A 57,578-nucleotide genomic window follows, 5' to 3' on the forward strand; every position below is an offset into this window, starting at 1 on the left:
CCGCGGTCGTCTCGATCGCCACCGCCCTGCAGGAGTCGAAGCTGGAGAACCTGGGCCACCTCGGCGACCGCAATGACCACGACTCGCTGGGCCTGTTCCAGCAGCGCCCCTCCAGCGGTTGGGGCAGCCCGGAGCAGATCACCGACCCCGAGTACTCCACCCTGGCGTTCCTCAAGGGCCTCAAGCAGGTCGACGGCTGGCAGGACATGCCGCTGACCAAGGCCGCCCAGACCGTGCAGGTCTCGGCCTACCCGGACGCCTACGCCCAGTGGGAGAAGCAGGCCACCGACCTCGTCAACCAGCACTGGACCAAGTAAGCACACACGTGAAGGCCGGCACCCGAACGACGGGTGCCGGCCTTTCCGCGTACCCGGAACGGGTGAACCGGGCCGGGTAGCCGGGGTGCGGCCGGCGGCGGCAGGGGTTGGATGCGGGCATGGACGAGGTGGACGCCGCCGACCTGCGTCGGGCGTACGACGAACTGCTCGCGGAGGTGGACGCGGGCGGGTTCGGGCCGCCGCCGGAGGGTGAGCTGAGCGCCGAGCAGATCGTCGCGCACCTCGCCGCGAACGACGAGCTGATGAGTGAGGCGACCGAGGCGGTGTTGGCGGGCTCGCCGTTCGCCTACTACGACCTGGACACGGTGCACCGCCCGCAACTCGACGCGCTGGTCTCCGAGTGCGGTGGGCTGGACGGGTTGGCCGCCCTGCTGCGGGCGACCAGCCTGAAACTGTGCGCGCTGGCGCAGCGGCTCGGCCCGGCCGCGGAGACACCGGTGGACACCGTGCTGCGTGAGGGCTTCGACCTCGACGTCGACGACTCACTCCCGTGGGGTCGCGCGCTCGACCTGCACGTCCGGGTCCACCTGCCGATGCACCTGGCCCAACTCCGCGCCCTGCGCCGCCAGCCCCACCCGGCCTGACCGTGCCCGCCCTCCGCGTCGATCTTGGAGTTGTGGCGGTTTACAAGCCTGACGAAGCCCGTATTTCAGGCGCCAAAACTCCAAGATCGACGTGCGGCCCGGCACGCCCAGCTCAGCGCGCGGCGGGCGCGCGGAAGGTGCGGCGGTAGGCGGTCGGGGACACGCCGACCCGGGTGTGGAAGTGCTGGCGCAGGGCGGCGGTGGTGCCGAAGCCGGCGTCGCGGGCCACCCGGTCGACGCTCAGGTCGGTGGTCTCCAACAGCACCCGGGCGTGTTCGGTGCGCTGCTGGAGCAGCCACTGCGCCGGGCTGAGCCCGGTCTCGGAGCGGAAGCGCCGGGTGAACGTGCGGACGCTCATCCGCGCGTGCCCGGCCAGTTCCCGCAGCGTGACCGGTTCGTGCAGCCGCTGCCGGGCCCACTCCCGGGTGGCGGCGGTGCCGGTCTCCGCGACCCGGGGCACCGGCCGTTCGATGTACTGCGCCTGCCCGCCGTCGCGCCACGGCGGCACGACGCAGCGCCGGGCCGCCCGGTTGGCGACCGCGCTGCCGTGGTCGGTGCGGATCACGTGCAGGCAAAGGTCGACGCCGGCGGCCACCCCGGCCGAGGTGAGCACCCGGCCGTCGTCGACGAAGAGCACCTCGGGGTCGAGCCGTACGTCGGGGTGCAGCCGGCGGAAGCGGGACGCGTACGCCCAGTGGGTGGTGGCGGGTCGGCCGTCGAGCAGGCCGGCGGCGGCGAGCACGAACGCGCCGGTGCAGATGGACATGATCCGGGCCCCCCGGTCGTGGGCGGCGCGCAGCGCGGTCGCCACCTCGTCGGCCACCGTGCCGTCGTCGAGCGGCGGCCCCGCGTGGATGCCGGGGACGATCACCGTGTCGGCGGTCGCCAGCAGGTCGAGCCCGTGGTCGGGGAGCACCTGGAAGCCGGCGGTGCTGCGGATCGGCCGGCCGCCGGCGGTGCAGGTGGTCACCGCGTACAGCGGGGTCCGGTCGTCGGTGCGGGCGGCGCCGAGGACCTGGGCCGGGGTGCCGAGGTCGAGGGCGACCACGCCGTCCAGGGCGAGCACGGCGACGCGGTGCGGTACGACGGTCATGGCCCGATTATTGCGCACGATGGCTTTCCGGCCACTCGTCCCGCCCCTCCCGGCCGTCCGAGACTCGGTGGGTGAGAAGACTGCATCCGGCCTGGCTCGTCGCCGCGGTCGCCTTCGTGGCGCTGGTCGGCGCCGCCGGCTTCCGCGCCACCCCCGGGGTGCTGCTGCACCCGCTGCACGCCGAGTTCGGCTGGCCGCTCGCCACCATCTCCGCCGCCGTCTCGGTCAACCTGCTGCTCTACGGCGTCACCGCCCCGTTCGCGGCGGCGCTGATGGACCGGTTCGGGATCCGCCGGGTGGTCGCCTGCGCGTTGCTGCTGGTGGCGGCCGGCAGCGGCCTGACCGTGGCGATGACCGAGAGCTGGCAGCTCGTCCTCTGCTGGGGCGTGCTGGTCGGGCTGGGCACCGGCTCGATGGCGCTGGCCTTCGTGGCGACCGTGACGGGCCGCTGGTTCGTCAGGCGTCGGGGCCTGGTCACCGGTGTGCTCACCGCCGGCGGGGCGGCCGGTCAGCTCGTGTTCCTGCCGCTGCTCGCGGTGCTGGTGCGCGACCACGGCTGGCGTGCGGCGGCACTCGTCGTCGCCGGGGCCGCGCTGGCGGTCGTACCCCTGGTGGTGTGGTTGCTGCGCGAGCACCCGGCGGACCTGGGCCGGCCGCCCTACGGCGCGACCGCTGTCGTCCCGCCGGCCCGGCCGGAGGGCGGCGCGGCGGCCCGCGCGGTCGGCGCGCTGGCCGCCGCCGCGCGGACCCGGCCGTTCTGGCTGCTCGCGGGCGGCTTCGCGATCTGCGGCGCGACCACGAACGGCCTGGTCGGCACGCACTTCGTGCCGGCCGCGCACGACCACGGCATGCCGGAGACGACAGCCGCCGGCCTGCTCGCCGTGGTCGGGCTCTTCGACATCGCCGGTTCGATCGCCTCCGGCTGGCTCACCGACCGGGTCGACGCGCGGCTGCTGCTCGGCGCCTACTACGCGTTGCGCGGGGCGTCGCTGCTGGTGCTGCCGAGCCTGTTCGCCGGTTCGGCCCGGCCGAGCATGCTCGTCTTCATCGTCTTCTACGGGCTGGACTGGGTGGCCACCGTGCCGCCGACCGTGGCGTTGTGCCGGGAGTGGTTCGGCACGTCCGGGGCGGTGGTCTTCGGCTGGGTGTTCGCCGCGCACCAGGCGGGCGCCGCGATCGCCGCGACCGGCGCCGGGCTGGTCCGCGACCGGCTCGGCGACTACGCGGTGGCCTGGTACGTGGCCGGCGCGCTGTCGGTCGGCGCGGCCGGGCTCTCCCTGCTGCTGCGCCGGCGCGGTGCCGCCCCGGCGTTCGCGCTGCCGGTGCCGGCCGCCCGGCGGGCCTGGAGCTACCGGGGCTGACCGGTCAGCCCAGCGCCCACTGCTGCTCGGCGGCGCCGGTGCACGGTGCCTGTTCGAGCTCCCGCCCGGCCTCGGTGCCGGCGTCGTCGACCTGCGCGCACTTGCCGCTGTGCACGGCGACCAGGAGCACCGGGCCGGCGCCGGTCGGATTGAGCTTCCACTGCTGGTTGGGCTGGCCGTTGCAGGACCACTGGAGCACGTCGGCACCGTCGTCGCCGCTGGCGGCGTTGACGTCCAGGCACTTGCCGCTGGCCGCGTTGACCAGCAGGTAGGTGTCGGCGGAGACCGGCGTGACCACCCACTGCTGCTCCGGACCGCCGGTGCAGTCGGCCAGCGCGGCCTGGGCGCCCTCCGGCTCGTCGCCGACGACGCCGACGCAGCGCCCGGACGGCACGCCCCGGATCACCTTCGGGGTGGCCACCGGGGCGGCGGGTGTGGTCGGCTCGGCGCTCGGCGTGGGCGACGGCGCGGCCTCCGTCGTCGGCGGGGCCGCGCTCGACTCGCTCTCCGCCGGGGTCGGCACGGCCGCCGCCGGCACCACCTGCCGGTCGGCCCCGCCGCCCAGCACGCCGGTGGCGAAGAAGACCCCCAGGAGTACGCCGACCAGGGCGACGCCCAGCGCCACGCGCATCAGCGGGTCCCGGGGCAGCCGGACGCCACGGGCGGGGCGGGCCCCGTAGACGGTGCCGGGCGGGGCGGTGTGCGGGTCGGCCATGGGGGCATCCTGACCCACCGGGGCGCCCGAGGGCCAGTCGACCCGTCGGGCCGGTGACTCAGTCGACGACCTGGACGTCCTTCCAGAACGCCACCCGGTCGCGGACCATCTCCGCGTCGGGCTTCGGTTCCGGGTAGTACCAGACCGCGTCCGCGCTGGTGGCGCCGTCGTGTGCGAGCGTGTAGTAGGAGGCGGTGCCCTTCCACGGGCACACCGTGTGCGTGTCCGAGGGGCGGATCAGGTCCTCGCGCAGGGCGGACCGGGGAAAGTAGTGGTTCCCCTCGACCAGCACGGTGTCGTCGCTCTCCGCGACGACCAGGTCGTTCCAGACGGCTTTCGGCATGTCCTCCACGCTATGCCGGTCGCCGCGCGCCGGCCACCGGTCAGCGGGTGGGTTCCGGGTCGGTGACGTCGGCGACGGTCGCGTCGAGCGTGGCCAGCGCCGCGTCGGCGTCCACCGCGACGGCGAGGCCGTGCTCGCCCGCGCCGAGCGTGATCTCCCGGCCGCGCAGCCGCTCGTCGGCGATCACCGGCCAGGCCGTGGTGGACCCGAACGGCGTGATGGTGCCGCGCGCGTAGCCGGTGGCCTCCTTCGCGGCGGCGGCGTCGGGCAGGGACACCCGGTTCACCCCGAGCAGGGCGCGCAGCTTCGGCCAGGACACGACCCGGCCGCCCGGGGTGAGCACGAACAGGTGGTCGCCCTCGCCGCGGCGGACCACGATCGTCTTGACCACGTCCGGCACCTCGACGCCCCGCGCCGCGGCGGCCTCGGCCAGGCCGGCGACCGGCCCGTGCCGGATGACGCGGTACGGCAGTCCGGCGGCGTCGAGGGCGCTGAGCGCGGGGTTGACCATGGCCGTCACGGTAACCCGCGCGTCGCCGACGGGTCGGCGGAAGGCCACCGTGGACATCCCACGAATCGTCGTACCCGGGCGTAAAGTGATCTCATGCGAGCTGTCCGTGATCATGAACGGGCGGTGGGCGCGCTCCGGCGGTCCTACGCCGCGGTGCCCGCCGGCGAGACGGTGCGGCTGGCCAAGCAGACCTCGAACCTGTTCCGCCCCCGGTCCGCGCCGCGGACGCCGGGGCTCGACGTGAGCGGGCTGACCGGGGTGCTCGCCGTCGACGAGGCGGCCCGCACCGCCGACGTGCAGGGCATGTGCACCTACGAGGACCTGGTCGACGCGACGCTTCCGCACGGGCTGATGCCGCTTGTCGTGCCGCAGTTGCGCACCATCACGCTGGGCGGCGCGGTGACCGGGCTCGGCATCGAGTCCACCTCCTTCCGCAACGGCCTGCCGCACGAGTCGGTGCTCGAGATGGACGTGCTCACCGGCGCGGGCGAGCTGGTCACCACCCGACCCCAGGGTGAGCACGCCGACCTGCACCGGGCGTTCCCCAACTCGCTGGGCAGCCTCGGCTACGCCACCCGACTGCGCATCGAGCTGCAACCGGTGGGTCGGCACGTGGCGCTGCGCAACATCCGGTTCACCCGGCTGGAGGAGCTGGTCGACGCGATCGGCGAGGTGGTCGACAAGGGCGCCTACGCGGGTGAGCCGGTCGACGCGATGGACGGGGTGGTGTTCAGCCCCGGCGAGTCCTACCTGGTGCTCGGCGCGTTCACCGACGAGCCCGAGGGGCGCCCGTCCGACTACACCGGGCAGGAGATCTACTACCGCTCGCTGCGCCGCCGCACCCGCGACGTGCTGACCGCGTACGACTATCTCTGGCGGTGGGACACCGACTGGTTCTGGTGCTCGGCGGCGTTCGGGGTGCAGCACCCGGTCGTCCGGCGGCTCTGGCCGCAGCGCTACCGACGCAGCGACGTCTACCACCGGATCGTGCGGCTGGAGCACCGGCACCGGGTGGCCGCCCGGGTCGACCGGTGGCGGGGTCGGCCGGCGCGCGAGCGCGTGGTGCAGGACGTGGAGATCCCGCTGGACCGGACACCCGAGTTCCTCCGCTGGTTCGCGGGGAACGTGAAGATGGATCCGGTCTGGCTCTGCCCGCTGCGGCTGCGCGAGCCGTCCGGCCCGGGTTCGGCCCGGGCCTGGCCGTTATATCCGCTCCAACCGGGCGAGACGTATGTGAACATCGGCTTCTGGGGGAGCGTGCCGATCGCGGCGGGCGCGGCCGACGGCGACGTCAACCGGCGGATCGAGCACATGGTGTCGGAGTCGGGCGGGCACAAGTCGCTCTACTCCGACGCGTACTACGACCGGGCCGCGTTCGACCGGCTCTACGGCGGGGAGACCTGGCGCGCCGTGAAGGACCGCTACGACCCGGATCACCGACTCACCGGACTGTACGAGAAGGCGGTATCCCGAGCATGAGTCTGACCGACCGAACACCGGGGGCGGCGAGCGCCTCCGCCGGACCGCCGCCGGCGGGCGGCCGGCGCACCGGACCCACCGTGGCGGACGTGATCCGCGCGGTCACCGCCGGCGACCTGCCCGTGCGGGTCACCGGCTACGACGGCAGCGCGGTGGGCCCGGCCGACGCCGGGATCACCCTGTCGATCCGCACCGAGCGGGGCCTGTCCTACCTGCTCACCGCGCCGGGTGACCTGGGCATGGCCCGCGCCTACGTCAGCGGCGACCTGGGGCTCGACGGCGTGCACCCGGGCGACCCGTACGAGGCGTTGCGGGTGCTCAAGGACGAGATGCCGTTGCGGATGCCGCCGGTCGCCGACGCGGTGGCCCTGGTCAAGGGGCTGGGCTGGGAGCGGCTGCGGCCACCGCCGCCCCCGCCGCAGGAGGCGGCGCCGCGCTGGCGGCGGGTGATGACCGGGCTGCGGCACTCGAAGGTCCGGGACAGCAGCGCGATCTCGCACCACTACGACGTGTCGAACGCCTTCTACGAGAAGGTGCTCGGCCCGTCCATGACGTACACCTGTGCGGTCTTCCGCAGCCCCGGTGACACGCTGGAGGAGGCGCAGCGGGCCAAGTACGACCTGGTCGCCGGGAAGCTGGCGCTCAAGCCGGGGATGCGGCTGCTCGACGTCGGCTGCGGCTGGGGCGGCATGGTCCGGCACGCGGCCCGGGAGTACGGCGTGCGGGCGCTGGGCGTGACGCTGTCCCGGGCGCAGGCCGAGTGGGCGCAGGCCGCGATCGAGCGGGAGGGGCTGGGCGACCTGGCCGAGGTGCGCCACCTCGACTACCGGGACGCGCCGCGCGAGCAGTTCGACGTGATCTCCTCGATCGGGCTGACCGAGCACATCGGGGTGCGCAACTATCCGGCCTACTTCGGCGCGCTGCGGTCCCGGCTCAAGCCGGGCGGGCGGCTGCTCAACCACTGCATCACCCGCGCCGACAACCGGGCGCCGCACCGCTCCGGCGCGTTCATCGACAGGTACGTCTTCCCCGACGGGGAGCTGGCCGGCCCGGGGCGGCTGATCAGTGAGATGCACGACGCCGGGTTCGAGGTGCACCACGAGGAGAACCTGCGCCAGCACTACGCGCTGACGCTCGCCGGCTGGTGCCGCAACCTGGTCGACAACTGGGACTTCTGCGTCAACGAGGTGGGCGCGGGCACCGCCCGGGTGTGGGGCCTCTACATGGCCGGTTCCCGGATGGCGTTCGAGCGCAACGGCATCCAGTTGCACCAGGTGCTGGCCACGCAGAACGGCCCGGAGGGGGCCAACGGCTACCCGTTGCGCCCCGACTGGACGCCCTGACCCGTACCGACGAGAGGCCGCGCCGGCCGCGCGGCCTCTCGTCGTTCCTATTGACAAAGAAGTTTTGTACGTACAAACTGATTTTGTCATGAGAGACGTCCTGTACCTGGAAGAGCGCGAGCAGGCCGAAGCCCTGCTCAAGCCGCAACGCATCGAGGTGCTGCGGCAACTCGCCGAGCCCCGCACCTGCACCGAGGTCGCGGCCCGGCTGGAGCAGACGCCGCAGCGCGTCTACTACCACGTCAAGCAACTGGTCGCGGCCGGGCTGGCCGAGCAGGTCGCCGACCGGCGGGTGCGCGGCATCACCGAGGGCATCTACCAGGCCGTCGCCCGGTCCTACTGGCTCTCCCCGAAGCTGGTCGGCCGCATCGGCGACGGACGCCGCGTGCGCGACGAGCTGAGCCTCGGCTACCTGCTCGACCTGATGGAGGAGGTCCAGGCCGACATCGCCGCGCTGGACCGCGCCGCACCCGAACTGCCCTCGATCGGTGTGTCCGGAGAGATCCGGGTGCCCGCCGAGCGGCGCCAGGAATTCCTGCACGACCTGCAGTCGACGCTGCGGGACCTGTTCACGCGCTACGGCGGCGCCGAAGGGGACGCCTTCAAACTCGCCGTGGCCTGCTACCCGAAAGGCGACAACCATGAGTGAGCCGCTGACCGTCCGCGCCCGCCTCGCCGCCGACGTGGCGACCGTCCGTCGGGCCCTGACCGACCCGGCCGAGCTGCGCGTGTGGCTGGCCGAACACGCCGAGGTCGACCTGCCCCGGCGCTACGAGTTCTGGGGCCGTTACACGCCCGAGGGCGACGCGCCGCACCAGCGCCTGCTGCACGCCGACGACAAGTCGCTCCGCTTCGCGTGGACGCTCGACGGGGTGGAGACCACCACCGAGTTCGAGCTGGCGCCCGACGGCGACGCCACGATCCTCACACTGCGACAGAGCCACTTCTCGTTCGAGGAGGCGATGAGCGGCAGCACCATCCGCGGCGCACTCCAGACCTACTGGGCGCTGTGCGTCGCCAACCTCAACGCCCACCTGGAGGGCCGGCCGCTGCTGCCGCGCACCGACTTCACCTCCGCCGACCTGCGCGGCGAGCTGCTGATCGACGCCCCGGTCGACAAGGTGTGGACCTCGCTGACCGACTCGGAGCAGGCCAGTGCCTGGTTCGGCTACCCGATCGGGATCGAGCCCTGGGTCGGGGGCCGCTACGCGATGGGCGGCTTCGACGCCGGCTACGCGGCCAAGGTGCTCGACGTGACGCCGGGGCGCGCCCTTTCCGTCGACTGGGGACCCACCGGCGTGACCAACTGGGAACTGGCCGAGTCCGACGGCCGGACGAAGCTGACGTTCGTGCAGTCCGGCTTCGACGAGGGCAACCCCCCGTACGCCGCCTGGACCGGCACGGTCGCCGGCCTGGCCGAGCTCCGCCGCTTCCACGAGCTCCCCACCTGGCAGCCCATCTGGCTCCCCGACGAGGTCCCCGCCACCTGACCGCCCTCCCGCGACCGCCCTCCCGCGCGCTCCGACCCCGCCACCTCGGCGTGCCGGTGTCGACCACGCCGGGAGGGCAGGCGCCTGGCAGCCCTCACCGTGTCTGCACAGGAACGGCACAAGCCAGGCTCAGATCCCCGCGGAATGGTGACGGCATCACCGACCGAGGAGGATCCGTGCACGGTCTCGCCGAGAAACCCGAACCCGCCACCGCCACCGCAGCCGGCGAGAGCGCTCCGGCGGCTGCCGCTCCCGAGACCGGGACACCGCGCCGGCCCGGCCGTCGCCGGCCCCGTCGACTCGTCGCGGCCGGCGTCGCGCTGGTGCTCATGCTCGGCGGCGGCGCCGGCGGGGCGCTGGCCACCGACCGGCTGCTCGACGACGGATCGGTAGCGACCGCGATCCGGGTCGTCCCGGCCGCGACCGGCACCATCGACTCGCTCTCGTCGGTCGCCGCCGGGGTGTCACCGAGCGTCGTCACGGTCACCGCCGACGGCACCACCGGCGGCTCGCTCGGCTCCGGCATCGTCCTCGACGCAAACGGGCTGATCCTCACCAACGCGCACGTCATCGACGCCGGCAGCCGGTTCTCCGTGCAGCTCGCCGACGGACGTACCGCCTCGGCCACGCTTGTCGGCAGCGACGCCGCGGCGGACCTCGCGCTGCTGCGCGCCGACGACCTCACCGGGCTGACCCCGGCGGTGCTCGGCTCCGACGCGACGTTGCGGGTCGGCGACGCGGTGCTCGCCTTCGGCAGCCCACTCGGCCTGGCGGGCACGGTGACCTCCGGCATCGTCTCCGCGCTCGACCGGTCGGTGGACGACATGACCGGGCTGATCCAGACCGACGCGGCGATCAACCACGGCAACTCCGGCGGTGCGCTCGTCGACACCGCCGGGCGCGTGGTCGGCATCAACGTCGCCATCGCCACCACAGGTCAGGACGAGGGCAGCATCGGCCTCGGTTTCGCCATCCCGGTCGACACCGTCCGCACCGTCGTGGACCGCTTAACAGGTGCCGCGAGTGGGTAATGGCGGGCGATGTTCTTCATCTTCGGGCTGCGGACCAAGGTCGACCGCTCCGGCGTCGTCAACCAGGTCTGCCGCCACTGCGGCAACCAGGCCGCCCAGGTGATCACCCGGCGGTCCACCAAGTTCAGCCTCTTCTTCATTCCGCTGATCCCGATCCGCACCCGCTACGCGCAGCAGTGCACGTTCTGCGGCGCCGAGTACGACATCTCCCGAGCCGAGGCCGAGCGCCTCCCGGTCGGCTGACCGTGACCCGCTTCCTCTGCTGGCTGATCGGGCGGCAGCCGGTCACCCCGCCCGCCGTACCGGTGCACACCGCCGCCCGCCCGCCGTGCACGCCCGGCCGCCGACACCGTCGCCGCAGCCGGCCGACGGCGGGCGCGCTGTCCCCCCGCTCCCCGTGGAACCGTTCCGCCGGCCGCTGAGCCGCCGGCGCGGGTGGTGTTAACAAGGGGCCCCTCCTCTACCGGAGGCGTTAACAGGGGCCCCCTCCTTACACTTCACGGGTGGAAGATCGGCTGGGGGAGATTCGGGGTGGGGGGCCGCCGAAGCGGCACAACGCCCGCACCGTCGCGGCGTTGACCGGTAACCCCGGGTGCACCCGGCGCGCCGTGCTGGACAGCGCCGGCGCGGACAAGCCGGCGTTGGCCGAGCGGCTGGGCTTCCCGGCCCGGTTCGGCCAGTCCCGGTTCGCCATCACCCGGGGCAACGCGTTCGAGGCGCAGCTCAAGGCGGACGGCGGGGTGGAGCTGCTGCGCCTGGTGGCGGAGCGGCTCGGCGTACCGGTGCCGGCCGGCGCGACCTGGACGGACCTGGGTGGTGACGACGACCGGCCGGAGCGGTCCCGCGCGGCCTTGACCGCGGGCGGCGTCGGCCCGGCGCTCTTCGACCATCCGCTGCTCGGGCTGGACGTGGCCGGGCGGCGGGTGCACCTGGAGCCGGACCTGGTCGCCGCCCGGCTGGCCGGCCGGTTCCACGTCGTGGAGATCAAGTCGTTCCCGGTGATCGACGGGCAGGCCGACCCGGCCAAGGTGGCCGCCGCCGCGATCCAGTCCGCGGTCTACGTGCTGGCGCTGCGCGAGTTGCTGGCCGCCGAGGGACATGATCCGGAGCTGGTCTCGCACGAGGTGGTGCTGATCTGTCCGCGCGACTTCGGCAACCGGCCGGTGGCGAGCCTGCTCGACGTGCGCAAGCAGTTGCTGGTGCTGCGCCGCCAGCTCGCCCGGATGGCCCGCGTGGACGACCTGCTGGCGACCGTGCCGGCCGGGTTCACCGCCGATCCGGCCGCCGATCCGGCGGCGCTGGCCGCCGGGCTGCGCCAGGTGCCGGCCCGCTACGCGCCGGACTGCCTGGCCGTCTGCGAGCTGGCCCAGTTCTGCCGGCACGAGGCGCGCGGCCACACCGGGGCGCTGGGCCGGCCGGTCCGGGAGGCGCTCGGCGGCGTGGTCGAGGTGGCGGACGTGCTGGCGCTCGCCGAGGGTGGGCGCGCCCCCGAGCCGGAGCAGGCGGAGGCGGCCGCGCTGCTGCGGGCCGCCGCGCGCCTGCGCGCCGACGCCCTCACCGGAAACCCCGCATGAGTACGCCGACAGGCGCGCGCCGGCCCGCGCCACCTGAGCGCCGGGTGCCCGCCGGGCCGGTGCCGGGTGGAGCCGCTCCGGTGGGCCGGGTGCGGCGTGGCGGCGGCCCGCCCGCGGGGCCCCGACGTCGGGTCGGGGGGTCGCGGTGAGCACGCTGCGCGCGCTGGCCCGGGCGCAGGCGGTCGCCGCCGGGCGGGCCCAGCCGGTGGCCACGGTCCGGCACCTGCACCTGTCGGACCGGCCGCTGGTGCTGGTGCCGCTGGCCCTCGCGGGTGAGGCGAACGCCCCGCTGGCCGCGCTGGTCGGCACCGCGCCGGACGAGGCTCGGCTGCTGCTGGTGCCGCAGCCGCGCAACCGGGACCAGCGGTTCGCGTTCGCCGCCGAGCTGGCCGGCGTCCTGCTGCCGTACCTGGACTCGTTCCGGGGCGGGACCGAGGCGGTGGCGGTGGACCGGGGGCGCGACGTCCGCCACCGGTACGTCGACGCGCCGCAGCTGCTGGTGCCGAACCCGGCCGGGATCACGTTCCTGCGGCTGTTCGGCCGGTCCACCCGGTTCCGGCGGCCGGACGGCGACCATCCGGTGCACCCGTCGGTGCCGGTGCTGGGTCGCTGGTTGACGTTCTTCGCCGAGCGCGCCGAGCAGCCCGGCTCGGCGGCGCTGGTGGCGCTCACCGACGCGTTGACGCTGCACTGGGCGACCGGGCAGAGCGCGGTGGAGGATCTGCACCTGCCGGCGGTGCTGGGCTGGCTGGACCCGCCGCCGGGGTCGACCGGCGCCGAGGCGGCGGCCCGGGCCGAGGATCCGGCGGTGTGCCCGCCGGCCGGGCCGGCCACCGACCCGGACTTCGACAACCACCGGCTCGCCCCGGCGATCGAGGCGTACGCCGCCGCCGAGGACGACCCGGTCGCCCGCGCTGCCGCGTACGACGTGCTTGCCGGCCTGCTGCGCGACCAGCTCGCGCCGACCTGGGAGCTGATGTGGCGCGGGGTCGGGTTGTTGCGGGCGGTGCCGCCCGGCGCGCGGGTGGCCGGCCGGTGGGCGGGTGACCGGGACGCGTTCACCGCGCACGCCGAGCACGTGGACGCCGGCGGCGGCCCGCAGCCGCGCCGCGACGGCGCGGTGGCGGCGGCGCTGCGGTTGCAGCGGCTGGAGCGGGCGCTGACCGGGTGGGCGGTGCAGCGGGCGTACGACGATCCACTGGTGATGGCGGAGCACCGGCTGGCCGGGGAGGCGTTCGTGGGCGAGGTGACGCTGGCGGACCCGAAGCGGGTGGACGACTCCGGGAGGCGTCCGGTGCTGCGGCCCCGGATCCAGGTGGTGACCACCGAGCCGGTGCCGATGCCGGTGGGCGCGACGCTCTTCTCGCCGGCCCGGCCGGGGCAGAAGGCGACCGTGGTGTTCGTGACGCCGGGCGCCGACGGGAAGACCGATGTGGTGCTGGAGTTGTCGGGCGGGATGGGGCGCGGCCTGACCGCGCCGGCGGGCAGCGTGCCGGAGGTGGGGGAGCGGATCTGCCTGACCAGCCTGTCGGACGGGTTCCTGCCGGGTGGCGCGTTCCCGGCGCCGGAGGAGACGCCGTGGACGCACGGCGGTCCGCCGGAGCAGCACGCGGAGTAGCGGTATCAACTCATTTACATGCTTGAAACTTAATCGGTTCAGTAGTGCACTGGTGGGCACCCACACCACCGCCGTCCTGACCCGAAAAGGTGACCCATGCGAAGCAGCAGGTTCCGCCTCGCGTCGACCGCCGCCGCCACCGTCCTGGCCGCCGCCACCGCGCTCTCCGTCGTCACCCCGGCCGAGGCGCACACCGTCTCACCGGTCAACGCCAACGCCTCCACCGCCACCCGCAACGTGCTCAACTGGCTGGCCCACCTGCCCAACCGGAGCAGCAACCGGATCGCCTCCGGCTTCTTCGGCGGCTACAGCAACAGCGGCTTCTCGCTCAGCCAGACCGAGGAGCTGCGCACCGCCACCGGCCAGTACCCGGCGATCCTGAGCTGCGACTACGGCTCCGGCTGGGCGACCAACAACGACATCACCGCGCTCGTCGACTACTCCTGCAACCCGGCGCTGAAGTCCTGGTCCGCCAGCGGCGGCCTGGTCACCATCAGCGTGCACCTGCCCAGCCCGGCCAACGCCAACGGCGGCGGGCTGAACACCCCGATGGGCAACTTCGCCGACCTGCTCAACCCCTCCACCGCGGCCGGCGCCCGCTGGCGTCAGCTCCAGGACAAGATGGCCGCCGGCCTGCAGGATCTGGAGAACGCCGGAGTGCCGGTGCTGTTCCGGCCGTTCCACGAGGTCAACGGCGACTGGTTCTGGTGGGGCAACCGCGACGCCAACACGTTCAAGCAGGTGTGGCAGCAGATGTACACCTACCTGACCGGCACCAAGGGGCTGGACAACCTGCTCTGGGTCTACTCCGCCGACTTCAGCCGGGGCAACCGCACCGCCTACTACCCGGGCGGCTCCTACGTGGACGTCGTCGGGATGGACGCCTACGACGACAACCCACAGGTCTCCGGCATCCAGTCCGCCTACAGCGAGCTGGTCGGGCTGGGCAAGCCGTTCGCGTTCGCCGAGATCGGGCCGGACAGCCAGGGCTCCTTCGACTACGGGCGCTGGGTCACCGCGTTCCAGCAGAGCTACCCGAAGACGTCCTACTTCCTGGCCTGGAACGACGGCTGGGGCCCGGCCCGCAACTCCGGCGGCAGCACGCTGTTCAACAACTCCTGGATCGCCAACCGGGGCGAGGTCGACCTCGGCAACGTGACCGAGCCGGGCGGCGGCGGCACCACCCCGCCCCCGTCCGGCGGGACGCTGCTCAACGGGTTCGAGTCCGGCACCGAGGGCTGGACCGGGACCAACGTCACCGGCGGGCCGTGGCAGGTCACCGAGTGGGCGTCGCAGGGCACCCGCGCGCTGAAGTCCGACGTCAACCTGGCCGCCGGGGCGGCGTACCTGAAGAAGACCGCCACCACCAACCTGAGCGGGCGCGGCACGCTGCGGGCCACCGCGCGGGTCGCGCCGTGGGGCAGCTTCGGCGCCGGGAGCCAGGCCAAGCTGTACGTCAAGACCGGCGCCGGCTGGCAGTGGTTCGACGGCGGCACGGTGGCCGTGACATCGGCCGGGGTGAACCTGTCGCTGCCGCTGTCCGGGGTGGCCAACCTCGGCGACGTCCGGGAGATCGGCGTGCAGTTCGTGCCCGCCGGCGGCGCGAGCGGCACCTCGGCGATCTACGTGGACAACGTGACCGTCCAGTGAGGATGCCGGTCCGGCCCGGCCACGTGCCGGGCCGGACCCGTGCGCCCGCGCAGGTCCGGTGACCGACAACGCACGACTCTGGCGGCGGCTCCCGGCGCTGACTAGGCTTGCGCCGTTCGTCGTCCGCCGTCCGGTCCTCGTCGCCGAGGGCGCACGTCTGGAAGAGAGCCGGAGCGCATCGTTGTCCCCCAGCACGACGTGAGCCTCGCCGTCGCGGCGCCGGCCCGTCACCCGCTCGTCGGCCGTGTCGGACTCGTCGCGGCCGCCGTCGTCGTACTCGGGGAGATGGTCTGGCTCGTCGCCGCCCTGCCCGGCGCGGCGCTGGTCAGCGACCTCGGCGCGATGACGGTCTCGACCTGGGCGGCGGTGCTCTGCGCCGGCGCGGCCCGCAAGCACCCGGCCACCCTGCGGCGGTTCTGGGGGCTCCTCGCGGCCACCATGCTGCTCGCCGCGCTCGGCCGTACGGTGTGGACTGTCGAACGCCTCGACGGCATCGACCTGCCGCACACGCCGCTGGTCGGTGGCCTCTTCACCGCCGGCATCGTCACCGGCACGGCCGCGCTGCTCTGCTCCCGGGCCGGCCCGCGCAGCGCGATCGGGCAGGCCCGCACGCTGCTCGACGGCGTGATCGTCGCGCTGGCCCTCATCCCGGTCGGCTGGGTGGTGGTGTTCCGCGACCTCGCCGACGCCGACCTGGCCGACCCGCTGCGCACATTCGGGCTGCTCTACCCGATGTTCGACCTGATGCAGCTCACCATCCTGGTGGCGGTCGCCGGGCCGGGTCGGCACATGTGGCGGGCGCTCACCGTGATCGGCGCCGGGCTGGCCATCCGGGCCGGCGCCGACGCGGTCTACGTCTCCCTCGTCGCGCACGGCAGCTACGCCCCGGGGCACCCGGTCGACGTCTGCTGGCCGCTGAGCTACCTGCTGGTCGGGCTCGCCACCCGCTACCCGCCACCGGGCGGCGGGGACGCCGACGACGACGCCGGTGAGTCGCCGCTGCCGCCGTGGTGGCGGGTCGCCCTGCCGTACCTGCCGGTGGGCGGCGCGATCGTCGCGGTGATGCTGTCCCGGCAGCCCACCGGGCAGACCCCGCACCTGGTCTTCGTCGGCATGATGGCGCTGCTCGGCGTGCTCGCGCTGCGCCAGGGGCTGGCCGCCAACGAGAACCTGCGGCTGGTCGCCCGGCTGCGCCGGCTCGCCTACTCCGACCAGCTCACCGGCCTGCCCAACCGGTTGACCTTCATCCGGCGGCTGCGTCGCGCGCTGCGCGAGGGCGGGCCGGTCGCCGTGGTGCTGCTCGACCTGGACGGCTTCAAGCAGGTCAACGACCGGTTCGGGCACGCCGCCGGGGACCGCCTGCTCACCACCATCGCGGAGCGCATGCGGGACGCGATCGGCCCGGACGGGATGATCGCCCGGCTCGGCGGCGACGAGTTCGCCGTGCTGGTCGCCGGCGACCGTCCGGTCGCCCCCGAGCGGCTCGCGGTCCGGCTGCTCGCCGCGCTCGAACCGCTGCCCGGGGAGGAGGACCTCGGCGTCCACCCGTCGGCCAGCATCGGCATCGCCGAGTACGGCCCGCAGCACAGCTCGCACACCGATCTGCTCCGCGACGCCGACATCGCGATGTACGCGGCGAAGGCGGCCGGCAAGTCCGCGTGGCGCACGTGCACGCCGGAGCTGCGCGAGTCGGCGGTCAGCCGGGCCGAGTTGATCGCCGACCTGCGCCGGGCGGTCGACGAGGGTCAGTTGCTGATGGAGTTCCAGCCCATCGTCGACCTGGCCACCGGCACGGTCCGCAGCGCCGAGGCGCTGGTCCGTTGGCGGCATCCCCGTCTCGGCGTGCTCCCCCCGGCGAAGTTCCTGCCGTTGGCCGAGGAGACCGGGCTGATCCTGGCCATCGACCGGTGGGTGATCCACGAGGCGTGCCGGGCGGCGGCGACCTGGCGCGAGCAGGCGCCCGAGGTGACCGTGGCGGTCAACATCGCCGCCGCCCACCTGTGCCGGCCCGACCTGATCGCCACGGTCACCGGCGCGATGGGCGCGGCCGGCCTGCCGCCCCGCGCGCTCACGCTCGAACTCACCGAGTCGGCGCTGATCGAGGGCAGCGAGGCGGTGCTCGACCGGCTGGCCCAACTGCGTGACCTCGGCATCCGCATCGCCATCGACGACTTCGGGACCGGCTACTCGTCGCTGAGCTACCTGCATCGGATCCCGGCCACCGAACTGAAGATCGACAGGTCCTTCGTGTCCCGGCTGGACGCCGGCGACGCCCGCGCGTACGCCACCGTGGAGATGGTCAACCGGCTGGCCGGCGCGTTCGACCTGGCGGTGGTGGCCGAGGGGGTGGAGACCGGCGCGCAGCACGCGGCGGTCACCGCGATCGGCTGCCGGCAGGGTCAGGGCTGGCGGTACGGCCGCCCGACCGCCCTGCCGGACCTGCTGCCCACGCTGACTCCCGCCGACGTCATCCGCTGACCGACCCGGATCGACGCGGGTCGAAGGTCCCGGGTGGGACGGGGGATTCGACCCTGCTCCCAGCACCCCGGCCGCCGCCACGATGGTTCCCGTCAACCCCCTCCAGCCGGGAGCCAGAGATGAAGCGACGGACGCTCGACCTGTTGTTCAGCATCGGCGGACTGGGCCTCGCGGTCCTGCTGCTCGTCGTCGGCGTCGTCCTGACGACGAACGCCAACTTCGCCAACAACTACGTGCACGACCAGTTGGCCGCCCAGCACATCAGCTTCAAGCCGGCCGGCCAGCTCACCGACGAGGAGAGGAAGTCGGCCTGTCTGCGCGAGTACGCCGGTCAGCAGCTCACCACCGGCAAGCAGGCCGAGTGCTACGCCAACGAGTTCATCGGCCTGCACCTGACGTCGATCGCCGGCGGCAAGACGTACGCCGACCTCGGCGAGCCGCAGACCGCGTTGCGCGAGCAGGTGGCCCAGGCCGAGCAGGCCAAGGCCGCCAACCTGGCCGACCTGCAGAAGCAGCTCGCCGACGTGAGCGCCCAGCGGGACACCGTGTTCAAGGGCGAGACGCTGCGCGGCCTGCTGCTCACCTCGTACGGTTTCAGCGAGTTCGGCCGTAAGGCCGAGCAGGGCGCGCTGGCCATGTACCTCGGCGCGGCGCTGCTCCTGCTGCTGTCGGCCGCCGGCCTGGTGCACGCCGTACGCACCCCGGCGAACGCGGCCTTCGCCGCCCCCGAGCAGGAGAGAATCACGAACTGACTTGACCCTCACGCCGCGGGAGGCGGCAGCCTCGATCGGGCAAGGGAGGGAACGATGGCGTACACGGTGGGAGAGGTGGCGCGTGCGGCCCGGGTGACGGTCCGCACGCTCCACCATTACGACGAGATCGGGCTGCTGCGGCCGAGCGGGCGTACCCCGGCGGGTTACCGCCGCTACGACGACGCGGACCTGGACCGCCTGCAGCTCATCCGCTACTACCGCGAGCTGGGGTTCCCGCTGGACGAGATCGCCGAGATCCTGGACGACCCGGCCGCCGACCCGGCGGCGCACCTGAGCCGGCAGCACGAGTTGCTGTCCGGGCGGATCGGCAAGCTCCAGGAGATGGTGGCGGCGATCGAGCACGCGATGGAGGCGAGGAAGGTGGGGATTCGGTTGACGCCGGAGGAGCGGTTCGAGGTGTTCGGGGACTTCAACCCGGACGAGCACGCCGAGGAGGTCGAGCGGCGGTGGGGTGACACCGAGGCCTACCGGCAGTCGCAGGAGCGGACCAGTCGCTACTCGAAGGAGGACTGGCTGCGCAACAAGGAGGTCAACGAGGACTGGGGCCGGCGGTTCGCCGCGCTGATGGACTCGGGCGCGCCGGCCGACGGGCCGGAGGCGATGGCGCTGGCCGAGGAGCACCGGCAGCTCATCACCGAGTGGTGGTACGACTGCCCGCTGGAGCTGCACACCGGGCTGGCCGACATGTACGTGGCGGACCCGCGGTTCACCGCGTACTTCGAGACGATCCGGCCCGGCATGGCGGCCTACCTGAACGAGGCGATCCACGCCAACGCGATCAGCCGGGCCTGACCCCGCGCCGCCGGCACTCCTGGCACGATGACCGGATGCTCATCGTCGCCGGCACCCTCTACGTCGATCCGGCCCGGCGGGACGCCTACCTGGCGTCCTGCGCCGACGCCGTCCGCGCGGCCCGCGCCGCGCCCGGCTGCGTCGACTTCGCGGTCAGCGCCGACCTGGTCGAGCCGGGCCGGATCAACGTGTACGAGCGGTGGGAGTCCGACGAGCAGCTGCTCGCGTTCCGGGGCTCCGGCCCGGACGCCGACCAGGTGACGGCGATCCTCGGCGCCGAGGTGCACAAGTTCCGCATCGCCGGCGTCGAGGCCCCGTGAGCGCCCGGCGTCCTGACCGCGCCGAGTCCTGACGGCGCCGGGCCAGGATCGCCGGGACCTCGACCGCCGGTGCCGGCTGGTCGCCGCTCGTGCTTGGCGTGCCGGGGCGGGCGCGGGTTGCGGTTGCGGTCGCGCCTGCGGACGGACGGCTAGATGAAGACGTCGAGCAGAAGGACGCCGAGGAAGCCGACCACCGAGATGATGGTCTCCATCACCGACCAGCTCTTGATGGTCTGCCCCACGGTCAGCCCGAAGTATTCCTTGACCAGCCAGAAACCGGCGTCGTTGACGTGCGAGAAGAACAGCGAACCGCAGCCGACCGCCAGCGCCAGCAGCGCCACCTCGGGGCCCTGGAGCGTGCCGGCCAGCGGCGCGACGATGCCGGCGGCGGTGATGGTGGCGACGGTGGCCGAGCCGGTGGCGACCCGGATGCCGACCGCGACGAGCCAGCCCAGCAGCAGCGGCGACAGGTTGGCGCCCTCGGCCGCGTCCGCGACCAGGTTGCCCACGCCCGCGTCGACGAGCACCTGCTTGAAACCGCCGCCGGCGGCGACGATCAGCAGGATGCCGGCGATCGCCGGCAGCGAGCCGCCCAGGAAGCCGGAGACCTGACTGCGGCTGAAGCCGTTGCGGTAGCCCAGGAAGATCATGGCGAAGATGACGCCGGCGAGCAGGGCGATGATCGGGGTGCCGGCGATGTCCAGCGCCTTGCGCCCGGCGGTGTCCTCGCCGAGGGTCAGCTCGCCGATGGCCCGCAGCAGCATCAGCGCCACCGGCAGCAGCACGGTGACCACGGCGGCCCAGAGCGCGGGGGCCCGGCGGGAGCGCGGCCCGGCCGGCTCGTCGATCGACGCGCCCGGACGCCCGGTGCCCGGGTTGACCAGGTCGTCCTCGGTGACCAGGTCGCCGTCGGCGTCGACCCGGCCGTCGCCCGGGCGGGTGGGGCTGCGGTCACCGGCGACCGCCAGGTCGCGGCGGGTGGGCAGCAGCGCCTCCGGCGCGGTGGCCGGCACGTACCGGGCGATGATGTTGCCGAAGACCGGACCGGCGATGATCACCGTGGGGATCGCCACCAGCAGGCCCAGCGCGAGCGTCTGGCCGAGGTTGGCGCCGAGCGCGTCGATCGCCACCAGCGGGCCCGGGTGCGGCGGCACCAGGCCGTGCAGCACCGACAGGCCGGCCAGCGCCGGGATGCCGATCTTCATGAGCGGCACGTCGACCCGGCGGGAGACCAGCAGCACGATCGGCACCAGCAGCACCACGCCGACCTCGAAGAAGAGCGGCAGGCCGATGAGCGCGGCCACCCCGGCCATGGCCCACGGCAGCGCGCCGCCGGAGACCCGGCCGACCACCCGTTCGACGATGCTGTCCGCCCCGCCCGACTCGGCGAGCATGCCGCCGATCATCGCGCCGAGCGCGATCAGCAGGCCGACACCGCCGACCGTGGAGCCGACCCCGCCGCTGAACGAGGTGACGATCTTGTCGGCGGAGACGCCGGCGACCACGCCCAGCACCGCGGCGCCGAGGATCAGCGCCAGGAACGGGTGCACCTTGCCCCAGGCGATGAGCAGCACCACCGCGGCGATGCCCAGCAGGGCGGCGACGACGAGTTGGGTGTTGCCGGCGTTCGTGAGTGGTTCCGCCGGAGCGGCGAGCAGTGTTACCACGGCAATCACGACCTCTGGTTGGTCATCGGGGAGGGGCGGTCGGTGGTGGCTCCGGCGGCAGGCTCGGGGCCAGCCGTCGCAGCGACGCGAACGTGGGCACGAGCGCGTCGTACAGCTCGGAGAAGAGGGGGAGCAGCGCCGCGTAGGTGGCGGCGGCGGCGGGATCGGGGTGGACCGTCTCGTCGATCCGGACCAGGTCGGCGGCGACCTCGACCGAGGAGATCAGGCCGAGCGCCTGCATGCCGAGCAGCGCGGCGCCGAAACCGGAGCCCTCGTGCCCGGCCGGGAAGCGCACCGGCATGCCCAGCGCGTCGGCGAGGATCTGCCGCCACAGCGGGCTGCGGGCGAAGCCGCCGCTGGCACGGACCTCGCGTACCTCGTTGCCGGCCGCGCGGACCGACGCCAGGACCAGCGCGAGCTGCTGGCAGACCCCCTCCAGCGCGGCCCGCACCAGGTGGGCGCGGCCGTGGCCGTGGGTCAACCCGATGTACGCGCCGCGCGGCAACGCGCTCCAGTGCGGCGCCCGCTCGCTGAGCAGGTACGGCAGCATGATCAGCCCGCCGGAGCCGACCGGCGCCTGCGCGGCCAGACCGAGCAGCTCCTCCTCGGCGTCCTCGCCCAGCTCCGGGGCGAGCGCGTCGTGCGCCCACTGGAGCACGATCCCGCCGTTGTTGATCGCGCCGCCGACCACCCAACGGTCCTCGGTCAGCGCGTAGCAGAACACGCCACCGAGCGGGTCCACGCCGGGGCGTTCCACCATCACCCGCATCGCGCCGCTGGTGCCGATCGAACAGGCGACCACGCCGGGGCGTACCGCGCCGAGGCCGAGGTTGGCCAGCGGGCCGTCACCGGCGCCCACCACCAGCGGGGTGTTCACCGGAAGGCCGGTGGCCTCGGCGGCGTCGGCGGTCAACCCGGGCAGCACGTGCGTGGTGGGGACGAGCTGGGGGAGCTGCTCCTCGGTGATGCCGGCGACGCGCAGCGCCTCGGTGTCCCAGGCCAGCCGGTGGATGTCCATCAGGCCGGTGGCCGAGGCGACCGAATGGTCGGTGACCAGCGCCTCGGCCAGCCGCCGCAGGACGAGATCCTTGATCCCGACCCAGTGCGAGACCCGCTCGTGCAGCTTCGGCTCCTGCTCGGCGAACCAGACCAGCTTGGGCAGCGGCGCCATCGGGTGCACCGGGGTGCCGGTGCGCCGGTGCAGCGCCAGCCCGGACGGCGCGGCGCGCAGCCGCTCGGCCTGCGCGCTGGCCCGGGAGTCGGCCCAGGTGATCGACGGGGTGAGCGGGTTGCCGTCGGCGTCCAGCCCGATCAGGCTGTGCATGGCGGTGCTGAAGGACAGGCCGGCGACCGGCTCGCCCAGCTCGTCGACGACCGCGCGGATCACCCCGAGCACGGCCTGGTAGATGAGGTCCGGGTCCTGCTCGGCCCAGCCCGGGTGGGGCTCCTCGAGCGGGTAGCCGATCGAGTGGCTGGCCAACTGCCGGCCGTCGGTGTCGAACGCGACCGCCTTGCTGCTGGTGGTGCCGATGTCCACGCCCACCACGACGGTCGGGTCGCCCACCGGTGCACCTCCACTCGCCTCGCCGGGTGCGTCCGCCCCGCCCTGCGGCTGACGTTACCGACGCCTCCGGCGGCTCGCATGGCGAAGCGGAGCGACCGTCAATCAACCATTCGGACTAATTAGTGACTTTCGCGTGTCTTCGTACCCCTGCCCGGCCGTTGTGCAGAGTGACACCCCGATTGGTGGGCTCGCGCGGCGGAGGAGTCGGCGTGGCGATGACTGATTCGACGGGTTCCACATGGCGTTACCGGTGGGCGCACCGGCAGAACGAGCGGCGGCAGCGCGCGTTCCGCGCGGCCGACGAGGCGTGGCGACGCCGCGACGACGAGCTGCGCCGCCTGCGTACCCTCGCGGTTTCCTTCCACGGGTCGGAGCGGGCCGGCGTGGGCCTGCCGATGGAGCTGTCCCCCGGCGAGGTGGTCTTCTGGACGCTGCCGGCGGCGCAACTGGTCGAGGTGCGGCACACCGCGGTGCTGCCGGCCCCCGACCTGACCGTCGACCCGGACCCGCCGGTGCTGCGCCCGCGCCGCCCCGAGGGGGTCCGGGTCGTCGACGCCGGGCTGGCCGTGCTCACCAACCGGCGCCTCGTGCTGCTCGGCGGGCGCGGCCGGCGCGACTGGGCGTACGGCCGGATGACCGGACTGTCCCACGACCCGGCGGCGCCGGTCACCCTGATCCAGGTGCTGGACCGGCGGCGTACCTCGGGCCTGCTGCTGCCCACCGGCGCGGCGGCCGACTTCCGGTTCACGCTCACGCTGGCCTTCGCCGACGCGATCGAGCAGCGCGCCGCGGTCGTCGCCGAACTGGACGAGCTGCTCGCCGAGCACGCCGAGCTGCGCCCGCAACGCCCGGCGGTGCTCACCCCGGCCCAGGCCCGGTTCTCCGCGCGGCTGCCCGGCGGCCGGCGGACCGTGGCGGTCGGTGCGGCGCTCGCGCTGGCCGTGCCGGCGATGCTCGTCGAGTCCAACCCGCCCACCCGGGCCGGGTCGGAACGCGCCGCCGCGGCCACCCCGGCGGCCACCGCCTCACCCGCGCCGCCGGCGGTCGCCCCCGCCGTCCGGACCCGGCCGAGCACCAGCCCGGAGCCGCGCCGCAGCCGGTCCGCGCCGGGCGGTGCCGACCCGCAGCCCGCCGTCGAGCGCCGCTGCGGCGCCCCGCCGAACCCGTTCGGGTACGACTTCTGCGGCGGCCAGCGGATCCGCAAGCCGGCCGCCGGGGTCTGCGACTGGTTCGAGTGCGTGCCCGGGTTCTGGGCCGGCCGGGGCTGGCTGGTGCAGTGCCGCGACGGCGCGGTCAGCCGCACCGGCGGTCAGCGCGACGCCTGCGCCGGCCACCGCGGCCTGCGCCGCACCGTGTGGATGTAAGGAGGGGCCCCCGGTTAACGCTTTCGGTATAGGCGGGGCCCCCGCTTAACACCCCGGTCGCGCAGCGGCAGCAGGCCGGCCAGGATCAGCGCGGCGCCGACCGGCAGCAGGTCCAGGTTCACCGCGATCGCCACGAACCCGACCAGCACCAGCACCGGCGCCCACACCGGCAGCAGCCGCGTCGCCGCCGCCCGGTACAGCAGCACCAGCAGGCCCAGCTCGAACAGCGCCGGCCCACCGAACAGCACCAGGCCGGGCGTGTCCACCGCGTCGGCGAAGCGCGGGAACAGGTCACCGAGGATCACCCAGACGAACGCGGCGGCGCCGACCAGCCCGGCCAGCGCGGCCACGTCGTCCAGCGTCCGCAGCCGGCCCGACCGGGTACGCAGCAGGCCGTGCAGCCCGACGATCAGCGCGGCGAACCCGAGCACGCCGACCAGGAACAGGGTGTGCCCGGTGTTCCACGCCCAGGCGCCCTTGTCGCTGTGCCCGTCCAGGCGGTCCAGCAGGCGCAGCAGCCCGTAGCCGAGCAGCAGCGACGCCGACGTCACACCGACCGGCCGCAACCAGCGGAACGCCGCACGCGTTGGGGAATCGAGGAGGCTCATTGCCTCAGCCTGTCGGCCGTCGGCCGCCGGGACATCAGGGGTCGGCCCCGCACCGCTCCCGGATGAATCCGCTCGCCTCCCGTAGGGGTGCTCGGTTAGCGTCCGGCCGTGTCCCGCACCGTGACAGTGGTCCTGGTCGACGCCGCCGGCCGGCCGCTCGGCGCGCTGCCCCCGTTCGAGGTGCCGGACCCGTGGTGGCAGCAGGTGGCCTCGATCGTCGACGGCGTCCGCCGGCGGCACGGCGTCGACGTGGCCGTGCTGCGGCTGCTCGACGCCGACCGCCCGCATCCACCCGGCGGCCACGTCCGCTACCTGGCCCAGCTCACCGAGGCCCCCGCGGCGCTCCCGTCCGAGGTCGCCGTGGCGCCGGCGGCGCTCCCGTCCGAGGTCGTCGTGGCCCCGGCGGCGCTCCCGTCCGAGGTCGTCGTGGCGTCGGCGGCGCCCACGACCCGGGCCGCCGTGGCGCCGGCGGTGCGTCTGGAACCGGTCGCCGTGGACCTCGCGCCGCATCCACTGCGCCAGCCGTGGGCGGAGCCCGGGGGTCCGGCCCACAGCGTCGCCTGGGCCACCGGCGAGCTGCGCCGCCTCGGCCGCCCGGTGACCGCCGTGGGGCAGCAGCGCACCTGGAACCTCTCCGCGATCTGGCGCCTGGACACCCCGGTGGGCCCCGCCTGGCTGAAGCAGATCCCCCCGTTCGCCCACCACGAGCCCACCGTGCTGCGCTGGCTGGCCCTCCCGGCCCTCACCCACCCCGTTGACCAAGGACTTCGCGTCTCCGTTGATCTCCCTCATGACCCGAACCCCTTGATCGCCGGAGCCGGAGCCGGAGCCGGAGCCGGAGCGGGGGGTGGGGTGGTGGTGCTGGCGGCCGACGGGGAGGGGCGGGTGCTGCTGGAACACGTGCCGGGGGAGGACCGGTACGGGGCCGGGGAGGCGGAGCTGGCAGCGATCATGGCCGACCACCATGTGCGGCAGCGGCGGGCCGTGGGGGCGGTGGATCGGCTGGTCGCGGACGGCGTACCCGATCTGCGGGGGACGCGGCTGGCGGAGTGGATCCGGGCGCGGCTGGCCGGGCACGACGTGTCCGTGGCCGCGGGGCTGCTCGACGGGCTCGACGAACGGTTGCGGCGGGTCCGTGACTGCGGGCTGCCGGACACGCTCGTGCACGGCGACCTGCACCCCGGCAACGTGCGCGGCGACGGCACCCGGTCGGTGACCATCGACTGGGCGGACGCGTTCGCCGGGCATCCCGCGTTCGACATCCTGCGCCTGACCGAGGGCCTCGACGATCCCGCCGCCGGCCGGCTCGTCGAGGCGTGGGCCGACCGGTGGCGGGCCGCCGCGCCCGGCGGCGACCCGCACCGGGCGCTCGACCTGCTCCGGCCGGTCGCGCCGCTGCGGCTGGCCGCCGTGTACGCGATGTTCCTCGCCGGCATCGAGCCGGCCGAGCACCCCTACCACGTACACGACGTGCCGGCCGCGTTGGCGCGGGCCGCAGCCGAGGCGCGACGCTAGGCCCGGCGCACCGGGATCCACAGCTCCGCGTCGGCGGTGTCGCCGCCCTCGGCGATCCGCACCTGGGAGATCTCCGGCCCGGGCCGGATCTCGTACGGGTTCGACGGGAACCACTGGGTGAACACGTCGCGCCACAGATGTTGCAGCGCCTGCGGGAAGGGGCCGGAGCTGCGGAAGACCGCCCAGTCGCCGGCCTCCACCGACAGGCTGTCCAGCCCCTCCGGCACCTCCGCGCCGGTCACCACGCCGTGCCAGTAGTCCAGCTCGGTGCCCTCGGCGCGGTCGCCGGCCAGGTCGTCGCTGACGTTGACGACGCCGCGCGGCTCCTGGTCGGACAGCGCCTCGATCCGGCGTACCGTCTCCGGGTCCACGCTCTTGAGGAACGCCACGATGTGCGGGTTCATCCCCTCGTGGACCAGCGGCACCCGGGCCTTCACCCCGGCGAGCCGGAAGGCCTCCTTGGTCACGATCCGGTAGTCCATGCTCGTGCTCCCTTCGACGACGAGTCGGAAGGACATCCGGGGCTGGGACCGCAGCACCGACCCGGTGCGGCGGGCCTCGGCCGGGCCGACGCCGTGCACGACCCGGAACGCGCGGGCGAACGCCTCGTTCGAGCCGTACCCCCAGCGGACCGCCACGTCGAGCAGCGACTCCCGCCCGGCGAGCACGTCGGCGGCGGCCACCGTGAGCCGGCGGCGGCGCACGTACTCCGTCAGCGGCATCCCGGCCAACGCCGAGAACAGCCGCCGGAAGTGGTGCTCCGACACGCAGGCGACCCGGGCCAGCGCGGCCACGTCGAGCGGCTGGTCGAGCCGCTGTTCGAGGTGGTCCATGGCCTGGTTGAGCCGATCCAGCACCCGATGCTCCTTCCTGGTTACGCCTTCGACGCTAGGGTGCCCCGCCGCCCGCCTACCCGACCTCACCGGACCCGTTCCGGTCGGCTCCCGCCCCATCCGTACCAGCGACACGCCGGCTCGGGACGGTTGTCGAGGCGTGGGAACTCATAGCATCAACGCTATGGACTGGGGTATGGTCGAGCTGGAGCCAGAGGTCCGAAAATGGCTGGAGGAATTGTCCACCGCGGAGTTCGCACGAGCCGCCTTCTACGTCGACCTGCTCGCCGATCGGGGCCCTCTGTTGGGAGAGCCGCACACGCGGCAACTCGACGGGAAGCTTCGGGAGTTGCGCTTCCACCTGGAGCGCGAGGCGATCAGGCTGACGTACTGGATCGCCTCGGAGCGGCGGATCATCCTGCTGACCGTCTTTCGCAAGACGCGGATGCGGGAAGACCGTGAGATCCAACGAGCTCGTAGGGCTCTGGAGCGCTGTGCAGCGGAGCGGCACACCGTGGTCGAGGGGGTTGAGTGATGGCGGAGCGAGCCGACTGGGAAGCGCTGCGGCAGCGGCGCATGGCGGAGCCTGGCGCAGAGGAGGCGTACGCGGCGGCGCGACTCGCCTTCGAGCTAGGACAGGCCGTTCGCGACCTTCGGGAGGGACTCGGCTGGAGTCAGACCCAGTTGGCGCGCGCGGCGGGAATGACACAGTCGGCGGTGGCCCGGTTCGAGGCTGGGGGGACCATACCGACCCTCGTCATCCTGGAACGGCTGGCCCGCGCGCTCGACATGCGGCTCGACGTCCGGTTCTCGCCACTGGCCGACGCCGCCTGATCCGCGTCCGGACGGCGGGCGGCTGGCGGGGGTGTCGCATCATGGCGTCGTGATCGACTGGAAGCGGCGCCACAAGAAAAAGAAGAAGCACCGGGACTGGTGCGACTGCGACTGTGACCTCATCGACTGTGACGGCCCCGGTTGCTGCGACCTCGGGCTCTTCTCGACGCTGCTCACCCTCGGCTCGGCGACCGCCGGCATCGCGCGCACCCCGATCGTGGACCGGGCCGGGCGGGCCGCCATCCTCGGCTATCGGCGCTGGCTGTCGCACCGCTGGCCGGGAACCTGCCGCTACACGCCGACGTGCAGCGCGTACGGGTTGGCCGCGGTGGAACGGCACGGGCTGGCGGTGGGCGGGCGGATGGCCGCCGAGCGGGTGCGTCGCTGCCGCCCCGGAGTCCCGCGCGGCACCCACGACCCGCTGCCCTGACCGGCTCAGGGGAGCGCTGTGGGGCCGCCGAAGACGACCGGGACGCCGGGGGAGTGCAGCACGCTGACCGGCGGGCCGTCCGGCGCGGGCAGGCCGGCGGCGGTGAGCAGCTCGTCGTCCAGGTGCAGCAGCTCGGCGCGGTGCAGCGGCCACTGCGGATGCCAGTTGGGCAGGTGGAGGGTGCGGCCGTGGGCCCGGGTGTGCAGGCCCCAGCGCGCGGTGAGGAAGTGCTCCAGCGGCGTCGGCTCGGCGATCGGCGCGCCGACGCGGACGGTCATCCCGCTGCTCGCGCCGGCCGGGCCGGGCCAGCGGCGTCGGCAGCGGTAGGTGAGCGTGTCGCCGGCGCGCTCCAGCCGCATCGCCGACCACTTGTAGGGCAGGCGCAGGCTCAGCTGGGCGACCAGCACCGGCACCAGCCGGGACGCGTCGAGCGAGCGGAACACCACCGCCCGCCGGCCGGCGCCGTCGACCGAGTAGAGCCGGACGTTGGTCTCCCAGAACGTGCCGAAGTAGGGGATGCCCGGCCCGCGGCCGAACCCCAGCCCGACCATCCGGAAGCCGATCAGCCCGACGTAGGTGAGCCCGTCGATCGTGTCGGGCCGGGTGCCGGCCGGCAGCAGTGGCGCGACCCGCTCCGGTGGGAGCGCCCAGTGCAGGAACGTCAGGTCGTGCCAACGCTGCGCCAGCCAGGCCCGGCGGATGGCGCGGGTGGGCGCGTGCTCGACCGGCTCGATCTCCACCCGTCCATCCTGCCTCCCCGCCGGTCGGCGGGTCACTCCGGCCGGTGGCAGACCGCCTCGACGTTGTTGCCGTCGGGGTCACGGACGAACGCGCCGTAGTAGCCGGCGTGGTATTCCGGCCACACCTTCGGCGCGTGCAGCACCTCGGCCCCGGCCGCCACCGCCGCGTCGTGGAACGCCCGCACGGCGGCCCGGTCGGGCGCGGTGAACGCGATGTGCACCGGCGCCGGGGCGGAGTCGGCCGGGGCGGGCTCGACCCAGAAGTCGGGCGCGTCGACGCCGTAGCCGATCGGGCCGGGCTCCATGATCCGCCGGCCGCCCAGCGGGGCCAGCACCGTGTCGTAGAAGGCGGCGCTGGCCTTCAGGTCGCGCACCGCTACGGAGAAGTGGTCGAGCACGTCGCCTCCCGCTGATCGTCGATGACCGCGCCAGGCTACGAGCCGGCTACGACACTTCCCGGCGCACCGACCGCACCCCCGCCCGCGACCTCGTCCGGCCGCGCGGGCCCGTCCACGAACCCGGTCCCGCCCGGGCGACGGTCGGCGCGCCGCCGCCGGGCGGTGTCCGCGCCGATCAGCAGGCCGGGGAGCGCGCCGAACAGCCAGATCACGCCCACCGGCCAGTGGATCAGCCGGCCGACCGCGCCACGGATCCGCGGCTCGTCACCGAGCACGTAGGACGCGTCCGGCTCCGTCGACCGGCAGCTCATCGCCCACGAGCCGGCCGCCGGCAACCGCACCGAGGCGACCCAGGAGAACGTGGCGGCGTCGCCGCCGTAGTCGCCGGGTGGCACGGAGACCGGATCGTCCGCCCGGACCGTCGCGCCGGCGCCGGTGAGCCGGCAGTCCGCGCCCGCCCGGGCGTAACCCACCCGGAAGATCGCGTACGTGCCGGCCGCCGGCACCGTGACCCGCCCGTCCGGCACCGCGTAGGGGCCCGTTCCGCCGTACTCCGTCGGGGGTTGCCCGACCGTGCTGCCCTCGGCGCCGAAGCGGACCGCGGACTGCGCCAGCAACGCCCCGAACACGACGGCGAGGCAGCCGACCAGGTAGCCGCGCCGCGACACCGGGCGGGCCCGGTGGGCGAGACGCCCGCCGGCGGCGTACCCGAGCAGGGCCCCGACCACCGCGAGCGCCAGGCCGCCGAGCAGCGCCCGCTCCCAGCGGGCGTCGCCGGTCAGCGGCGCCACCCACCGGAAGAAGGCCAGCGACGTGCCCAGCAGCACGGCGGTGACCAGCGTGGACACGGCGACCGCGAGCGCGACGCCGGTGGGGCCGCGACGGCGGGGTTGACCGGCCGCGAGCACGGCGGCGAGCACCGGTGAGGCGAGCACCGGCCACCACAGCGCGGGGGCGACCGTCGGGTCCTCCTCCCAGCGGTGGGTCCACTCGAAGAACAGCAGCGGGGCCGGCACGGTCGCCAGCAACCAGACCGCCAGGACCTCCGCGCGCGCCGTCCGAAAAGGATTGGTCACCGACGGTAGGATACCCGGTGACACAGTCGAACACACGGGGGAAACGATGTTCGAGCGACTGGGCAGGTTCGTCGTCGGCAAGGCCTGGTGGGTGATCGGCGGCTGGGTGCTCGCCGCGATCGCGATCATCGTGGCCAGCCCGTCGCTGAGCGACATCACCTCCGCCGACCAGGAGAGCTTCCTGCCGCGCTCCTACGAGTCGGTGCAGGCCACCGAGCTGGCTACCAAGGCGTTCCCGCAGGCGGCCACCGCCACCGCCACCGTCGTGGTCAAGCGCGGCGACGGCAAGCCGCTCACCCCGGCCGACGAGGCTCGCGTCGGGCAACTCGCGCAGGCGCTCAAGGGGCGGAACATCCCGCAGGCCGCCGGCTACCTCACCGGCCCGCAGGCCGTCGCGCCGGACAAGTCGGTGCAGATCATCTCCGTCGGCCTCGACGCCGACACCCCGGACGACCCGAAGCTGCTCGACGCGGTACGCGACCTGCGCGCCGGCCTCGGCCCGGAACTGGCCGGCAGCGGCCTGACCGCCGGGGTGGCCGGCGACGTGGCCAGCTTCGTCGACAACGAGGACACGTTCAACTCGGCGTTCGCGATCGTCGGCGTGGCCACCATCATCCTCATCATCGGGCTGATTCTGATCATCTTCCGCAGCCCGATCGCCGCGCTGCTGCCGGTCGTGGTGATCAGCGTGGTCATGTCCGTCACCACCGGCCTGGTCGCCGCCGCCGGCACGGCGTTCGACCTCAACGTCAGCCAGGACCTCCAGACCATCCTGCTGATCGTGCTGTTCGGCATCGGCACCGACTACATCCTGTTCCTGCTGTTCCGCTACCGCGAACGGCTGCGCGCCGGCGACGACAAGCGCACCGCCATGATCGTCACGGTGCAGCGGGTCGGCGAGGTCATCACGTCCGCCGCCGGCGCGGTGATCGTCGCGTTCCTGGTGCTGCTGCTCGCCTCGCTCGGCTTCTTCGGCTCGCTCGGCCCGGCGCTCGCCATCGCCGTCGGCGTCATGCTGATCACCTCGCTGACGCTGATCCCGGCCGTCGTGTCGCTGCTCGGCCGCTGGGTGTTCTGGCCGTCGAAGGCGTGGCAGCGTACCCCGAAGGCGAGCCTGTCCCGGCGGCTCGGCGCCGCCGTCGGCCGCCGGCCCGCCGTGGTGGCCGCGGCCTCCGGCGCGCTGCTCGTCGCGCTCGCCGCCGGGGTGCTCGGCTACCAGGCCGACTACGACTTCAGCGCCGGCTTCCCGCAGGACACCGAGTCGGCGCGCGCCGCCAAGGACCTCCAGCGCGGCTTCGCGGCGGGCGCGCTCGCGCCCACCGAGGTCTACCTGACCACCGGCAACGGCACCCCGCTGACCGACCAGCAGGTCAACGACTTCGCCGCCGCGTCGGCCGACGCGCCGGGCGTGGCCCGGGTGCAGCCGGCCGAGCGCAGCACCACCGACCCGAGCGTCGCCCGGATCAACCTGCTGCTCGACGAGAACCCGGTCTCCAACGAGGCGATCACCCTGGTCCGCGACGACCTGCGGGACGCGCTGCACGACAAGGCCCCATCGGGTACGAAGGCACTGGTCGGCGGCCCGACCGCGATCTTCGCCGACATCAACTCGGCGAACAACCGGGACCTGTCGGTGATCCTCCCGGTGGCCGCCGGCCTGATCGCGCTCATCCTCGCGCTGCTGCTGCGCAGCCTCGTCGCACCGATCTACCTGGTGATCGCCGTGCTGCTCAACTTCGCGGCCACGCTCGGCGCGACCGTCTACGTGTTCCAGGGGCTCCAGGGCAACCCGGGCGTCACGTTCCAGCTCCCGATCATCCTCTACCTGTTCGTGGTGGCGATCGGCACCGACTACAACATCCTGATGATCGCCCGACTACGGGAGGAGGCGCGGGAGGGCCACGAACCGCACCAGGCCGCCGCGATCGGCGTGGAACACGCCGGGCCGACGGTTGCCGCGGCCGGGCTGATCCTGGCCGGCACGTTCGGGGTGCTGATGCTCGCGCCGATCTCGTTCCTCCAGCAGATGGGGTTCGCGGTGGCGATCGGGATCGTGCTGTCGGCGTTCGTGATGTCGATGTTCTTCGTGCCGGCGTTGACGGGGTTGATCGGGCACAAGGCGTGGTGGCCGGGGCACGGGGACGAGCGGCGGGACGGTGGGGGGCGGCACGCGGCGCCGGAGCCGGTGAGCGAGGCCCAGGTCTGATCAAGGTGGGCCTTGCGATAAGTCTATCTAGTTAGACAATGACGTCATGGCCGGCGCCCGACACCCCTCCCCGCAGACCGCGGCCGTGCTCACCGCTCTCGCCGAGGCAGGCGAGGGCTGGAGCCACGGCTACGACCTGTGCCGCGCTCTCGGCCTGAAGGCGGGCACTGTCTACCCGATCCTGATCCGCCTCGCCGAGCGGGGACACGTGGAGATGTCCTGGGAGACCGACCCGCCGCGCGGGCGACCTGCCCGGCACCTGTTCCGGCTCAGCACTGCGGGCGTCGAACTCGCGCGTGCCGTCGCTGCGACGGCACGCCCCGCAAACGGCGCACCCGCCCCGGGTGCGGCCCGGCTCGCGCCCGGGACCACCTGATCTTCGACCGTTCGACCCCGACCCACCCCTGCCTTCAGAGGCCCTCGATGCTTGCTTTCCTCTTCATCGTGGTGTTGCTCCTACCGGTGCCTCTGCTCGCGACCGTGGTGCTCGCCGTCCGTCTGCGTGGCGTCCTGCGCCAGGGTGGTGCACGTAGGCTCACCGCCCGCGCCCGCGCCGCATGGCGAAACGGCACCAGACGCCCGGTGTGGCCGGGACTGATCGCCATCGTCGTAGCCGTCGCGCTGCTCACTGCCGGTTTGGAGCGCCTCTACCTCGCCACGGTGACCAGTGGTTCACGCTGGGCCTCGACCTGGTGCTGCTGTCCCTGATGCTCGGAGTGCTCGCGGCCCTCGGGTCCGCCGCGTTCGTCGGCGCGGCTGGGGCTGCCGTGTCGTGCGCTCGCGGGTTCGGGGCAGGCACCGTTGCCGGGCTGCTCACCCTTGCCGCCGTTGTCGTCGGCACAGCGGCCGTATACCTGCCGCTACGGGTCGCCCACGCGGCCGAGCCCGCTTGTTTCCCGTCGTCGCGAACCTCGGCGACAGAGCCTGCTGATGCCGTTCGACGTTCTTCTGATCGCGCTGGCATGGAACATCCCATGGCCCGTCCTGGGAGCCGCTTTCGGCACCCGCTCCGCGGGCCGTCAGCATGCGGCACGTGACGTCTGGCAGGTCGTGCTCGACCTGGCCACCGCCGACCTGCCCGACAACCGCCTGGCGTGCGGCGCTGCGGGCCGAACTCGCGGCGATCGACCCGCCAGCCGAGCGTCGCAGGCTCGCCCTCGGCGGGGTAAGGGGCACGTTGCGATCCGCGCTGCCGCAGGGTACATGGCTGCTGACTGCAGGGACCGCGGTCGTCGTGGCAGGTGCCATGTTGACTGCCTCGCGCTGGTCGCTGGCGCACGGCCGCGGGCGAATACTCGGTTTCTGGGTGTTCCTCCCGATGCCCCTGATACTGACCGTCGTGCTTAGCATGGCCTGGCGCAACCGATCCTTCGGCGCCGGGTTGCGTGCCGGGATACTGGCCGGGCTCGCCGCCCTGGTCGCGGTGCTCGCGGTCAGCCTCCGCGAGACCGTGGTCTGGGCGAACCACCACGCCGGTTACCTGAGCACTGGCGATGCCATCCCGCAGGCGTGGCAAGCCGCGGTCCTCGACCTACGCGTCCGGAGTTCCTCCTCGGCGTGATCTTTGAATGAATGGCGGCTACCGCTACCGGCGCGGCGCTCGGAAACCAGCGCACCCGCGTCACTGGCTGAGGTAGCCGGGCGGCGGCGGGCAATCGGGACCGGGGTGACCGCCGCTGTCCTGCTCCACCGGCATTGATGGATGGCAAGACGGGGGACACTTTGCGCAGCTGTGGCAGCCGGGGGTCGTCTACGGGACACCTTCACCGCGCCGCCTTCCGGCACGCATCGCTCAAGAAGTCTCATGAGGAGTACAGGAGGATCTTCGCTGTCGAATCTCGGACAAGTTGAGGGTCTTACTCACAGGCCTTGGTGGCCTGGGAAGGCCCGTGCCCGCTCGATCATAGCTGCAGCTCTGCCTCACGGTACGGGGAGGAAAGTGCCCTTGAGCAGGGCAAACCGCTACCAACATCCGACTGCTTTCCCCGCAGCAATATCAACTTGCGGGGCTATTGACAGCGCAAACAGGGCAGCGGGGACCGGCTGAACGGCTGAAGACTTGGGGGTCCCGCGCGCAGGACTCAGGGCGATATGGTCCGAGCACCGTCAGTGGGAAGCGGGGTGACGGTGCTTACCGAGTTGGCCTTTTCGCCGCAGGTTGAGGCCGAGCGTGTGCTCCTAGCCGTCCTGGCAGATGCGCGCACCAGCGGATGCGGCGGCGGCGTCGACGTTCTGCCGTGCGGGTCCGGCGAGTCGACCTCGGTCATGCGCGCTGTCGTTCAGCTCGCAACCCCTGCAACGCGTCAAGCCATGCCGCAACTTGGGCCCGTTCTGCAGGGAGGGATCTAGGATGTCTCGCTGGGAAGCGTACGACGCCTGGAATCAGGCTATCGCGGAAGTCTTCTTTCCCGAAGAGCTTGGGGGCCAGCCCGTATACATCGACCTCGACAACGACACAGTTCCGTTACTCGCCGAAAAGACCGGGACCCCATCTGACGGGGTCGAGGAGTCGCTAGCCACAGCTGTACGGGAGGTTCTGCGCCTCGGTGGGAGCCGCAGTGGGACTTTCGGTGAGGTCTTCACGCATCTCACCACGTGGCTCGGAACTTGGCGGCGCACTGCCCACACGTCCCGTCCAGATCTCAATCCACCCCCTGTCCTAGCCCTGTTGGCCGTGTTCAGCATGGCTGCGGAGCGGATGGGTCGCGATGCCGACATGGGGCCCAACAACTACTTCGGCAGGCTTGCTCAGCTTCTCGGCATCAGGGATGAGCACGAGAAGCAGCGGCTCAAGTCGCATTACCGCCAGCACGTCGTGTTCTTCTGGAACGTGCTGGCAACCTGGCTAACCGGGTTGGACGGCATGCGAGGCCTCCCTTCGGCCGTGGCCGTCTCTCACCGATACATCGGTCTCTCCATCTCGCAGGCTCTGGTTCGCGAACATGACCGAAGCAAGTTGCCGCGATTCTTCACCGACTACGGGCTTCATCCTGGGCAGGAAGTGGCGCCCCACGAGATGCAGCCTCTCCTCGACGAATGGATCCGACGAGACCCAGCTCCGATCAGCAAGAATCTCGCTACGCTCTGGACCCGGCATGCGGCAACGCGGGAACGCATCGCAAGTGTGGTCTCGCTCGAGTTGCAGAACTGGGACGGCGGCGAGGTCGAGGTAACCACGCTGTCTGCAGGGGCGGGGCGGCCCCGCGGCGAGGTCAGGCTCGTTGCTTTGACCCGGTCCGGCATGTTCGGCAGCAGCGTGGAGATCAGCGTCGTCGCTCGCATTCCTGGGCCCCCTGAGCCTCGCTGTATGCAGATCGACAGCGCGGTCGGCGACGATAAGCCGGTCCTCGACTTTATGCCGTGGGTGAATGGGTGGCACCGCCTTCCGCGCCCGGCTGGGCTCGAGAGGTCATCGATTCTCGACGGCGTGCTCGTCCTGTCGGGTGAGGATGACCAAGCAATCCAACGGCGGCCTCGACGGGTGGTGCCGCTGCGCAAGGACGAGACTCTCGGCCTGTTCCTCGAAGTTGAGCGGTTGCAGCTGGCCGAAGACGGCCTGATTTTCGCATCCGATGCGCTCGCCGGGGAGGTCGCAAAGGTGCTCGAGCAGATAGCTCGTCCGGGATTCCAACGTGTAGACGGCGGATCGGAGGGGGTGCCGGCCGGCTGGGTGCTTTTCCGGGATGTGCAGATCCTGGGCTTGCTGCCGCCCGAGATCAGGTCCCGAGCGCGCGCCGACATCAACGTGCTGCTGCCGTCGGTGTCCTCTCAGCTGGCCTTCGCCGAGGGACTCAAACTGCCGGGGCGACTGCGAAAGTTCTCGGCGTACGCACCGCCTGAGATCCGAGCAGTGTCGGCCGGGGCAGAGCACATCTGCCTTCAGGTGGCGCGCCGAGACGTCGAGAACCTCGAGGGCGACGTGGACGCAGACGCCCTGGAGCGGGTGGTCTGGGAACGTGAGGCCGACGGCGCCGCGCTGATCCTGCATACCGCAGATGAGCGACTCCCCGTCGGCGACTATGAGGCCCTGCTCTTTGTCAACGGTGCCAAGGATCCCACGCAGCGCCTGCCCTTCCTGTTGAGGTCGGCTGACTCCGTGGACCTCGCGATGTGGAGCCGCAGCCCGCGCTTGGCGCACCAGCCCACGGTCCACCAGGGCTGGTCTGCGCTAAGCGCGGAACACTACGAGGAAGTCTCCTCTCCCGTCATCGACGGGGCCGTCGCGACCGAGGCGCCGCCGCTATCCATAACCACACAGGCACCTCGGTCAGTTTGGTGGACCCAGCGACGGCCAACCGAGTATGGGGAGGTGGCGACCGCGGTCCTGACTACCCCTGACCCGACATCGTGTCTCGTCACCGGAGCCCACTTCTACCAGCTGCCGTACGCCCGCACGGCGTTCGTCTCCGGTGTGTGTCGCGACTGCGGTCTTGTGACACGGTTCCCGAACAATCACTGGGCCGCCCAGAGCAGGAAGCGGGCCCGCGATAAGGTCGAGGCCGGGTATCGCGTTGACGTCCACGAGGTCGAGCCGGTGCAGGCTGAGCTTTTGACCTGGGATGTCGGCCTGGACGCGCTCATGCATGCCGGTGGTGGCGCGACATCTGCTCTTGAACGCATCGCGCTGCAAATCGAGGGTTCACTGCTCTTCGTCGATACGTTCACTCGAACTCTGGAGGCCCTTGCCCACATCGCGGTCCGACGGGACGAGCGGACTCTCGAGCCGGTCGAGTGGGAGATTGCACCCCCTGCCTTTGCTCAACTCGCCGACGGTGCCTACCTGCTGACGGGCTACTGGCCGCCAAGCTACCTCGAAACTCTTGAGGAGCTGGCGGACCAAGCTGGGGCCAAGGTCGCTGTTGAAACGACCGGCCCCGGACTGTGCCGACGAACCCTCATCGCGCCGTCGCCCACGGCCGCCGAGGAAGTTGCTGGCGTGATGGGCGACGTCACGGTGGCCGAGGACGCCGCCCGGGCCATCCTCCGAGCTGCGCCGGACCTTAGCGCTTTGGAGGCGGCGCTACCGACAGTCACCATGCCGGGTGCCCGCCGGATCCAACAATTTCACCTCGGCTCCGCCGCCTGGATCCCCCAGCACCACGCCGAGGCATCGGGTGCCTTCCGCCTAGAGTCGTTCGGCAGCACCTACGTAGTGCGACGAGAGCTGGACCTCGCGAACGGAACGGCCCGGATCGGTACGGCGCAGCTGGTCAAGCACCTGGAGGCGCTGCGGGCCGGCCGGCCGTTGCTGGCATACGACCCAGTAGCACGGGTGCTTGACGTGCCGCTCGGCGCTGACTTGCCCGGGCTGTACGGCCGGGCGGCGGCCCTGTGCGCGGGGCGGCCACCGACGCCGATCAAGGACCGCCGGCTTCTTCGCTACCAGGAAGTCCCGGCCGACGTTGCCGACATGCTGGCCACCCGTCTCGTCAACTGAGGATCCACATGACCGAGCGCATCTCAACCGTCGACAACGCCGCCTCATCCACGTTCCCGGTGCCCACACAGGTCTACGCTGAGCTCCGCGACGCGTACCTGCGGTACTTCGACACAGCATTCTGGTTGCGGGACGAGCCGCTTCGGCGGGAGCGACGGCAACTGCTGCAGGAGCCCGGCCTGATCTTCACCGACGTCCTGCTTGAGGCGGTTGTGCCATACGATGCGGACTACCCGCTGAGGGATGCGGCAGAGGCGGCGGGCCTCGACGCCGCGGCGGCCCGCATTGTCGGCGAGGCCTTGTTTGGCGACTTCGTCGCCCCTGGCGAAGAGATCTTTCTGCGGCGCCACCAGGCAGAGGCGCTCATCCACTCGCTCAGGCCTGACGAAGGACGGCGGAACGTCGTCGTCACGTCCGGTACAGGTTCTGGCAAGACCGAATCTTTCCTGCTCCCCGTGCTCGCCCGACTCGTTCGTGAGGCACTCTCCTGGCGCAGTCAGCCTGCACCCAATCGCTGGTGGCAGGCACCGGACAACGCGCTGCAGTGGCGACCGCTGCGCGACCTGGAGAATCGACCCGCCGCCCTGCGGACCGTCGTCCTCTATCCGACGAACGCGCTCGTCGAGGACCAGATCGGGCGACTCCGCCGGGCCCTGCGCCGGATCGCCGCGACAGGACAGGCCCCACCGCTGTGGTTCGGTCGATACACGGGTGCTACTCCCGGATCCGGCAACCGGCCGGGTTCCGGCGACCGGTCGAAGGTCCGGGACGCCGCGGCCGAGATTAGGAGTACCGAACTGGACTACCAGGCGCTCGTGCGTGCCTATGAGGATGACACGGATCGCCGTGCAGTTGAGCAGATGCTGTCGCAGTTCTCCGACCCCACTATCGGCGAGATGGTCACAAGGTGGGACATGGTCGCCTCGCCACCCGACATCATGGTGACCAACTACTCAATGCTCAACGCAATGCTGATGCGGGACATCGAGCAGGAGCTCTTCCAGAAGACGGCGGACTGGCTTGCCTCCGACCGGCAGAACAACGTCTTCACCATTGTGATCGACGAGATGCACCTGTACCGGGGGACCCAGGGCAGCGAGGTTGCGATGGTCGTCCGCAATCTGCTCTCCCGCATCGGCCTCGACGCGGACTCGCCGCAACTGCGCTGCCTCGCCACCAGCGCATCGCTGAGCGACGACGACAAGGGCGGCGAATACCTGGAGCAATTCTTCGGGGCGCCGCGCTCGACCTTCCACGTCACCGCGGGCGTGCCGCGCCCTGTGCCCTCTCGCGAACCGCTGTCGCGCGCCGAGTTCGAGGAAATCGCACGAACCCTCCCCGAAGATCCGGGGGTCCGGTCTGCGGCCATGGCCGCCGTTGCGGACAAGCATCGCCTCTCGGAGGCGGTCGCTGCGGCCTGCCGCGAGAAGCCCGACCAGCCCTTGCGAGCCACACGAATTCCCGTCATCGAGGGGAGGCTGTTCGACGAGACCGTGGACGGCGGCAACGCCATGGCTGTCGTACTGTCGGCGATCGCCGAAGCGGGAGGCGGCCCCGCCAGCATCCCACTGCGCGCCCACATGTTCGTCCGCACGGCGAGCGGTCTCTGGGCCTGCGCGAACCCGAGTTGCGACCAGGTCTCACCCGAGCACGTATACGCCGGACGCATGATCGGCAAACTCTTCAGCCGCCCCGCCACCACCTGCCTTTGCGGCGGTCGGGTTCTGGAGGTGCTGTACTGCTTTGACTGCGGCGAGGTCAGCCTCGGCGGCTACATCATCGAGCGGCACATGGCCAGCAACCCGCCGGAGCTGGTCATCGGCTCAAATCCCGTTGAAATCCCGTCGCCGCAGACCCGTCCCGTCAACATGCGACCCCTCAGCCAGTACGTTTGGTATTGGCCTGGGCAATCGGCACCTGGCACCTGGCAGCACAAGACGCCGCAGGGCCGGAGCGCGACCTTCACCTTCCGGCCGGTGGAACTGGATCCCACATCCGGCCGCATCACCGAGACGATGACGAACGCGACCGGGTTTACCCTGGCGGTTTCCGGCCTCGGTGCCAGCACGACGGCGAAACCGCCCGCGCTTCCAGAGCGCTGTCCGCGGTGCGATGCCAAGAACTACAACGGGGACCTGCGGCGGTTCTGGCGCGGCATTGTCCGGTCACCGATCCGAGGTCACCGATCCGGTCAGTCGCAGGCCATCCAGTTGTACCTCTCCCAGTTGTTCAGGAGCATGGGTTCCACCGCGGGGGAGTCCCGCACCATCCTTTTCACCGACAGCCGCGACGATGCTGCTCGCACTGCCTCAGCCGTGGCCAGGAACCACCACAGGGACCTAGTGCGTCAGCTCATCCGGCACGAGCTAGAGCAGCGCCAGGCAGATCCGGTCGACATAGTGCTGAAGTCGGTAAAGGCACCGCTGGCCCCGGATGAGCTCCCTGCCCTGATGACGTTTCAGCAGCAGCATCCGGACGTCTACGCAGCGGCGATGCGGGTCGCCGTCGGTGTGAAGTCCCCGAGTGACGACGCACTCATTTCCAAGTATCTGCAGGAGAACAACCCTGCGGCGCGGATCCCCTGGACGCAAGCAGCCATTCGGCTGGAAGCGAGCATGCTGGCACGCGGGATTCACCCGGCCGGACCGGCGCGATCGGTGCGGGAGTGGCAGGGCGAGCCGTGGTACCGGATCTTCGATCCTCCCGAGCCGGAGCTGTGGAGCCCGCTCGCCCCGCAGACACGCATGGCGGGCGTCCAGCTCTACCGGCAAATGCTGGCTACAGGCATGGCGGAGGCGGTGTTCGACCGTGCCCGCCGCGACCTGGAGTCCACCGGGCTGGTGACGGTAGAGCCACACGCTCCGCAGCTCTCCGACAGCGGCGTTGAACCCGAAACCAGCCTGCAGATTCTACGCTCGGTCATTCGGATCATGGGGATCCAAGGACGGTATGCGGGCGGCCAGTGGTTTAGCCCGAAGAGCGACATGCCACGACCGGCCCGGACGTATGTCCACGCCGTCGCGGACAAGTTGCGCGTCGACCGAAGCGGGCTCGAGGTCTGGGTAACCCGCGAAATCCGCGACCGCATCGCCCCGGACTGGGGGCTTCGCGTCAACAGCGCCGACGCGCCATTCGTGCTGGTCAAGGGCACCGACGCAGTATGGGTCTGCCCAAAATGTAACTACCGGCACCTGCATGCGTCCGCTGACGTGTGCGCCGCCCGTGGCTGCCACCATGTCGGACTGGAGCAGCAGCCCGCAGATCCGGTCGAGCAGGACTACTATGCCTGGCTCGCCGACCTGCCTCCGCGACGGATGGCCGTCGCGGAGCTGACCGGTCAGACCAAACCCCTGGCCTTGCAGCGTAAGCGGCAGCGCTGGTTCAAGGAGGCACTACTCAAGCCCCCGACCGAGAACCGCCTGACCACCCCGCTGGATGTTCTCAGCGTGACGACCACCATGGAGGTGGGCGTTGACATCGGCTCACTGCGCTCGACCATCATGGCGAACGTTCCGCCGCAACGATTCAACTATCAGCAACGCGTCGGTCGGGCCGGCCGGCAGGGACAGCCGTACTCATACGCCCTGACCGTCGCCCGCTCGCGCACCCACGACGACTACTACTTCAACGCCACCGAGCGAATGACCGGCGACACACCCCCCCAGCCATTCCTCGACCTGCGACGGACCCGAATCGCGCGCCGCGTGATCGCGGCCGAGCTGCTGCGCCGGGCCTTCGCCGCTAGCGAGCCGCCCCCGGAACGTACCCCGGACAGCATCCATGGAATCTTCGGCGCCCGCGACGACTGGCCGACCTACCGCCCGCAAGTGCAGGCGTGGCTGGCGGTGGCAGCGGATGTTCCGGCGGTTGTCGCCGCATTGACGGTCCGATCGGGCATCGACCCCGCCGAGGTCACCGAACTGAAGCATTGGGCTCGCGCCGATCTGGCCGGCGACATTGACGAAGCTGTCTCCAACCCCTTCTACCAACAAAAGGAGCTTAGCCAGATCCTGGCCAACGCCGGCGTGTTGCCGATGTTCGGCTTCCCGACTCGAGTGCGCTATCTCTACAAGAACCACCCCCGGGACAAGCGGCAGCTCGAGGCGGCGGTGGTCTCCGACCGATCGCTGGACATGGCAATCGCTAGCTTCGTCCCCGGCGCAGAGGTCGTCCGGGACGACGAAATCCACACCGCCGTGGGATTTGCCGCCTATGACGTCAAAGGCAATTCCGTCCTACCCGTGGACCCGCTCGGCAGGCCCATCATCGTCAGCAGGTGCGAGGACTGCGGCAGCACGTCACTGGCCGTGCCGGCGGGCACCTGCGCCGTCTGTGGCGGAACAGTGAACACCTTCGACATGTACCAGCCGCTCGGATTCCGCACCGACTACCGGCCGCGTGACTACGACGTCGACGGAGAGACGGTTGCTGTTGTGGGTGCGCCAGAGCTGGCGATCGCTTCGGAACCGATCCGCTCGTCGTCCGTCGGCGGGCTCCTCGTTGAGGTGTATGAGATGGCCGATATTCTCCGAATCAACGACAATCTCGGCCGGCTCTTCCCCATGGAGGATGCGGTCGACCGGAGCGTCGTGGTAGCCGACCAATCTCTCTACAGCAACGAAGTCTCCATACCTAAGAGTCGGGGACGGCGCGGCGAGGCCGCCATCGGCGATGTCCGCAAGACCGACGCCCTCGTCGTCACCCTCAACCGGCTGGCTCTGCCCGGTGGCATCATCCCCACCTCGCGCGAGGTCCAGCCTGCCGGGCTTCCGGCGCTGTGGTCGCTCGCCGAGGTGCTGCGCAGGGGCTTCCAAGCAGAGTTGGACGTGGACTCCAGTGAGCTAACCGTCGGTCTCAGCCCCGCCCGTGTAGGTGACGAGCAGACTCATCGGGTCTTCGTTGCAGACAGCCTAGAAAACGGCGCTGGCTACGCTTCGCTCCTTGGTCAACCCGAGTTCTTCACGCAGGTGCTCCACCGCGTGCTTGACGACCTTCGACAGCGGTGGCAGGCAAGCCGGCATGCCATGGAATGCACGATGTCGTGCCCCGACTGCCTCAGGTCCTTCGACAACCAACGAATTCATGGCGCGCTGGACTGGCGGCTCGCGCTCGACATGGCCGAGCTTGGCCTTGGCCGGGAGGTCAACTGGGGGCGTTGGCTTGATCGCGGTGACGTCCTGACCCGGGGTTTCATCAACTCCTTCGGCCAATATGGCATCGAGCGGCGACAGGTGAACGATCTCTGGGTGCTGTCGAGTCATGCCCGGCAGACGGCGGTGGTCCTCGTCCACCCGTTGTGGCGTACCGACTCGGCGCACTTCCGTCCCGAGCAGGTTGAGGCAGTGCGCCAGATGCAGGAAACGTTCCAGAGCGTGAAGACGGTGGACCTCTTCGAGCTAGACCGGACACCTGTGGCGGTGGCTGGACGGTTGCTGACTTCGACATGACGCGCGGAAAGCGCCCCACGTTCGACCTGGAGTCGTGCTCGACGCCCACCCGTCGACCAAGCCGGCTCACCTCAACGTCCCGGTCAAATCTCCCGGCGGCTGGGAGACCAATCGAAAGATGTCCTGCAGTCTTATCCATACAGGGGACAGAACCCATTCGTAATTGGCGATAGCGGAGGCTCGCGGTGGCATTGGTCGGCCAGTTCTTTCAGGACGATGCACGCGCAAAACGGCACCCGACGGTAGTTGAGTGTGGCTGGCAGATTGTCAGAGACGGCAATCAGTTGCTACTGCAGCTGAGCACCTACGGATCGGATCACCGTGCTGCTGGTAAGAAGGTCAGTCAAACTGTCCAGTTTGATCAAGATAGCGCGATCATACTCCTCGGACTCATAGAGAAAGCATTTCCGGAAATTCGGTCAAACTCAAAGTTGACGAATCTAGGCTAGCTGGAGCCTTACTTGGGAGGTCGTTCACATGTCTCACTCGGATGATCCGGTCTTTAGAATGACCGTCGACATGTCGGTGCTTGAAGCTCTGGGAATTAACCTCTACAGCAACGCCGCCGCGGTCCTGTCTGAGCTCGTGGCCAATGCATGGGATGCGGATGCCACGGAGGTCTCAATCGACTGGCAGTATGGAAATCAACTTGTGGTAATCGCCGACAACGGGCGAGGCATGACGGTCAGCGACTTCAACAATAGGTTCCTCCGAGTGGGATATAAAAAGCGTTCGGCAGAAGGAACACGTTCTCCCAAGTGGAATCGAATGTTTATGGGGCGCAAGGGAATCGGTAAGCTGTCAGTCTTCTCGATTGCCGATACCGTGCGGGTTTTCTCCGTGACGTCCGAATCTGTGAGCGGGCTGAAAATCAGCGTAGACGAGCTTCGTCGGGCAATCTCACAAGATCGCCCCTATAATCCGCCTAGCGTTGAAGTGCCGGCGCGATATCGCCGCCCTGGCACAGTGATCGAACTCAGCGACTTGAAAAGTAAGCGTGCTGATCTTACCGCTTCTGCCCTCAGAAAGCGACTTGCGCGAAGGTTTGATGTAATCAGCCAATTGCCTTCTGATGAAGGCGGCTTTCGGATTGTCGTTAACGGCACGCCCATCACATACGCTGACCGGGCAGAGCTCAAGAAGCTTGAATTTATTTGGGAATTCGGCGATGACGTCTTGCCTCAGTCAGTGCTTCCCGCCGATATCGGTCGTTTTACTTTCAAGACCGACCTAGTGAGTGCGACAGAGGGCTGGCGGGTGAAGGGATGGATTGGCACGGCGAAACGGCCCAGCGACCTGACTGATGACGCCGAGGCTGGCTCGCTAAAGAATATTATTGTCTTAGCCAGAAAGCGACCAATTCAAGAAGGCATTATCGAAAAGCTTGATACTAGCCGGCTGTTCGGCAATTATGTAACTGGACAGATCGAGGCAGACTTTCTGGACCTTGATGGCGATTATGAGGATATCGCTACAAGCGATCGGCAGCGGCTAATCGAAGACGATCCCCGAGTTGTCCAACTGCAACAGTTTCTGCGAGCGAGATTCCTCGAAGCTTCGCAAGAGTGGTCTGAAGCCCGGCCTAAGAAGGAGGGCGAAGACGCCCTGGTCCGGTTTCCGAAGTTAAGAGGATGGATCGATTCCCGTCCTGGTTGGCAAAAGGCTCCAGCCGAGAAGATGATTGGAACGATCGCGAGCCTAGAGTTCGAAGGGAAATCGGCTGCCAAGGATAGGAACACCCTCTTCCGCTCAGGCATCTTAGCCTTCGAGCGAGTAGGTCTTCGTGAGGTAATCGAAGACCTGGATAACCTAAGCTCGATGACGGCGGTCGACTTGCTGCCAGTGTTGGCGCGCCAAGATTCATATGAAGCAGCCCTCTGGGTTGACATCCTCAGGTCTCGCCTTGAAGCCATCTCAAAGTTCAAAGAAATTACTTCGGACGACGAAAAGGAGAAGGTCCTTCAACAGCACCTCTTCAATCATCTATGGATGCTCGACGCGTCTTGGGAGCGGGCGACCACAAGCCCCAGGATGGAACAGGACCTTCGCGAAGTTGAACCAGGCCTGTTTGCAGTCGACGCGAGCGGGAACCAGATTACTGGTCGAATAGACATCAGGTATGCAACGACCGGCGGTAAGCATGTCATCGTAGAGCTGAAACGGTATTCGGTGAAGACCGAAATCGAGGACCTGCGGAGGCAGGGATCAAAGTATGCGAGAGCGCTTAGGAACCTTCTCGCGCGCCGAGGCGAAAATAGCATGCACATCGAAGTCGTCTTTGTCCTCGGTCATGAGCCGAAGGCTAAGGATCCTGGATTGTTCGAAGAAGAAGACTTCATCCTCAGCCAGCTTGCCTCGATCAACGGACGCGTCGTGCTCTATGATCAGTTGATCAACAATGCCAAGAATCAGTACGCTGATTACTTGGATGCAAGCGATAAGGCGAGAGAGCTTGACGAGGTACTGAATACTCTAGACGTGGAATAAGCTCAACTGTTTTTACCCGGCTGAAACCCGTACGGTAATAGCGATCGACGCTAGCCGCATCCAACCCGTAGTTGAATGCGGCTGGCAGGTCGTCAGGGATGGCATAAGGCCGTGTTGCCGTTGAGCACTTGCGGGCCCGATCAGCGGGCCGCTGGAAAGAGGAACAGTAAGACTTCGCTTCGATCGGGGCGGGCTGCTTGCGCTCATTCAGGTCGCGCGATGCAGTCCTTTTCGGCCAACACATCAGTAGGACCGTCAGCCACGTAATGTCGGTGCCCGGCCCTCGCGCCAAGCCGCCTCGACAAGGCCGACCGCGTCGTCAATGTTCTCGTGCTCCCATAGGCGAAGGACGCGCCAGCCGTCCTCTTCGAGGGAGGCGGTAACGGCAATGTCCCGATCGACGTTCCGCTGGAGCTTGACAGCCCAGTATCCGGTCGGATCGCTGGGAGCCCTGCCGTGTTCCGGACAGCGGTGCCAGAAGCAGCCATCGACGAAGACGACGAGCTTGCGCTTGGGATAGACAAGATCCGGACGCACTCGCCTTCCGCCAGTCATGATGGGCAGCGCCACCCGGTAGCGGTGGCCCCGAGCGTGAAGAGCCTTGCGAAGCCGGAGCTCGGGTCCGGTGTCGCGGTGGCGGTTCGAGCGCATTGACGCGGTAGCCGCGGATGGGGGCGGCGAGGGCGGAAGCGCTAGATCCGATGACACGGCTCCTCCTGCTCGTATCCGTCGCTCCCGTAGACGCTGTTTCGTCTGACGGCTTTTGACGTTGTGCGCTTGGCGGCAGTCCTCACATCGACATCCGACGTCGTATCGATAGGAGGTTCCATGCGCGGAGTTGGTCCCGGCAAGCGCCTTTGTCCTCCGCACCTTCTGCATATAGCGGCTGTGGCTCTGCCGGTGAGCCTCCCGGCACAGCGCGCACCGGCACCTGAGGTTGCCGTAGCCGTTCGACGTCCCGTGACGTGGGTCCTCTGGAGCAAGCTCCACGCGAGCTCGTGGCACGCACCGATCGTACGGCACCCACGGGCGTTAGACCTGACTGTCCTGGATTGCTGCGCCTCGTGGTCAGGCCGCTCAACGCCGAGCTCATGGATATGCTGCTCCGCGACCCCAGAAGTCGTTTAGACCGGTGGCCGAAGCGCATTACGCGGCCTGCAGACCATTCTGAGGACGAAGTACTGGGAGCAGGTAGTGCTGGCCGATCCAGCTGATGACGTCAACGACTACTGCATCCCCGAAGCCGAACAGCGCCTGGTTCGGCGTCCCAGCGGTGATCGTGTAGGAGCCGGCCCCCATCATTCGCGCGTACTCTAGGGGAGTCATCCAGCGAGCCCGCATCTCTCCATTGCCCAGCTCGACCAGGGCCTGCTTGCTCGACCCCCCCCCAGTGGTGCGAAGACAGCCTCCGATGGCGTCTCGCCGGAGCTCCCACATGGAGTCGCCGTTCCGCCTCCTTCGGTAAGCGGTGCGCCAAGAGATTTCTTCTGAGTCACGCAGAGCTTCCATTCGAGCCGTCTGCAGCGGGCTCATGGATTCGACAAACGCGGCGAGTCGATTATGCCCCCACCATCGCGGATCCCTGCCGTTCATCTTTTCGACGACATTGGAAAGGTCTTGCGGCCCTTCAGGAAGCTGAGGAAGCGGCAAATAATGCATGTGGAGGTGCTGGTGCAGGGCGTGCACGCGCTGCACCCACCTGGGCCGAACATCTGAGAGGGGCGGGATTCCGCTCTTCGCCCCTGGAGCGGCATCGCCGGCGATACCGACTATGAACATGCGCCGTCGTGACTGCGGCACGAAGTGCCGCGCATCGACGGCGATGACGTCGCAGGAGTAACCAAGCTCGGACATCTGCATAAGGGCGGCAGAAAGATCTTTGCCGCCATGACTGGTTGCGAAGCCAGGAACGTTCTCAAGGAGAACGACGCGAGGCCGTTGCTCATGCATCTCTTCGAGGACCCGGGCAAACTGCCAGAACATCCCCGACTGCGAGCCGACGAGGCCACGGCGGTTGCCTGCAAGCGAAAGGTCAACGCATGGGAAGCTGCTAGTCGCTAGCTCGATATCTGACGGGAGATCTTTAGCGGTCACATCGCGAATGTCGTCTAGCTGAAAGTGGCTGGCGTCGTGGTTGGCGGCGTAGATATCCCGCTTGGCCTTCTTGATGTCGTTGGCCCACACGACGTCGACGCCAAGGGGCTCCAGAGCCTCCCGGACCAGTCCAATGCCGGCGAAGAACTCCACAGCCCGGATGCCTGTCTGCGCTGCTTCCACCGGCTGGTCAATCACGGCAGCCACCCTACAGGCGCCGTAGGCTCACCCATCGCTGGCACGCCTACCAACTCCGTAACGGCACCGCTTGACCCGCGGATCGCTACCGTCCGTTAGCCCGGATAGGCGGGCCTAAGGCCCGCCTCCTGGCCTCCGGGCAGCAAGACTGCCTCAGGCCGAGTGCCGGCTGGCGGCCACTCGCGCTGGGACGAGGCTGGGCGTGGGATCGCTGGCTACGACGCACGTGTGAAGAAGGATGGAGTCGCCCAAGCTGAACACCGCGCTAGGGGTCTCAGGCTCCCGTCTTGTCCACGATCGCGTCCCCACGTCGCGAGGTCACCTTTGCGGTGAACAGCACGAGGCGGTTGTCACGTCCTACGGCGGTCAGTGGGGCAACGAGGCGGAAAGCCATCGTTACTTGTCCTGGCTTCAACTCTTCGTTGGCCTCGCCAGGCACGGAGTTGCTAGCCCCTTGGCTCCGGTCGACGGTTGGGTAAACCAGGATGGAGCCAGAGCGTGCCTCCACAAGTCGCCGCGCAGGCTCCTCGCCGATGTCAGCACGTCCCCTCTTGATGAGCTCCGCGGGGCCACGGTGTTCAACCTTGCTGATCCCGCCGTAATAATCTGTCTTCTGCCTAGTTCGCGCGAAGACGCTGATCGACTCATGTCCTAGGACTCGTCGATTCGTGCCTTGTCCTACCTGTTGCGGAAAGATCACCACCCAGCTGTCAATTTGGTCTGTGGTGAGTGAGGCCAGCCACCGCAGGTCGGGCGCCAAGGCGTCGTCCGGCACCAGCCGAATGGATTGCAGGACGCTGAGCAGCACGGGGTGGCTGACTCGGCCGATCCAGGCGTTGTAATCCCACTCGGCGGATGCGGCGGAACCGTCCGGAGTGATCGACATGTGGCCGTGAAGGCGGGTCTGTGTCGTTGCTGCATCTAGTAACGGCTGGAAGGCCTTCGTGTTGGCCTCGATGACGCCTGGGTCGGAGGGCCACCTGCGGGGCTCGACGGCTATCCCTGGCGAACGACGTTCGGCGAGTTCCGCGTTGTACATCTTGTTGGTCGCCGTGGGCCTGAGCCACTTGAGGTGCTGCGCGACGAGCGGTGGTACCTGGGCGGGGGTGAGCTGCGGCTTGCCGTCGACGGGTGTGGCGTAGCGACGCAGCTCGGTTCGAAAGTGGTCCTCGTCTCGACAGCTCGCCTCGAACGCCATGTGGAGGGACGGCGTGATGTACAGGCGGACGAGGTCGCGGTAGTGCGGCCGGAATCCGAACCAACGGCCCATCTGCATGAGGGTGTCTTGCTGTTTCGTGGCTCGCCGGTAATACGAGACGGTAAGGCCTTCGATCGTGAAGCCCCGAGCCAGGCTGTTCCCGCCGACCAGAATTCGCCATACCGGGCGCTGGTCGAAGTCGATTTCCTCGTTTTCCAAGCTTTTGTCGCTGTTAACCACGATGACGGGGTCCCCGCTCCGCCCGATCTGGCGTACGGCTCGGGCAACGTATGGCGTGAGCTCCTCGTACGAGCTGGGCATGCCGTCCTCGGGTGCCAGAGCTTGGCTGACTGGAAGTATGTCCTCCTCGTAGAGCTTGCGTAACCGGTCGCCACTTGCCGGCGCGAAGTAGCCCGCCTTGGCCCAAAGCGAGCGCACTTCCGCGGCCTTCTCGCTGTGGACGGCGCGCTGCATCGCGTGGTGGACCAGCATGGTGTGGTGCCGGAAGTGAGCTACGCCCCGTTCTTGGCGAAACAACTTCACGGCACCGGTAAGCACGAATGCATCGAGGGCTTCACGAAGCTCGGAGTCGTTGTCTGCATCGTCGAGCAGGGGACGTACATGGGCCTTCTCGTTGGACGTGGCGAATGTCGCGGAGGCCTCCTCGAAGTCAACATCGAGGTCTTGAAACTCAGCGGCGCCCATGTATCCGACCGGCCGGTCAAGAGAGATAAGGAAGTTGCTTGGAAAGATGTCCTCTGCGTCGCTTGGGTCGATGAAGACGTTGGCAAACGGGGTGGCTGTGTAGCCAACGTACTGACATCTCGGTAGCGAGGCCAACAATTCACCGATGCGTTTATTGATGGTTGTGCGCTCCTTCTGATCCTCGTGCCATTTTTTCGGATTGCTGGTATTGGGGGAGGCCTGGTCGGACTCGTCGTCGATGATAAGCGCAGGAATATCGGCGAGGCGCGTCGTGATCTTCCCGAGATCCTTCACGAGCTTCGCCAGCACCGTGCCGTTCTTCTTGACGACGACCAGTCGGGCGTCGCTTCCAGCGAGGTTGATGGGGTCGTACAATGGCCTCGTCCTATCGCGGCGCTCAAAGTCCAGAGCGCTGATGCCCTGTTGCAGGCTGCGGTAGTCGAAGTCTCGGGTGGTGAGGCGAACGATGTCAGGTTGCCCAGCGTCGGAGGGGCGGATTCCATGTCTGACGAACTTGTTGTCGAGCCAGTCACGGTCGGAGTGATAGTCGAAGGCCTCGACGTCGTGCTCGCTGATACCCCGCAGGAGATTCTCGCGGCCGACGAGTTCCATGTCGAGACGTCGTTGTGTTTGGGTGCGCAGCAGGTCGGTGCTGCCGGTGAGGACGACGATGAGCCGGTAACCGGCGTCGATCGCCTTGGCGATGACTCCTGTGAAGTTGGCGGTCTTCCCGCTTTGGACGTAGCCGACGACGAGACCCTTGGCCTGATGCCGTTCGATCCGAGACGGGTCAGCCAGCCTCTCGACCACCTTGGTGGTGGCTGCGTCGAGCCCCACCACGGCGTCGCCGCTGAAGCCTCGGGTGTGCAGGAGATGGTGGGCATAGTGGCCCCAGTAGAAGTCGCGATTCCGGCGAATGCTTTCGCTGTACCAGGGTGTCCAGTCACCGTCGATGACCGTGATCTCAGTGGTCGCGACCGGGAATCGGTCGAGCAACAACGCCGCCGCCTTCTCACCCATGCCCAGTAGCGAGGTGATGCGTGTACGCCTTGCGCGTGTGTTGGGCTCAGTGTTACCGGTCCAGGCGGCGTTTTCATCGGCGTCCCACGTGGCAAGGCGTACGGCGAGGTCCCTGCGGAGGGCATCGTCGGGATCGGCCGTGGTGAGGTACGCGCTCAGGCTGTCGTCGTCGGCGACCATTGAGGGGTCATCCGCCATGGACGCTGCCAGGGTGTGAAGCCCGCGAGGGCCTCGTAGCTCCATCGCGTTCAGCGCTTCCCGGTAGCTGGTGGCGAACGACTCGTTCACGTGGTCCCCTCAGTGGCGATGATATCGGCGACGGCCTCGGGCACTGGGGCTCCCGTCGCTTGGTGGGTCAAGTCGATGCGGTATCTGACGTCGGTCAGGCTGCTGTGATCGAGTGCCGCGTTGGTGAGTTGGTTTTCGGTTAGCCTCGGGAAGTCGCCGGCGACAATGTATGCGCTCGAGGCCACCCGTCGCCGCCATCGCGTCACGCACAGCTCGCCGAATGTGTCGGCCCAACCCGCCGCGGCGAGGCGCCGGTCGAGATCGTCCCGCACCGTGGACCCGATCACCGCTTCGCGGACGGCCCCAACTAGATCGCCCAGTCGCCAACCCTGGCCGGGCCCGGCCTCGGTGAGCTGATGAGAGACTAGCCAGAGCGGTGTCGGTGCCGTGGGCTGCAGTTGCGTCAGGGAGTCGATCCAGTGGGCGCGCCGCTCGGACGAGGTGGTCTTGACTTCGACGTCGAAATGGCCGATGGCGAAGTCATGCTCCTCACGGTGAGGGCCCCGCCAACCTGCAACCGCGCGCTCAGGCCCGAACCGCCGGCACGCTCCTAGAAGGACTAACAGTTCACCGCACAGCCCCAGTTCACGCTCTTGGGCCAACGAACGACTGCGTTCAAGTAGCCGCGAGAGCAGCCGTACCGTGTCAGTGACCGCGGTGGCAAAGCCCTGGCCGTCCAGCTGCGTCCGATCTGCGATGGAGCAGAGAATGGGGTAGGCGTCAACGAAGAGCGACGGCTCCGTGATCCTGACTTGTAATTGTGTTCGGTCGCCCGGCCACCGCCGGACATCGATGTGCTCGAGCCGAACGTGCGGGGATGCCTCATCAGCGAGCAGGGGTCCGCGAAGGCTAATCGAGGGATGGTTAGGATCAATAGCTAGCGTCAATGTGGGCTCACCATCGACCGGATGCTCCATCGCAACCCCAGTCGCCAGGTACTGGCGAAAACCAGAAACGCTCAGATGGCGGCGCCTTTCTAGGGTCATGAACGCGCCCGACGTGCGTCCTGAGATCGCGCGGCGGTGGTCAGGATCTCCTGCCACATGGCCAGGTTGTCCTTGTCCTTGGGGCCGAGGTACTCGCCTTGAAAAGTGTCCTCCACTAGCAGGTAGAGCATTGCCTTGACAAGTGGCGCATCATTCAGACCTCCTCGTCCTCCGCCGACTATGGCTGGCCTATATCGGTCATTGAGCCACAACGTTCGCTGCTCCCGATCGACGGCGAACAGGTCAAGGCCATCGAACCGCCGCCAACGTATGTCGATTGGTTCCTCTCCGGCTACGAACGGAACCTCGTCGCCAATGGCGCGCTTGACGAGCGGATCGAGGCCCTTGCCCGGGGGTAACATCTTGCGTCGATCCCGGCTACGCTCGCGGGATCGCTTATAGGCGTTCTCGGCGTCACGTAGGTAATCCGGCATGCGCATGTCTGCGGCATCTCGAGCCGACTCGGCGAGGTAAGCGAAGTCCGGCCCGACGGTGACACGAGACTTCTCCGGGTTCATCGAGAAGACGCCCATAACATCGTCGCTGATGTCGATCGCGACCCGCGCGAGCTGCAGCCGTGGGTCTGGCACCGCCAACCCATCCCACCCGCCGGCGTGCAACAGTCGGTTCGAACGGTAGAAGTATAGGCCCTGGCGCTCCACAGGCCCGCCAGGGAGTCGGAAATTGGGTAACTTGGAACGGCCCGGCCAGATGTGACACTCGAAGGCGAGCTGATGCCCGTCATGTTCGCCAACCAGCGTTCGAGGATAGTCCGTATGACCTGATCGGTGGTAACCGAAGGGATCGAGTGCTTCCGCCTCGAATTGCGCCCCGACGATTGACCGATCCACGTCTTCTACATCGACAGCGATTCGCAGGGAACCTGAGGCGAGGAACCGGTGAAGGACCAGTCCAAGGTGGTCCAAAATCTTCGTAATCGTAGCATTCAAAAACGCTTGCACGCGGTCGTGATCATTGGTCACCGTGAAGCCGGTGATGTCGTCCCATCGGACTACCGTGCGACCACCAGCCCCGTCCGTCTTGAAGCCCCACTCCCGCTCCAGTTCCTCCGCTACAAAATCCTGCGGAATGATACTGCATCGAAAGTCGGAAAGGCTGCCGAGATGCCAACGGCGCCCGTTGATATCACCTTGCGCCGAACGGCTAAGTACCGTCAGGCTTCGAGCTTGGCTGAACGATGCCGCCTTCATTCCCAGGCCGAACTTGCCGAGGCTGCCCACCGCGTACTCGCGTCGCCCGCCAACGGTCATCGCCGAATCGATGCGGTCCGCGGCGATCCCCTGACCGTTGTCCGCCACGTAGAGCGAGCGCAGACGACCGTTGCTTTGAACGAATCTGATGACGACTTCACTAGCTAGCGCATCGATAGCGTTGTCCACGAGGTCTGCAAGAGCCGTCTCCACTCGGTGGTTACGTCCGAGGCCCTCAAGGGCATGAGGGTCTGGAGGGAGCTGCAACGAGCCGCTCGTTGGGATCTCTTCTCGCCACGTCGACAATTCAGACCCCATCCGGCCGGCGCTTAACGCGTACAGGCTGATCGCAGTTTCCAAGGGGGCTATGCTACCCAACCCACACATGGCACGCACCCACCCGTGTGGGCGGTCGCGTCCGTCCGTGCCGGCTTACGTCGATGGTTACTTCACTCTTCGCGCGACGTCGAACGGCACTGCTCTCGATGTTCAGCACGGACCAGCACCTGCGCCGGGTCTGGTGAGACGCCCGGCTTGATGGCGGCCGGCGGTGCCGATTCCGCGACGGGCCCTCCGGATCGTGTGGGACCAAGGGGGAGGCTGACCCGGTACCGTCCGGGGGATGCTCGACGCCGAAGGTCTGCTGGCCGACTTCACGCCTCGCCAGCCGTATACGGGCCTGCTGCACCGGCAGGTGACAGGTGTAGCTCACGCGGCCTGACTGGACGGTGGGTGCATGATGATCTCGAACTCAACAGGGGTCAAACGGGACAGCGAGCGCTGGCGGCGGTGGTAGGTCCGTTCGATCCAGGTCACGATCGCGATCCGGAGTTGCTGGCGGGTGGCCCGGGATCGCCGGTTGCGGACGTTGTTCTGCAAGAGGCCGAAGAAGGATTCTATGGCGGCGTTGTCGCCAGCTGCACCGGCGCGACCCATCGATCCGGTTCTGGTGACCGTGGAGGGCGCGGACGATACTCCTGGACCGGAATTGGGATCCGCGGTCGGTGTGCAGGACACAACCAGCCAGGTCACCGCGTCTGGCGGCGGCGTTCTCCAGCGCGGCGACGGCCAGGCGGGACTTCATCTGCGAGTCGATGGAGTAGCCGACGATCCGGTGGGACCAGACGTCCTTGATCGCGCACAGGTAGAGCTTGCCCTCGGCGGTGTGGTGCTCGGTGATGTCGGCCAGCCACAGCCGGTTCGGGCATCGGCGGTGAAGTCCCGCTGGACCAAGTCGTCGTGCACCGGCGGGCCTACCTTGCCGCCCTTACCGCGACGCTTGCGCTTGCCGAACGCACTCCACCAGCCGTTACCGGAGCAGATCCGCCACGCAGTACGGTCGGCCATCGGCTGCCCCGCATCGCGAGCCTCGTAAACCAGGAACCGGCAGCCGAACTCCGGATCATCACGATGGGCGTCGAACAACGCGTTGGCCCGACACGCCGCCACTTGCTCGGCGCTGGTGACAGGTCGGCCAGCCACGGTAGTAAGGCTGGCGAGCGATCTTCAACACCCGGCACGTCAGCGCCACGGGGATCCCGTCGGCGGCCAGCTGGCTCACGAGCGGGTAGAGCCTTTCCCGACAGATGCGCCTGCGACAAGTAGGCGGCTGCCCGGCGCAGGACCTCGTTCTCCTGCTCCAATAATCTGATCCGCTTGCGCGCCTCCCGCAGCTCGGCCGATTCACTGCCGGCCGTCGCAGGGGTGGCGCCGGCGTCGACGTCGGCCTGGCGCAGCCACTTGAACAACGTCATCGGGTGAACCCCGAAGTCCTTGGCGATCTGCTCGACAGTCACTCCCGCCTCGCGGTCACGAGCGACACGCACGACGTCATCGCGGAACTCTCGGAGTAAGGCTTGGGCACGGCGACATCCTTCCAGCCCACCCGCAGGGCAAGCCATCTCAGATGTCGCCTATCGGTGCAGCAGACCCAACGGTCTCCAGCGCTTTCAAGCAAGCAAGCCTGCTCGCTCTGCCAGCGGGCGCAGCCCGGGCGTTGCCGCTCGCCTTTCCCTGGTCATGAGGTCGAGCAGGACTGCCCGCGCTTGCACGTTGGCATACACCGCCTCTGCGGCTACCCGCTCGGCTTCGAGGAGATGCAGCACGGCGGTGGGCCTGTCCGTGGTCGACATGAACGCCGCTGCCGCCAGGTCGATGTGCACCTGAGCGCGTCGTCCCACAATGACGGCTGGCAGCCGTGACGTGTCGAGGCGCGAGCCGATTTCGAGGGCCTGGTCGGCTCTACGTGAGTGGACGGCGGCGGATACCGAATGGATGGCGACGTTCGTCGGGCCGAAGGCGGTCCAGAGCCGGTTCTGTTCCGTGCCGAGGTCTGCGGCCAGTTGCTCCGCCTGCGACAGGTGCTGAGCGGACTCCTTGGCGTTGCCCTGTCCGGCGGCCATGACGGCGGCGAGGAGGAGCAGTGCCCCGTGGGCGGAGAGCAGGTCGGGGTCGGCTGCCGAACCACTCGCGGCGAGGTGGTCAATGGTGCTGCGGGTCATGTCCGCGGCCTCGGCGGCTCGACCGGGCATCCGCAGGAGGCCGCAGGCGGCCTGGTACGCCGCGATCGCCATGAGAGCCTTGTCGTCGCTGAGTCTGGCGGCGGTCGCTGCCCGGTCGGCGCTGAGCAGGGCGGTCTCTCCATCGCCGACCTTGGCGGCAAGTTTGGCCGCTGCGAGGTAGGCGGCGGCGAGAAGCCGTAAGGCGTCTCTGCGGTCGGGCCCTGCCGGGTGATCGGACAGCTCGGTTGCCTGACGCAGCACGTCCGGTAGCAGGCGTGCAGCGGATGTATAGCTCGCTCGCTGGTAGAGGTCATGGACGCGTCTGACGGACCGTCGAACCTGGGCCGGGGTCTGAGTTGGCCGGGCTGGCGGCGTGAGGTAGTCGGTCAGGAAGCTCCGCAAGTCGCCCAGAAGCTCCGGCCGGGCAGCGGCGGCGCTGCTGGCGTCGTGGTCCTGATCCCTGTTTGCCATGGCTTGTCCTCGGCGCTTGGCCACTGACACGTCGGCGAGCATGTCGTCGACGTGTTCGAGCGTAACGCCTAACGCGAAGGCGATCCGGGTTCGGTGCCAGGGGTGCGGATCCGTCTCGGCGTTCTCCCACCGCACCACCGTGGACCGCTCTACGCCCAGGAGGTCGGCGAGGCGTTCCTGGCTGTACCCGAGAGCCTTCCGCCGTTGACAGAGCCGCTGCCGCTTCAGGGCCACGCTCGGGCCTCCCTCCGTTCCGTCGTCAATGTAGTCACAGTGCGTGGACGTCGTGGGGGAGTGGATGCCTCATTTCTGCGTCATACGGGCTCCCCCGACGCTGTAGTTCCTCGTTCCCGCTCATCGGAGGCTGGTCGCATGGCCCGGGGCGGGTGCTGGGCTCCGGCGGTGCCGCGTCCCCGATCGCGGCTGCCCGCCGACCCCGCCCGCCCCGGCGCCACCCCACGACACTCACACCCGGGAGGCGCCCACCGATGTCCGCCGTACTCGCCGACTTCCCCGTCCACACTCCGGCCACCCACGGGAATCCGCTGACCGAGCACGCGCCGCCGTGTCGCGGCGAGCGCACCCCTCACCGGCCCCGGTGGGGTGACGCAGCCGGCTCCGGTGCGGGCGGGGCGCGGTGACCGGGGAGGCGGACCGGTTCTGGGCGGCGGTCGAGGATCGCTGCCCGAGGTTGCTGCCGGAACGGGACGCGCCGCTGCTGCACGCCTCGCTGCTGCGGCTGCTCGAAGGCGGCGACGACCGCGCCGGGCGGCTGGCGTTGCTGCGGGCGCTCGGGTGCGCGTACCG

The 57,578-nt window shown here is 69.8% G+C and carries 44 protein-coding genes and 2 pseudogenes; 28 read left to right on the forward strand and 18 right to left on the reverse strand.

The annotated features are described in order from the left end of the window. Both GA0070213_RS29960 and GA0070213_RS29965 read left to right on the forward strand, forming a co-directional pair. A pseudogene (locus GA0070213_RS29960) lies at positions 1 to 317 on the forward strand (hypothetical protein); the annotation flags it as partial. Positions 318 to 445: 128 nt separating this feature from the next. Then, the gene (locus tag GA0070213_RS29965; protein WP_091072331.1) at positions 446 to 922 is read left to right on the forward strand and encodes a hypothetical protein; all 477 of its coding nucleotides are present in this window, start codon (positions 446 to 448) and stop codon (positions 920 to 922) included. Positions 923 to 1,034: 112 nt separating this feature from the next. On the opposite strand, the gene GA0070213_RS29970 is transcribed toward GA0070213_RS29965, so the two are convergent. Next, a complete protein-coding gene (locus tag GA0070213_RS29970) occupies positions 1,035 to 2,015 on the reverse strand; it encodes a GlxA family transcriptional regulator (protein ID WP_245716616.1) in 981 nt (326 codons plus the stop codon). 71 nt (positions 2,016 to 2,086) lie between these two features. On the opposite strand from GA0070213_RS29970, the gene GA0070213_RS29975 reads away from it, so the two are divergent. Beyond that, positions 2,087 to 3,376, forward strand: a complete 1,290-nt coding sequence (locus GA0070213_RS29975; RefSeq protein WP_091072203.1) for an MFS transporter — start codon at positions 2,087 to 2,089, stop codon at positions 3,374 to 3,376. Between the two features lie 4 nt (positions 3,377 to 3,380). Here GA0070213_RS29975 and GA0070213_RS29980 read toward each other — a convergent pair whose 3' ends face one another. Genes GA0070213_RS29980 through GA0070213_RS29990 form a run of 3 tightly spaced genes read right to left on the reverse strand, consistent with a single transcriptional unit; the run spans position 3,381 to position 5,002 of the window. Then, complete coding sequence (locus GA0070213_RS29980; protein WP_091072208.1) at positions 3,381 to 4,091, reverse strand: RICIN domain-containing protein; 711 nt, start codon at positions 4,089 to 4,091, stop codon at positions 3,381 to 3,383. Positions 4,092 to 4,149: 58 nt separating this feature from the next. Then, complete coding sequence (locus tag GA0070213_RS29985; protein WP_091072334.1) at positions 4,150 to 4,434, reverse strand: DUF427 domain-containing protein; 285 nt, start codon at positions 4,432 to 4,434, stop codon at positions 4,150 to 4,152. Positions 4,435 to 4,474: 40 nt separating this feature from the next. After that, on the reverse strand, positions 4,475 to 5,002 hold the full coding sequence (locus GA0070213_RS29990; protein WP_091072211.1) for an aminoacyl-tRNA deacylase: 528 nt from the start codon (positions 5,000 to 5,002) through the stop codon (positions 4,475 to 4,477). A 36-nt stretch (positions 5,003 to 5,038) separates the two neighbouring features. Between GA0070213_RS29990 and GA0070213_RS29995 the strand changes: the two genes are divergently transcribed. The 13 genes from GA0070213_RS29995 (at position 5,039) to GA0070213_RS30055 (ending at position 19,493) form a co-directional block, all read left to right on the forward strand. Beyond that, positions 5,039 to 6,424, forward strand: a complete 1,386-nt coding sequence (locus GA0070213_RS29995) for an FAD-binding oxidoreductase (RefSeq protein WP_091072214.1) — start codon at positions 5,039 to 5,041, stop codon at positions 6,422 to 6,424. Beyond that, positions 6,421 to 7,767 carry a class I SAM-dependent methyltransferase gene (locus GA0070213_RS30000; RefSeq protein WP_091072218.1) on the forward strand — a complete coding sequence of 449 codons (1,347 nt, stop codon included), beginning with the start codon at positions 6,421 to 6,423 and terminating at the stop codon, positions 7,765 to 7,767. Before GA0070213_RS29995 ends, GA0070213_RS30000 begins: the two co-directional genes overlap by 4 nt. Before the next feature lie 88 nt (positions 7,768 to 7,855). Continuing rightward, positions 7,856 to 8,416, forward strand: coding sequence for a winged helix-turn-helix domain-containing protein (locus GA0070213_RS30005; protein WP_091072221.1), 561 nt, complete (start codon positions 7,856 to 7,858; stop codon positions 8,414 to 8,416). Next, complete coding sequence (locus GA0070213_RS30010; protein WP_091072224.1) at positions 8,409 to 9,257, forward strand: SRPBCC family protein; 849 nt, start codon at positions 8,409 to 8,411, stop codon at positions 9,255 to 9,257. Before GA0070213_RS30005 ends, GA0070213_RS30010 begins: the two co-directional genes overlap by 8 nt. Positions 9,258 to 9,433: 176 nt before the next feature. Continuing rightward, complete coding sequence (locus GA0070213_RS30015; RefSeq protein ID WP_245716617.1) at positions 9,434 to 10,288, forward strand: S1C family serine protease; 855 nt, start codon at positions 9,434 to 9,436, stop codon at positions 10,286 to 10,288. Positions 10,289 to 10,297: 9 nt separating this feature from the next. Beyond that, positions 10,298 to 10,531: a zinc-ribbon domain-containing protein gene (locus tag GA0070213_RS30020; protein WP_091072227.1), complete on the forward strand. Its 234-nt coding sequence runs from the start codon at positions 10,298 to 10,300 to the stop codon at positions 10,529 to 10,531. 260 nt (positions 10,532 to 10,791) lie between these two features. After that, entirely contained in the window at positions 10,792 to 11,862 is a 1,071-nt protein-coding gene (locus tag GA0070213_RS30025) for a hypothetical protein (protein WP_091072230.1), read from the forward strand. A 145-nt stretch (positions 11,863 to 12,007) separates the two neighbouring features. Further along, the gene (locus GA0070213_RS30030; RefSeq protein ID WP_091072234.1) at positions 12,008 to 13,480 is read left to right on the forward strand and encodes a hypothetical protein; all 1,473 of its coding nucleotides are present in this window, start codon (positions 12,008 to 12,010) and stop codon (positions 13,478 to 13,480) included. Positions 13,481 to 13,576: 96 nt separating this feature from the next. Beyond that, entirely contained in the window at positions 13,577 to 15,130 is a 1,554-nt protein-coding gene (locus GA0070213_RS30035) for a glycosyl hydrolase (RefSeq protein ID WP_091072238.1), read from the forward strand. 198 nt (positions 15,131 to 15,328) lie between these two features. After that, positions 15,329 to 17,608 carry a putative bifunctional diguanylate cyclase/phosphodiesterase gene (locus GA0070213_RS30040; RefSeq protein ID WP_245716618.1) on the forward strand — a complete coding sequence of 760 codons (2,280 nt, stop codon included), beginning with the start codon at positions 15,329 to 15,331 and terminating at the stop codon, positions 17,606 to 17,608. Positions 17,609 to 17,727: 119 nt separating this feature from the next. Next, positions 17,728 to 18,360, forward strand: coding sequence for a hypothetical protein (locus GA0070213_RS30045; RefSeq protein WP_091072241.1), 633 nt, complete (start codon positions 17,728 to 17,730; stop codon positions 18,358 to 18,360). 54 nt (positions 18,361 to 18,414) lie between these two features. Continuing rightward, entirely contained in the window at positions 18,415 to 19,173 is a 759-nt protein-coding gene (locus GA0070213_RS30050) for a MerR family transcriptional regulator (RefSeq protein ID WP_091072244.1), read from the forward strand. Between the two features lie 35 nt (positions 19,174 to 19,208). Next, a complete protein-coding gene (locus tag GA0070213_RS30055) occupies positions 19,209 to 19,493 on the forward strand; it encodes a putative quinol monooxygenase (RefSeq protein ID WP_091072247.1) in 285 nt (94 codons plus the stop codon). 149 nt (positions 19,494 to 19,642) lie between these two features. Here GA0070213_RS30055 and GA0070213_RS30060 read toward each other — a convergent pair whose 3' ends face one another. Together GA0070213_RS30060 and GA0070213_RS30065 are read right to left on the reverse strand one after the other, a co-directional pair. Next, positions 19,643 to 21,160 (reverse strand): GntP family permease, encoded by a 1,518-nt coding sequence (locus GA0070213_RS30060; RefSeq protein WP_091072253.1) that lies wholly within the window; start codon positions 21,158 to 21,160, stop codon positions 19,643 to 19,645. Between the two features lie 22 nt (positions 21,161 to 21,182). Beyond that, a complete protein-coding gene (locus GA0070213_RS30065; RefSeq protein ID WP_091072255.1) occupies positions 21,183 to 22,724 on the reverse strand; it encodes a gluconokinase in 1,542 nt (513 codons plus the stop codon). Between the two features lie 209 nt (positions 22,725 to 22,933). Here GA0070213_RS30065 and GA0070213_RS30070 point away from each other — a divergent pair, with 209 nt between their 5' ends. Then, positions 22,934 to 24,088, forward strand: a complete 1,155-nt coding sequence (locus GA0070213_RS30070) for a hypothetical protein (protein ID WP_091072262.1) — start codon at positions 22,934 to 22,936, stop codon at positions 24,086 to 24,088. Between the two features lie 14 nt (positions 24,089 to 24,102). Here the strand turns inward: GA0070213_RS30070 and GA0070213_RS30075 are convergent, their stop codons facing one another. Next, entirely contained in the window at positions 24,103 to 24,696 is a 594-nt protein-coding gene (locus tag GA0070213_RS30075) for a hypothetical protein (RefSeq protein WP_091072265.1), read from the reverse strand. 108 nt (positions 24,697 to 24,804) lie between these two features. Here GA0070213_RS30075 and GA0070213_RS31920 point away from each other — a divergent pair, with 108 nt between their 5' ends. Continuing rightward, the gene (locus tag GA0070213_RS31920) at positions 24,805 to 26,211 is read left to right on the forward strand and encodes a phosphotransferase (RefSeq protein ID WP_245716619.1); all 1,407 of its coding nucleotides are present in this window, start codon (positions 24,805 to 24,807) and stop codon (positions 26,209 to 26,211) included. On the opposite strand, the gene GA0070213_RS30090 is transcribed toward GA0070213_RS31920, so the two are convergent. Next, positions 26,208 to 27,068 carry an AraC family transcriptional regulator gene (locus GA0070213_RS30090; protein WP_091072269.1) on the reverse strand — a complete coding sequence of 287 codons (861 nt, stop codon included), beginning with the start codon at positions 27,066 to 27,068 and terminating at the stop codon, positions 26,208 to 26,210. The genes GA0070213_RS31920 and GA0070213_RS30090 overlap by 4 nt on opposite strands. A gap of 172 nt (positions 27,069 to 27,240) precedes the next feature. Between GA0070213_RS30090 and GA0070213_RS30095 the strand changes: the two genes are divergently transcribed. The 3 genes from GA0070213_RS30095 to yidD are packed head-to-tail and all read left to right on the forward strand — an operon-like array spanning position 27,241 to position 28,308. Beyond that, a complete protein-coding gene (locus GA0070213_RS30095) occupies positions 27,241 to 27,579 on the forward strand; it encodes a type II toxin-antitoxin system RelE/ParE family toxin (protein WP_217628676.1) in 339 nt (112 codons plus the stop codon). Beyond that, positions 27,579 to 27,878, forward strand: coding sequence for a helix-turn-helix domain-containing protein (locus GA0070213_RS30100; protein ID WP_091072345.1), 300 nt, complete (start codon positions 27,579 to 27,581; stop codon positions 27,876 to 27,878). Before GA0070213_RS30095 ends, GA0070213_RS30100 begins: the two co-directional genes overlap by 1 nt. Before the next feature lie 49 nt (positions 27,879 to 27,927). Further along, entirely contained in the window at positions 27,928 to 28,308 is a 381-nt protein-coding gene (gene yidD, locus GA0070213_RS30105; RefSeq protein ID WP_245716620.1) for a membrane protein insertion efficiency factor YidD, read from the forward strand. 5 nt (positions 28,309 to 28,313) lie between these two features. On the opposite strand, the gene GA0070213_RS30110 is transcribed toward yidD, so the two are convergent. The 3 genes from GA0070213_RS30110 to GA0070213_RS30120 are packed head-to-tail and all read right to left on the reverse strand — an operon-like array spanning position 28,314 to position 30,522. Then, positions 28,314 to 29,048 carry a YqjF family protein gene (locus GA0070213_RS30110; RefSeq protein ID WP_091072280.1) on the reverse strand — a complete coding sequence of 245 codons (735 nt, stop codon included), beginning with the start codon at positions 29,046 to 29,048 and terminating at the stop codon, positions 28,314 to 28,316. Between the two features lie 32 nt (positions 29,049 to 29,080). Continuing rightward, the gene (locus GA0070213_RS30115; RefSeq protein ID WP_091072284.1) at positions 29,081 to 29,446 is read right to left on the reverse strand and encodes a VOC family protein; all 366 of its coding nucleotides are present in this window, start codon (positions 29,444 to 29,446) and stop codon (positions 29,081 to 29,083) included. Positions 29,447 to 29,481: 35 nt separating this feature from the next. Further along, a complete protein-coding gene (locus tag GA0070213_RS30120; RefSeq protein ID WP_245716621.1) occupies positions 29,482 to 30,522 on the reverse strand; it encodes a hypothetical protein in 1,041 nt (346 codons plus the stop codon). 46 nt (positions 30,523 to 30,568) lie between these two features. Here GA0070213_RS30120 and GA0070213_RS30125 point away from each other — a divergent pair, with 46 nt between their 5' ends. From GA0070213_RS30125 to GA0070213_RS30160, 7 genes are all read left to right on the forward strand, one after another. Beyond that, positions 30,569 to 32,728: an MMPL family transporter gene (locus GA0070213_RS30125; protein WP_091072287.1), complete on the forward strand. Its 2,160-nt coding sequence runs from the start codon at positions 30,569 to 30,571 to the stop codon at positions 32,726 to 32,728. A gap of 46 nt (positions 32,729 to 32,774) precedes the next feature. After that, the gene (locus GA0070213_RS30130; RefSeq protein WP_091072291.1) at positions 32,775 to 33,104 is read left to right on the forward strand and encodes a PadR family transcriptional regulator; all 330 of its coding nucleotides are present in this window, start codon (positions 32,775 to 32,777) and stop codon (positions 33,102 to 33,104) included. Positions 33,105 to 33,151: 47 nt separating this feature from the next. After that, on the forward strand, positions 33,152 to 33,436 hold the full coding sequence (locus tag GA0070213_RS31280) for a hypothetical protein (RefSeq protein ID WP_139128751.1): 285 nt from the start codon (positions 33,152 to 33,154) through the stop codon (positions 33,434 to 33,436). 325 nt (positions 33,437 to 33,761) lie between these two features. Then, positions 33,762 to 34,289: a hypothetical protein gene (locus GA0070213_RS31285; protein ID WP_139128752.1), complete on the forward strand. Its 528-nt coding sequence runs from the start codon at positions 33,762 to 33,764 to the stop codon at positions 34,287 to 34,289. Positions 34,290 to 35,396: 1,107 nt separating this feature from the next. Continuing rightward, positions 35,397 to 38,165 carry a hypothetical protein gene (locus GA0070213_RS30145; RefSeq protein ID WP_139128753.1) on the forward strand — a complete coding sequence of 923 codons (2,769 nt, stop codon included), beginning with the start codon at positions 35,397 to 35,399 and terminating at the stop codon, positions 38,163 to 38,165. 8 nt (positions 38,166 to 38,173) lie between these two features. Further along, on the forward strand, positions 38,174 to 43,612 hold the full coding sequence (locus tag GA0070213_RS30150) for a DEAD/DEAH box helicase (RefSeq protein WP_091072309.1): 5,439 nt from the start codon (positions 38,174 to 38,176) through the stop codon (positions 43,610 to 43,612). Between the two features lie 507 nt (positions 43,613 to 44,119). Beyond that, on the forward strand, positions 44,120 to 46,099 hold the full coding sequence (locus GA0070213_RS30160) for a BbrUII/HgiDII family restriction enzyme (RefSeq protein WP_175441561.1): 1,980 nt from the start codon (positions 44,120 to 44,122) through the stop codon (positions 46,097 to 46,099). A gap of 255 nt (positions 46,100 to 46,354) precedes the next feature. On the opposite strand, the gene GA0070213_RS32845 is transcribed toward GA0070213_RS30160, so the two are convergent. From GA0070213_RS32845 to GA0070213_RS30195, 7 genes and pseudogenes are all read right to left on the reverse strand, one after another. Then, on the reverse strand, positions 46,355 to 46,978 hold the full coding sequence (locus tag GA0070213_RS32845; RefSeq protein ID WP_425412879.1) for a very short patch repair endonuclease: 624 nt from the start codon (positions 46,976 to 46,978) through the stop codon (positions 46,355 to 46,357). 267 nt (positions 46,979 to 47,245) lie between these two features. Beyond that, positions 47,246 to 48,391 carry a DNA cytosine methyltransferase gene (locus tag GA0070213_RS30170; RefSeq protein WP_245716622.1) on the reverse strand — a complete coding sequence of 382 codons (1,146 nt, stop codon included), beginning with the start codon at positions 48,389 to 48,391 and terminating at the stop codon, positions 47,246 to 47,248. 274 nt (positions 48,392 to 48,665) lie between these two features. Beyond that, positions 48,666 to 51,602, reverse strand: coding sequence for a Z1 domain-containing protein (locus GA0070213_RS30175; RefSeq protein ID WP_217628678.1), 2,937 nt, complete (start codon positions 51,600 to 51,602; stop codon positions 48,666 to 48,668). After that, positions 51,599 to 52,645 carry a PD-(D/E)XK motif protein gene (locus tag GA0070213_RS30180; RefSeq protein WP_139128754.1) on the reverse strand — a complete coding sequence of 349 codons (1,047 nt, stop codon included), beginning with the start codon at positions 52,643 to 52,645 and terminating at the stop codon, positions 51,599 to 51,601. The genes GA0070213_RS30175 and GA0070213_RS30180 overlap by 4 nt, the downstream gene beginning before the upstream one ends. Continuing rightward, positions 52,585 to 54,159 (reverse strand): ATP-binding protein, encoded by a 1,575-nt coding sequence (locus GA0070213_RS30185; protein ID WP_245716623.1) that lies wholly within the window; start codon positions 54,157 to 54,159, stop codon positions 52,585 to 52,587. Before GA0070213_RS30185 ends, GA0070213_RS30180 begins: the two co-directional genes overlap by 61 nt. A 348-nt stretch (positions 54,160 to 54,507) precedes the next feature. Next, a pseudogene (locus tag GA0070213_RS30190) lies at positions 54,508 to 55,700 on the reverse strand (IS3 family transposase). 48 nt (positions 55,701 to 55,748) lie between these two features. Next, complete coding sequence (locus GA0070213_RS30195) at positions 55,749 to 57,005, reverse strand: helix-turn-helix transcriptional regulator (RefSeq protein WP_175441563.1); 1,257 nt, start codon at positions 57,003 to 57,005, stop codon at positions 55,749 to 55,751. Between the last annotated feature and the right edge of the window lie 573 nt (positions 57,006 to 57,578).

The sequence above is a fragment of the Micromonospora humi genome (assembly GCF_900090105.1).
GTDB classification, from domain to species: Bacteria; Actinomycetota; Actinomycetes; order Mycobacteriales; family Micromonosporaceae; genus Micromonospora; species Micromonospora humi.

Bases quoted from the DNA above. Each gene is read 5' to 3' on its own strand.
- GA0070213_RS30125 (WP_091072287.1), top strand. From the start codon at position 30,569: ATGTTCGAGCGACTGGGCAGGTTCGTCGTCGGCAAGGCCTGGTGGGTG.
- GA0070213_RS30100 (WP_091072345.1), top strand. From the start codon at position 27,579: ATGGCGGAGCGAGCCGACTGGGAAGCGCTGCGGCAGCGGCGCATGGCG.
- GA0070213_RS30160 (WP_175441561.1), top strand. From the start codon at position 44,120: ATGACCGTCGACATGTCGGTGCTTGAAGCTCTGGGAATTAACCTCTAC.
- GA0070213_RS29985 (WP_091072334.1), bottom strand. From the start codon at position 4,434: ATGCCGAAAGCCGTCTGGAACGACCTGGTCGTCGCGGAGAGCGACGAC.
- GA0070213_RS31280 (WP_139128751.1), top strand. From the start codon at position 33,152: ATGCTTGCTTTCCTCTTCATCGTGGTGTTGCTCCTACCGGTGCCTCTG.
- GA0070213_RS30035 (WP_091072238.1), top strand. From the start codon at position 13,577: ATGCGAAGCAGCAGGTTCCGCCTCGCGTCGACCGCCGCCGCCACCGTC.
- GA0070213_RS30050 (WP_091072244.1), top strand. From the start codon at position 18,415: ATGGCGTACACGGTGGGAGAGGTGGCGCGTGCGGCCCGGGTGACGGTC.
- GA0070213_RS29970 (WP_245716616.1), bottom strand. From the start codon at position 2,015: ATGACCGTCGTACCGCACCGCGTCGCCGTGCTCGCCCTGGACGGCGTG.
- GA0070213_RS32845 (WP_425412879.1), bottom strand. From the start codon at position 46,978: ATGCAGAAGGTGCGGAGGACAAAGGCGCTTGCCGGGACCAACTCCGCG.
- GA0070213_RS30020 (WP_091072227.1), top strand. From the start codon at position 10,298: ATGTTCTTCATCTTCGGGCTGCGGACCAAGGTCGACCGCTCCGGCGTC.
- GA0070213_RS30055 (WP_091072247.1), top strand. From the start codon at position 19,209: ATGCTCATCGTCGCCGGCACCCTCTACGTCGATCCGGCCCGGCGGGAC.
- GA0070213_RS29995 (WP_091072214.1), top strand. From the start codon at position 5,039: ATGCGAGCTGTCCGTGATCATGAACGGGCGGTGGGCGCGCTCCGGCGG.
- GA0070213_RS30005 (WP_091072221.1), top strand. From the start codon at position 7,856: ATGAGAGACGTCCTGTACCTGGAAGAGCGCGAGCAGGCCGAAGCCCTG.
- GA0070213_RS30130 (WP_091072291.1), top strand. From the start codon at position 32,775: ATGGCCGGCGCCCGACACCCCTCCCCGCAGACCGCGGCCGTGCTCACC.
- GA0070213_RS30150 (WP_091072309.1), top strand. From the start codon at position 38,174: ATGACCGAGCGCATCTCAACCGTCGACAACGCCGCCTCATCCACGTTC.
- GA0070213_RS29990 (WP_091072211.1), bottom strand. From the start codon at position 5,002: ATGTCCACGGTGGCCTTCCGCCGACCCGTCGGCGACGCGCGGGTTACC.
- GA0070213_RS30045 (WP_091072241.1), top strand. From the start codon at position 17,728: ATGAAGCGACGGACGCTCGACCTGTTGTTCAGCATCGGCGGACTGGGC.
- GA0070213_RS30075 (WP_091072265.1), bottom strand. From the start codon at position 24,696: ATGAGCCTCCTCGATTCCCCAACGCGTGCGGCGTTCCGCTGGTTGCGG.
- GA0070213_RS29980 (WP_091072208.1), bottom strand. From the start codon at position 4,091: ATGGCCGACCCGCACACCGCCCCGCCCGGCACCGTCTACGGGGCCCGC.
- GA0070213_RS30095 (WP_217628676.1), top strand. From the start codon at position 27,241: ATGGTCGAGCTGGAGCCAGAGGTCCGAAAATGGCTGGAGGAATTGTCC.
- GA0070213_RS30000 (WP_091072218.1), top strand. From the start codon at position 6,421: ATGAGTCTGACCGACCGAACACCGGGGGCGGCGAGCGCCTCCGCCGGA.
- GA0070213_RS30010 (WP_091072224.1), top strand. From the start codon at position 8,409: ATGAGTGAGCCGCTGACCGTCCGCGCCCGCCTCGCCGCCGACGTGGCG.